Here is a 57,671-nt window from a genome sequence, read left to right on the forward strand (position 1 = left end):
CCGGTATTCTGACCAACTGAACTACCGCTGCGAACATGGTGGGCGGTAACGGATTCGAACCGCTGACCCTCTGCTTGTAAGGCAGACGCTCTACCAACTAAGCTAACCGCCCATGTTCAAAACATCTAGAACATGGAAACAGAGGATTGGTTATTTCGTTACCGTGTTCGTTCGTTGTGTTGCGTATTATATAGATTTTTTGGCGTATGTCAAACAATTTTTTTATAATATTTTAAAAAATATTTTAACATGTTGATTTTAATCATAATTTTTTAAATTTTCTACATAAGTATTGACCTGCCCCAACCGCTCTAGCGTACCAACATCAACCCACTTTTCAGTCATCAACTCGCCTGTTACTAGGTTTTCCTTGGCTGCCTGTTTTAAAAATGGTGCCAGCGGAACTGCTTGACCTGCCACCACACCATCAACCATCTTTGGTGATAATACGCTTAAACCTGCGAAAGTATGTGTCAAACAGCCACTCTCTTTTAGTCTGATATTTTGACCATCAAGTCCAAAATCTCCTGATTCATTATGTTCAGGATTCTCCACCAACACCAAATGTGCTAACCGCTCTTTTAATTCATGCTTGACCAGCTTGGTAAAGTCATATTCCGTCCAAACATCACCATTTACTAAAATGAATGGTTCATTACGAAGTAAATTGTTTGCCAAAGCGTATTTGATGCCGCCTGCCGTTTCTAATGGTTCTCTAAATGAGCTTTCATCAGAAATGTGTAAATTGACACCAAGCGACAGCTGCGTGAGTGCATCAATGAGTTTTTGTGCCAAATACCCTGCATTAATGACGATGTCTTCAATGCCTGCATCACGCAATCTTTCTATGTGCCAGATGATGAGTGGCTTATCTGCCACAGGCACTAAGGGTTTGGGTGTATGTGATGTCAAAGGACGCATGCGACTGCCTTTACCCGCTGCTAAAATCATCGCTTGTCTAATGGTCATTTCTTATCTCCACAAAAAATATTATTGTAACACACATAAAAAAGGCGAAAATTAGTTTTCGCCTTTTTTATGATTAATCATAATCCTAATGCCACTCACAGGGCGAATTTAGCATGATAAAAAGGCAATACCTCCCCACTCAACCAATCATAAAATGGCTGAACCGCCGTCTCACCATGGGATGCTAACCAGTCAAGCTCATTAATCAAATCACGCATCACCTTTGGAATGTCTGCCAAATAGCGATCTTTACCATCTCTTTGGGACAGACGCACAAAGATACCCAATACTTTTAGATGTCGTTGCACACCCATGGTATTAACCTCCTTGTGAAACTGGCTAAGAGGTATATTGAGTGATTTTAACAGATGAAATTCCCCAATTTTTGCACTCACCCAATGCTCATCAAAATCAACATAAGCATCTCTTAATAAACTCACCAAGTCATAAGTATAAGCACCAATGAGTGCATCTTGAAAATCAATCACACCAAGTGCATCTCCGCCCTTATCCAGCATCAAATTACGACTGTGATAGTCTCGGTGCACAACAACTTTTGGTTGCGTGGCAATGCGTTCAAGCAGATAATTTTTAAAGTCTTGCCACATACGCATCGTCTCAATATTTGTTTTGACATCAACATAAGGCAAAAACCAGTCGATGAATAAATCCATCTCATCAGACAGCTTGGCATCATCATACGGTGGCAAGTCCACTTCCGTAGATAAAGTTTGTAACTCAGCAAGTGTCTGCAACGCCTTGGTATAATGAGCATCCACACGACCTGCATCACGACGAATCAAATGGGCAAATTCTATCGTGCCAAAATCTTGCAACAATAAAAACCCTTGTGATAAATCCTGCACAATGATGTCTGGCACATTGACCGCCGCTGTTAAAATACCAGCCACTTTGACAAATTCGCTTACACTCTCTTGCGTGGGCGGTGCATCCATCAACAAATAAGTAACGGGCACGCCTTGTTCATCAACATTCGGCAAATAAATGCGATGGTAGCGTCGAAAACTGGCATCGCCTGCCAAGCTTTCAACCCGAAAACCAGTGGCAAGATTGGCATTTAAAAATGCCATCATCTCATCATGTCTGCTCATCATCAAGTCCTTACAATCGGTAAATTATGTCAAAAAAAATCCTGTTAATTTTATCATGTTTCCCAATGACAATGCGTTAATTTTCACAAAAAACCATCACCAATCCCATTCACTTATTCCATATTCTAAAAATCTTAAAAAATTATCAAAAAATGATGTAAAATAACGATCATTTTCATCGTTTAGATTTTCAATCAAAAGGTTTGGCTGTGATGTCGAAACACCCAAAAGAACGGCTCGCAAAGCGATGCCTATCCATAAGCATTCGCACGGTATTATTTGGCGCAGGTTTATTACCCATGAGTGTCTGGGCACAAGGCATCAGTGGTCATGCAATCGATCAAAAAAATGATGCTCTTGAACGACTATCTGGCTATTATCAAGCCCTGCCACATACTGACGCACGCTGCCAAGGGAGGTGGACATACCCAACGCCAGATCGGTCAAGTCTTGCTAAGCAACTAGGAGCGGACAATGATACCAACAGCATCCCCAAGCATGGCAGCTACCATGCTCAAGCCGACTATGGCTATTATGACAATGATGCCTACGCTGAATTGTCTGGCAATGTCATCTTAGAGCAAAATGGTCAACAAGTACTTGCTGATAAAATCACTTTCAATCCCAAAACTGGTGATTCTCGCGCCATGGGTCGGGTATTATTTAACGACAACCCCAATCATCCAGACGGCAATCAAAACCATCACAAACACCCTCAATCTAAGCATGATGCACCAAATGCAGGCATGATTGGTATTGCAAGTGAGCTTAATTATAACGCTAACACCCAAACTGCCAACGCCAAAGATGTTGCTTTTGCCAGCATTGCCATTGGTGCGCATGGTCATGCCAAGCACATGCAAAAACTAAGCAATGGTGAATATAAAATGGACGAGGTCATGTTCACCACTTGCCCACCAACTCAACGCAAGTGGCATTTGGATGCAGATAGTATCGAAATCGACACCAAAACAGGTCGTGCAATTGCTAAGAACAGCACCCTAAAAATCAAAGACACCCCTGTTTTTTATCTGCCGTATTTTAATTTTCCCATTGATGATCGGCGTGCCAGTGGTTTTTTATTACCCACTGCTGGTATGAATTCGTCAGGCGGATTAAAAGTTACCGCACCCTACTACCTAAACCTTGCACCAAACTTCGATGCAACGCTCAACCCAACCCTATTTAACAATCGTAATCCCATGCTGGGAGCTGAATTTCGCTATTTAACCAAAAATTATGGCTCAGGCATTCTTGATGTCTCCTACTTACCGAATGACCGCAAGCACGGTGATACAAATCGCCATCATGTATTTTATGATCATCAATGGCGTGCCAAACACATCAACAATCTCACCGCCCATGCCATCTATCGCCATGTGTCAGACAGCGATTATCTCAGCGACTTTGATGCACTAGGACTAAAAAACAATCCGCTCAATCTCCCTAGACGCATCGGAGTGAATTATTATAATGAGTACTTGACGGCAGATTTGCGAGCCGAAACCTTTCAAACGCTATCAGGAAAAAATAGCGATGGCTCACCCATTCAGGATAAAGATAAGCCCTACTCTCGCTTGCCACAGCTTACAATCAATTTCATACTGCCTAAGTCGACAACAACAATGGGTAAGCACTGGAAAATACCAAGCAGCTTTGACCGTTTTGACATCACCGCAAGGCATAATTCAGGCTACTTTAAAAAAACCATCGCAAGCGATTCCACCACAGAACACAGTGGCGTGCGAGTCTACAATCAGCTTACCGCCAGTTATCCCATACTAAAAAACTGGGGGTATTTCACCCCAACAATCAGCCTGCATCATCTGTACGCATCTTATGACAAAGACAGCTTAGTAGCACGAGGCATTGACAAAACCGAAGGGCATCACTCGGTGTTTGTACCCCAATTAAGTTTTGATACGGCAGCATTTTTTGAAAAGTCAGGATCGCCTTTTGGCTGGTTTGATAAAAAATGGGGTGGTTATCAAGTGCTTTCACCACGCCTAAAATACAATCACACGCCCTACAAAGACCAGCATGACATTCCAAATTTTGAAACCGCCTTTGCTGCCATCAACTATGATCAATTGCTAGCGGATTCTTGGTTTTTAGGTGATGACCGCCTTCAAGATTTGCACGCCATCACGCCTGCCATCAATTACCGCTATGTTGATCAAAATGGTCAAACACGCTTTGACGGCAGCATGGCACAACAGTTTTATTTGAGTGATCTTAAAGTTGGTCTTGATGACAGCCAAAAACATGGTGACAAAAGCTCTGGCATGGCATGGAAAATCAGCACTCAACCAAAAGATGATCTATGGATTGATACTGACGGCTCATTCACACCCAACCACCATCTGAATCATTTCACTGCTCAGATTCGCTATCAGCCGAGTGAACGCAGTTTGTATGGCATAGGATTGATTAATCGTAAGCATAACCATGCTTTTGGGCAATTACCTTTACAAGCCTACACCGCATCAGCCATTTTTCCCATCAATAATCGTTGGCGTCTTTTAAGTCAGGTGCAGTTTGACCGTCGCAATGACCGCTTGTTAGACGCACTTGTTGGGATAAATTATGAAGATTGCTGCTATGGACTGTCAGTTTACGCACGCCGCTATCGCAACAGCCTAAGTCCAGACATCAAGGCAAATCATGCCATCATGGCAGAGATTCGCCTGAACGGCATTACCGACAGTAGTCGATTAAGTCGCTTGATGAGTGATAAAGTGGTCGGCTATGATGCCACACAAGACGCATGGCAAAAGTCCATCAATAAATAAGAATGCGGTTTGTTTTAAGCATTACTCAACAGCATGTCATCAAGCACGCTGGGATTTGACGCATTGATTGACAAATGCTACACTTAATAAAATTTTCAACTCACATTTACCACTCATCAGACTTTTCAAGGAAATTTTATGCAAGGTAAATATTTCATTCGCCCCTTATTGGCAGGCTTACTAACCATCAGCTCTTTGGGCACAGCCAGCATCGCCATGGCAAACATCAGTACCGCCCAAAGCACTGATGGCATCGTTGCTGTCGTCAATGACAAGGTCATTTTAAAAAGCGAGCTGGTTGCTGCCACCGCCGCCCTTAGCGCCGAATATCGAGCCAACCACATCAATGCAACACCCAGCCAAATCCAACACATGGCTTTAGATGGGTTAATCAATCATAAATTACAACTGGGCATGATTGAACGGTTGGGAGCTGTACCAAATGATGACATCATCAACGCTCAGATGTTGCAAATCGCCCACAGTCAAGGACTACAATCACTCACTCAACTACAATCCACACTAGATGCCCAACAAAAAGGCAGCTATGCAGCTCTACGCAATCAACTTATTGAAAACGCTGCCATCGCCGCTCTTTGGCAACACCAGGCATCTGAGCGAATCAAAATTACCGATCAACAAATTAAGGCGTTCTTAAACTCACCAGAAGCCAAAAGCATCTTGCAGCCACAATATCATCTGATTCATATTCGCGTGCCTTATCAGGCAAACCCCAGTCAAAGCGACATGACACAAGCACAACAAGTTGCCAACCAAGTTGCTACCGCTTTACAAAACGGCGATTCACTAAATGCCATTTTAAATAATATCAAAGATTACCAACCACAGATTCAAGGTGCTGATACAGGATTTATCAGTCAATCAGCACTGCCTAGCGACTTGGCTCAAAAAATTGCCCAGCTGCCAACAGGCGGTTTGACTTATGTTTCAACACCCCAAGGTATCGATGTGGTCAAGTTGGTTGAAAAAAATGAACAAGGTCATGTGCTGATACCTGAATGGCGAACCAGTCATATTTTGGTGCGTGTTGATGGCACTCAAAACAATGCCATGGCAGAGCAAAAGATCAACGCCCTATACCATGAATTGCAAAAAGGTGCCAATTTTGCACAGCTTGCCGCCACTTACTCTGACGACACGGGTTCTGCCCAGCAGCGTGGCAGTTTGGGTTGGGTGAGTGAAGGTCAGATGGTTCCTGAATTTGAAGCGATGATGAAAAACACCAGCAAAGGCGACTATTCAACACCATTTCGCTCACAATTTGGTTGGCACATTCTAAAAGTTGATGACATTCGCAAACAAGATGTGACGGAACAGTATCGCACCAACATCGCTCGTGAGATGATTTTTAATCGCATGGCTCCACAAGCACAAGAAGATTGGATTGAGCAAATGCGTGCAGCGGCACATATTGAGATTTTCAATGAATGATGTAGCTCTCTTGACTACTAACGCCAAAAAACCGCCATGTAATCAATGGCGGTTTTTTTGTATGACGACCAGCTTCTATTCATTTGCGTTTTTTATCACGCTTCTTAAATTCAGCAATACGCTTGCGTTCACGCATGACCTTGGCCTTATTCTTAACCTTAGGATTTTTCTTACCTTCGTACGGATTGGCATTTTGCTTAAACTCTACATGCAATGGCGTCCCTTCAAGCTTAAACACCTCACGATAGATGTTTTCAAGATAGCGTTGATAGCTTTTTGGTAAAGCGGAAGTTTGATTGCCATGAATAACAATGACAGGGGGGTTATGACCACCCAAATGTGCATAGCGAAGCTTGATGCGACGACCGCCAACCATGGGTGGCTGATGATTCTCTACAGCATCTTGCAAAATTTGTGTTAAACGAGATGTCGAGACTTTAAACATGGACGCTTCATACGCTTTATGAATTGATGGATACAAATTGCCCACGCCATTGCCGTACAATGCTGATATTCGATGAATCTTCACCCAAGGCACAAAATTAAAACGGCGATCAATCTCTATTTTTAAAAACTCTTTTTGATCGTCAGTCAGACCATCCCATTTGTTAATCGCCACAACGATGGCACGCCCAGCATCTAGGGCATACCCAAGCATGTGCAAATCCTGATCCACAATCCCTTCATGTGCATCAATCACCACCACAACCACATTGGCATCTTTGATGGCTTGCAATGTTTTAACCACTGAAAACTTTTCAACCTTCTCATCAATGCGTCCACGACGACGCACACCAGCAGTATCAATCAGCGTGTATTTTTGACTCTCTCGCTCAAAAGGAATGTAAATGCTATCACGAGTCGTACCAGGCATATCAAAGACCACCACCCTTTCTTCTCCTAGTAGGCGGTTCACCAATGTTGATTTACCGACATTTGGTCTGCCGATGATGGCAAGCTTTAAACCTTGGTCAGCATCTTCTTCAACCTCATCAACAGGCATGTCAGCAGTGATTGCCTCGACAAGATTGGTTGCACCCTTACCGTGGCTGGCAGCTGTTGGGAATGGCTCACCAAAACCTAGGGAAAAAAACTCTGCTGATGATGCCTCATGCACCCCATCCATTTTATTGGCCACTAAAAACACCGGCTTGCCTAGCGTGTGTAAAAAGCGTGCAATTTCAGCATCTGCACCGATCAATCCTGCACGAGCATCTACAACAAACACCACGATGTCCGCTTCATGAATGGCAGTATAAGATTGGGTTGCCATATAATCATCGATATTACCCAAGCCATCATCAGCCTCACCAATACCACCCGTATCAACAACAATGAAAGATTTATTCTCAAAGTGTGCGTCGCCATATTGACGATCACGAGTTAAGCCAGACATGTCAGCAACGAGTGCTTGACGAGATTTGGTAAGCTGATTGAATAAAGTGGATTTTCCAACATTTGGACGACCGATTAGGGCGACCACAGGTTTCATACTCATGAATTTCTCAAAACTTTCTGATTAAAAAAGGGATAAAAACAACACCAAAACATCAAATCCCTTGCCATCAAAAAACAGACAGCAAAGGACGACTGATTAAACTCATTACCCAAGTTTAAAACTGCCAAACGCTAATCACACCTGCTGCACTCTGTGTATACAAGCGATTGTCTTTTACTTGTAAACTTGTTAATTGCCCCTTTGTCTGCACACGACTGACAATTTCACCATCACGATCAAAAAGATGAATCACACCATCATAATCACCCACTGCGACATAGTCGCCCACCGTTACAGGATTGGTCAGTTGACGATTTTTTAGGCTTTCACTTAACCATACAGTCTCACCTGTCAAACGGTTAAATGCTCTAACATCACCACGCACGCCAGTTGCGATGAGCAACTCTCCTAAGATGGCTGGCGACTTGGTGCTTTTAATGTCAGCAACAAACATCGTGCGACCTGTCGCCATGTCAAATCCTGCCAACTGCCCGCTAAAACTTGTTACATAAAGATGCTGACCCATCACAAGCGGTGTGCCATCAACATCTCGAAGGTGCTCAACAGAACTGCCCCCTGTCGCCATGCCAACACGACGATTCCAAAGTGGCATGCCCGTGCCAGAATCCAACGCATGAATTCGACCATCTGCCGTGCCGAATAAAACGGTTTTTGCATCCAAAGCCAGTGGTTTGGCAATCCCACGAACACTGATGCCCGTTCTTTGCGTACCAAGCTCCCATACAACACTGCCTGTCTGCAGATCCAGCCCATATAACACGCCATTATTGGCAGACAATAATACTCGATCTGCATGAATTAATGCAGGTGCCACACTTGATGTGGTTAGGGTCGTCTCCCACAGTTTCTCACCTGTATTGGCATTGAGTGCAACCACCTCACCAGAACGAGTACCTACCACCACGATAGACTCATGCTCATCAATCGCAACCCCACTGGTAATGACCTGCTTTAAATTCACCGTCCAAACAGCTTGATTGCCAACAAAGGCACTCACCAAACCACCACGACTGGCAGCAATGATTCCACTTTTGGTTACAGCAACCTGCAAATCAACCACATTTTTTTTACTAATACGCTCACCCTTAGCCAAATTACGACTTTGGTCAAGCGACACTTGCAAAACTGGTGATAATACGGAAACGGGTGCGGCGATATTAACAAGCTTGGCAGGCTTGCTATCTTCACTCTTAAAAGTCTTTTGGCAACCTGTCAAAGCGACTGTTGCCATCGCACAAACCAAAACAGTTTTTATAAAACGATTGTGCATATACGATCCTTATGCTTAATGAATGATGATCAAAATCGGTAGGTCAGATGTCATTATAAAAGGAATACCGTCCTAAAACATCAGCCATTTTGTATATTTTTGTGTTATTGCCCATTTGCCTGTTGAGTCATACTCTCTGTATGCTCGCTGGTCATTTGCTCACCAGATTCGGCAACAACTGGTGTTTTTTGAGCAATCGGCTCAACTTCCACACCCAAAGACTGCAATTTTAAAGTAAGAACCGCACGATTTTCTTGGCGTTCACGCAGTGCTTCCCAGGCGGCAGTGTAGGATTGCTTGGCTTGCTCAATGTCGTTTTTAGCCACATAAATATCGCCCAACATCTCTTGACGAGAAGCTTCGAAAGCACTTGGCATTGACTCATTAGCAATCTTAAGTGCTTTATCCGTATCACCATTTGCTAGCATGGCACGCGCATGGCGAATCTTAGTCATCGCCAACAAACCCTCATCACCCAAATCAATCTTGGTTGCTTGATCCAGTGTGGCAACTGCCCCTGCCAAGTCGTTCGCTTGTGTCTGCTGACGCGCTTTAATCATCAATGCCTGCCAAGCATAGATGGTGTTGCCATGCGTTGCCACCAATTTATCAATATCTGTAAATAACGCATCTTTACGAGCATTCATAACCTGCTTGGCAGATTCGTCCTCCGCATTGTATTGAGCAAGCCTTAAAGCATCATCATTCTCTTCAATCGTGGTGTATAGATCAGCAGCCACGGTATCGATTTTGGCATAATTTTTTTGATAATACTCCCAGCCAAAATAGCCTGCAAGAACGACAAGTATTACCAAAATAATGCTACTGCCGTGCTGTTTTAAAGCAGACATTGCTTGCTTGTCTGCCATATTTGAGTCTTGTGACATGATATTGCCTTTTGATGATTATGAAAATTTTATTAGTCAGTGTTCGACAGTTGTAACTGCATGATCCATGATTTAGGTTGCGTGCTTTGCTCACCTGTTTTCATGTTTTTGACACCAATCACGCCCTGTTCGATTTCATCATGCCCCAATACGACCGTATAGTCCGCACCTGACTTGTCTGCTTTTTTAAATTGCGATTTAAGACTTGAGCCACTTGCCATTTTGATACGCAAATCCTTACGGGCATGACGAATTTCTTCTGCAAACATGAGTGCTTGCTGATAAACCTCAGGGTGTGCGACGACAAAAACATCACACTCCGACCCACCATCAACTGGGGATACAGTCTCCAGTAACAGCATCAATCGATCCAACCCCATTGCAAAACCAACAGCAGGTTCAGACTGGTCAGGCTTGCCTTTTAATAGCCCCACCAAACCATCATATCGACCACCAGCACACACCGCTGCCTGAGCCCCTAGCTTATCCGTTACCCATTCAAATACGGTTTTATTATAATAGTCAAGCCCACGCACCAATTTATCATTTACCTCAAATGCCACACCAAGTGCCATCAAGTAAGATTTTACCTGCTCAAAATGAGACTTACTCTTTTCACCCAAAAAGTCTGCAAGTTTTGGAGCGTTTTGTAAAATTTCTTGAGTTTGCTCGTTCTTACTATCTAAAATACGCAATGGGTTGGTATCTAGTCGACGCTGACTGTCTTCATCAAGCCCATCTTTATGCTTTGTTAAGTAATCAACCAACGCTGTCTTATAAGCCAACCGCTCATCTGACTCACCCAAGGTATTTAGCTGCAAACTCACATGCTCAGCAACGCCTAATTGTCGCCAAAAACGATGAGTCATGGCAATCAATTCAGCTTCACCGTCAGGCAGCTCATTACCAAAAACTTCTACACCCAACTGATGAAATTGGCGATAACGCCCTTTTTGCGGACGCTCATAACGAAACATTGGGCCAATGTACCAAAGTTTTGGTGCATCTCCCCTAAGCATATTATGCTCAATCACAGCACGCACACAACCTGCCGTGCCTTCTGGACGCAAAGTAAATGACACATTTTCGTCATTACCACCATGCACCACCCCAAACATTTCTTTTTCAACAATGTCAGTGGCCTCGCCCACACCCCGAGCGAACAACTCTGTTTCCTCAACCAATGGCAACCGAATTTGACGATAGCCATAAGCATCCAGCACATCGCTTAACATTTTTTCCACCTTACGCCATTTTTGTGTATCATTTGGTAAGGTATCATTAAAGCCACGAATGGCGGTAATCTTACTCATTGTTAAAGTCCCTCACTGTTTAAATTAAACAATTCTTTTTGAATGATGAATGATTTCATCATCTGATAAAACCGCATCAAATTCACCCAAAAATCTCTTGATGTTTGACAAATCAAAATCAGCAACTGTTTTTAAAAAGTCTTTGAAATTTGGATTTTTGCTTGCCAATTCATTAACAACCGAATAATCCATTTTTTCCTTATATTTGGCAGGTGATATAATTTTGCTTTGGCTAACATGGTTCAAATTCAATTCAATAATTCCAATCCCAAAACTCTGGCTTAATTTTTGCAAAGCTTCGATAAATTGACTGTTATTATCAATCATCAAAGCCACCAAATACCCTTCATTTGCCCAGCTTGAATTACTCACCGCTTGGAAAAAACTTTCTTTATAGGTGGAAAAGTTTAATTCTTTTTTAATCTCAAAAGAAAAAATCTTAATTGGCTTAATGTCAAATTTTTCAATAAACTGCAATACATTATTTTTGCCGTAGTTGGCGTATTCAAAATTAACCGCCACCATATCAGGATACAGCCACTTATCTTCACCCCTTATGCCTTTTTGACTCTCTTCATGAAAGATGGTTTTTGAATACGCCTCAAAATAATCATCATTTTTCAAAAAATACGCCAACAAAGAATGCAAATCTCGTTCGTGAAAATTAGCTTTTTTGGACGAAGTTTTTATCATGATTGCATTTTTATCAATCGAATTTTGGCATTCACATTCATCATTTGAAATATTGGCATTTTTTAAAATATACTGTTTGGGTTTGGTATTTGGTACTTCTTGAAAACGCTCTTTATTTGTAACAATCGCAGCACCAAAACTCGCCTTTGGCGTCTTTCCTTTAAACTGTTGACTGCTCACATCAAATGATTTTAGCTGATGGTGCAAATTATTTTGCAAAACAAATTGCCATAGTTGAGCAGTAGTCATTGGACGGTTGGCGATTGTCATTGCCAATACCGCCAACTCAACAAAACACAATTTCTCTTGACTTTGCACCACTTCTCTCACCCAACCACCCTTAAAATCTCATTGGCTCGCTTTTCTTGTAAAAGCCGTGCTTTTTCTCGCACCATTGCTTCAATTTCATCTACAAGCGTGGCCGTGTCAATCAGATGGCTTTTATTGCCATTTTTATACACAAGACTATTAGGATTGGCTCCGACCACACCAATATCAGCTTCTTTCGCTTCTCCTGGACCATTGACTTTACAGCCAATGACTGAAACATCCATAGGCTCTCTGATGTCTTCAAGTCTTGCTTCAAGTTCAGTCATTACTTTAATCACATTAAACTCCTGACGACTGCATGATGGGCAAGCGATGAAATTAACACCATTAGAACGAATGCCCAAGGACTTTAAAATATCAAAGCCAATTTTAATCTCTTCTTCTGGTTCGGCAGCAAGCGATATTCTCATCGTATCGCCAATACCCTCCATCAACAATCCGCCAAGTGCAATCGCAGATTTGACCGTTCCTGTGCGATACACGCCCGCCTCGGTTACGCCCAAATGCAATGGGCAATCCACCTGCTGACTGATTAGGCGATAAGCTTCCATCGTCAAAAATACATTACTCGCCTTGACTGATATTTTATAATCATGAAAGTCATGACGATCCAAAATATCAATATGACGCATTGCCGATTCAAGCATCGCTTCACCTGTTGGCTCGCCATACTTTTTTTGCAGATCCTTTTCCAAGGAGCCTGCATTCACCCCAATGCGAATTGGCAATCCATGATGGCGAGCAGCAGCGATTACCTCACGAATTTTTTGTTCATTGCCGATATTACCTGGATTGATTCGTAAGCAATCTGCACCAACTTCCGCCACCGCCAAAGCTATTTTATAGTCAAAATGAATGTCAGCAATGAGTGGAATGGCGACCTGCTTTTTAATCTCACCAAATGCTTGTACGCTCTGCATGGTTGGCGTCGACACTCGCATCAAATCCGCCCCAGCCTCGACACATCGCTGTATCTGAGCGACTGTCGCTGCCACATCACAAGTGTCAGTATTGGTCATGGATTGCACACTGATGGGTGCATCACCGCCAACAGCAACATTACCCACCATGATTTTTCGAGTAGTGCGACGAACGATCGGATTGTGGTGATTTGACATGGTAATTCCTAAAAGCATGAATGATTAAAATGAGTTAAAGACCGCTGAGTGATTCATCATGTGAATGACCATGACAAAGCAAGCAGGCACATCTAGAAAGCAGTCCTCAAAGAAATGTAATAAAAATTACTGCAAGGTTAATGACGCCTTACCATCTTTGACATACTCACCCAATTTGACCGCCTCACCATTAAAATTCAAATCAACCTGTGCAGGATCGTCAATCTTAACTTTGATTGGTGTTACACCTTGAAGTGTGTAATTGCCTCTTGGTTGATCGCCCTGCAATAAGACATTGCCAGCAGCATCAGTAATCAGGACATGCACATCACCTTTAGAACGCACCTCTAAAGTGGCCATGTTTGTTGTGATCGCTGCCCCTGCTGCTTGGTCATTTTGAGTCATCACAGATGAGTGCTGTTGAGGGCTTGGCTTATTATCCTTGATGGCATTACTCACCACTTTTAATAACACAAACACCAAAACAATCAAAGCAGCCGCCCCAAAAATCAATGCAGGATTGATACGCACTTTTGAACGACCGCGTTGCAATGTACCCATTGGCACCAGCGGTGCTTTGATGTCGCTGACTTTAATTTGGCGTAGCGTACTAGGATAGGCTTTTTCAAAAGTAAGTGCAATATCAACCGCATCCAGCCCTAAATATTTGGCATAGTTGATGATGAATCCTTTGGCGAAAGCAAATTTTGGCATGGCAGCAAAATCTTCTTCTTCAAATGCCTGCAAGTATCGCTTTAAAATATTCAGTTCGCCAGACGCTTCGTCAATCGTCAGACCTTTTGCATGACGCGCACTTTTTAGGCGACTGCCGAAATTGCTGGTTGGTTTTGACTCATTCGTTAATTGATTGACCACGCGTATACTCCGATTCTTTATTTGAATGATGGTTAAAGTTCATTAAGATTGGTAGGCTGTTGTTTAGGATTTTTATCATACAGTGCTTGCATCAGTTGTGGCAACTTAGCATCATCGCCTGATTTTTTTACCACTTTGATGGCAATTTTGATCAATTGCTCATGCCAATCGGTTATCGGCACGACATCAACCAAACGCTGTAAAATCATTCCAGCTTGAGTGATTTCATTGTTCTGAACCAATCGAGTCAGCACATCTTGATAGATTGTCAAATTGAGACTGCCACCATGAATGGCACGATAAAACGCCTCATCAGCACGCTGGATATCACCAAGCTTTTGCCATGTCAAACCCAAGTTTTCAAGTGCTTGAATGCGGCCATCATAACCCAAACGACTGCCCGCCTGCTCAAAATACCCAATCGCATCATGCAACCGCCCAATTTGCACCAAATAAACACCGTAGTTGTTATAGGCACGCATGAAATTGGGATCAAGACGCATCGCTTCACGAAAAAAAGCATCGGCCTTATCTAAGTTTTGCTGACTGCCTTCGACCTGCAACACCACACCCATCATGTCATGGCTGGGTGCAAAGCGTGCATCTGCGATGATTGCCATATCAAGCTGTCTTTTAGCTTCATCTAAGTTACCCGCCAAAACATACTGTCCAGCCATTTGGGTACGAATGTTTGCCAATGATGTTTTGTCAGAGTGCTCAATCGTTTGGCATGCCATCAAAACCAGCACAACACCAAACAAGCTGGCTCTAACCAACATGGTTAATATGTGTTTCATGCAACCAAACAATCTCATCATTCTAGCAAGTCTTTTGTTATTTTACCAATCATTTCTCATCATGTGGTTGCCTGACGCTTTTGAACGCTTTCTTTCCATTGTTTGGCCCGGCGAGTTCTATCCGCCACTTGACCCACCAGCTGTCCGCATGCCGCATCAATGTCATCGCCACGGGTTTGGCGAGTGGTACAGACATAGCCTGCATTATTCAAAATATTGCTAAAAGTGTGAATACGATTATTGCTTGAGCGTGCATATGGCGCATGAGGAAATGGATTGAATGGAATCAAGTTAATCTTACTTGGCAACCCTTCAAGCAATCGAGCCAGCTGATGGGCATGTTCATCACTGTCATTCACGCCAGCCAACATGACATACTCAATGGTTACATGCTTTTTATGGCGTGGATTTTCATCATGCACATAAGATTTGGCGGCTTTTATCAACTCTGCCAATGGGTACTTTTTATTGATTGGTACAAGTTCATTACGAAGCTCATCGTTTGGTGCGTGAAGTGATATTGCCAGCGAAACATCAATGTCTTTGGCCAGTTCATACATTTTAGGTACAATGCCAGAAGTGGAAAGTGTAACACGGCGTTTTGACAGACCAAAAGCATGATCATCTAGCATCAAGCTCATGCTTTTAACCACAGGCTGATAGTTTAATAATGGCTCCCCCATGCCCATCATCACCACATTGGTTACACGGTTTTCACGAGCCGTCGGTGCCACATCTTCCATATAGGATTGATTAGCAACCCATAGCTGACCGATGATTTCGCTGGCATTCAAATCTCTTTCAAAACCCTGCTTTCCTGTACTACAAAAAGAACAGTCAAGCGCACAGCCTACCTGCGAGCTGATACATAAGGTTTTGCGTCCAAATTGCTTGCCATCTTCAGCAGGAATCAGCACCGTTTCAACAAGCGACCCTCCAGCCACCTCAAACACCCATTTACGAGTGCCGTCTTCACTAAATTGCTTAAACTTAACTGCAGGCGGTGTGATATGCGCAACTTCATCAAGTTTTTCTTGTAGTTTTTTTGATATGTTCGTCATCTCAAAAAAGTCAGTAACACCGAATTGATAAATCCATTTCATCAATTGAGTTGCACGAAACGACTTTTCTCCAAGCGACACAAAAAAGTCAGCCAGCTCTTGCTTGGACATGCCAAGCAGGTTGATTTTTTGAGTGTCGTGATTGCCATATTTTTGTTCAGGCAGTGTTGATGTTTTGATGAGAGACAGTTTTGTCATAAGACCTTGCTATTTTATCCAGCTATCGCTTTTGTTGCCAATATAAGCGGTTCATTATACTAAAATTTTCATTTAAAGTCATTTTTTTCTAGGCAATGTTTCACCATGGATTAGCCAAGCATTAACGCAATAAAAACAGCCCATCCAACGATGAGCTGCCTTATTGTCCTTGCGACAAATTAGCGAGTGCGTGGGAAAATCTCATCAGCACCAAAGAAATAAGCAATTTCACGCTCAGCAGAAGTTGTACTGTCTGAACCGTGTGCTGCATTTTCATCAATGCTTACCGCAAAATCAGCACGAATGGTGCCTTGTGCAGCTTCGGCAGGATTGGTCGCACCCAAAATATCACGGTGAGCCAATACGGCATTTTCACCTTCTAGCACAGACACCACCACAGGACCTGAGGTCATGAAAGACACCAAGTCATTAAAAAAACCACGCTCCTTATGCTCAGCGTAAAAACCTTCGGCCTCTTCACGAGTAAGATGCTTATATTTTACCGCTACTGGTTTCAGACCTGCTTTTTCAAAACGAGCGATGATTTCACCAATGTGATTTTTACCCACTGCATCTGGCTTAATGATAGATAAAGTGCGTTCAATAGCCATGATCATTCCTTAAAGTTTAAAAGTTTAAAAAGACAATCCCATGTCATCTGCATGAGATTAATGGCATTATAGCAAATAATCACACACTTTTGCAAAAGTTGTCAAGAGAATATAAAACAGTTGCACCAAAAGCGATTGCTTCCTAAAAATTTTACAGTTAGGTTGGAATTTTTGTTATAATCTGTTTAAATTATCTACCAAGCGAGTTTTTTATGGGCTTTAACTGTGGCATCGTAGGCTTGCCAAATGTTGGCAAATCCACCCTTTTTAACGCATTGACCAAAGCTGGCATTGCTGCTGAGAATTTTCCTTTTTGCACCAAAGATCCCAATACAGGCATCGTACCTGTTCCAGATCCACGCCTAAAACAACTCGCCCAGATCGTCAAGCCTGAACGCACCATTCCCACCTCAATGGAATTTGTGGATATTGCAGGGCTTGTGGCTGGTGCGTCCAAAGGCGAAGGCATGGGTAATCAGTTCCTTGCCAATATCCGTGAAACAGATGCCATCGCGCATGTGGTGCGTTGTTTTGATGATGATAATGTCATTCATGTGGACGGTCGTGTCAATCCTTTATCCGACATTGAGACAATCAACACCGAACTTGCTTTGGCAGATTTGGAGGCGGTAACTCGTGCCATCACCAACAACACCAAAAAAGCCAAAGGCGGTGATAAAGAGGCTCAGGCCGTACTGGCAGTGATGCAAAAGCTTGAACCATTTTTGGCAGATGGCAAACCTGCAAGAATGGCCAATCTTGATGATGATGAAAAAAAGCTCATCAAAAGTTATGGACTCATCACCCTAAAACCCGTCATGTACATCGCCAATGTTTCAGAAGATGGTTTTGAAAACAACCCACACCTAGACGCAGTCTGTGCATTCGCCCAATCAGACAACGCCATCGTAGTACCATTATGCAACCAAATTGAGGCAGAAATCGCCCAATTAGATGAAGATGAAAAAGCAGAATTTTTAGAAGGTATGGGTATGGCAGAAGCAGGTCTTGACCGTGTGATTCGTGCTGGCTATGAATTGCTAAAAATGCAAACTTACTTTACCGCAGGTGTCAAAGAAGTGCGTGCATGGACCGTACCCGTGGGTGCTACTGCACCAGAGGCGGCAGGTGTGATTCATACCGATTTTGAACGAGGCTTCATCCGTGCTGAAGTCATCGCTTTTGACGATTTCATCACCCATGGTGGTGAGAAAGGTGCAGCGGCTGCAGGCAAATCTCGCTTAGAAGGCAAAACCTATGTCGTGCAAGATGGCGATGTGATGCATTTTAGGTTTAATGTGTGATATCGCATAACAAATCACCCCAGGCGGGTGATTTTATTTGCCTATTGTAAAGCATGTTTAAAGTTTTAAAACGGTGTGGGCATGGCAACCGCATTCATCAAAAATAATACCAACCATCATCACTAATTTTTTCCACTCAATTTCAAAACTGATTGGATTTTTTTAGCTGGTCCATTCACGACGGATTGGTGCTTTATTTGGATTTTGATGTGTGCTATACTGTGAATGTTATATGATATCTTTTTTTAAGGTTTGACACAATGAATAAGCAACGCTCTGCTAAAATTTACACCCTACCCTTGATTGCCCTACTTGGTCTGAGTCTTGTCGCCTGCCAAAAGTCGAATGATCAGCCTGTCGAAGAAGTCAATACAACCAACACCACTGAAGTTGTAAAAGACACCGAATATCATCATGATGATGCCCATGAGACACACGATCATGACCATGAAGATCATGACGAACATGAGCATCATCACGCTTTAGGAGATGAATATCAGTGCAATGATGGCAAGAGCGTCCAGATTTCAGTTCATAAACACACTGACGGCGATATTGAAGCACATGCCACCTTGGATGATATCACTTACGATTTAGAACCCAAAGGCGATAATAAATATCACACTGATGACGGTTTCGACGACAAAGACATGACTTTAACCATGAATGCTGACAAAGCAGTCTTTATAGACAAAGATGGTGCTACACTGCTTTCTTGCAAAAAGTCCTAACCCAATCGCCATTAAACCCCATCAAATATTTGATGGGGTTTTTAAGATTTAACAATACATTTGTGCTTTTTTAATTTCATTGGTTAATAACATCTTGCCAGACGATGACTCTCATAAGAGCATTGGCGTTTTTAGGCTTGTTTTGCTATAATGTTGGGTTGGTGCCTTACTAACAGCAGTGCCTTTTAAAGTGTTTGTTTGATATTGTTATAGCGTCGTTATTTGACGCTCGTCATCCCAAGGAAAGCAATTATGGTTGAAAAAGCAACGGTAGAAAAAGCCACCACTCGTGAACAAAAAAAACGACAAACTCGTCAAGCCTTTTTTAATGCCGTGCTTGATTTGTGCATGACAGGTCAAGGGTATGGCTCAATCAGTTTACGCCAAGTTACGCGTGAAGTGGGCGTTGTCCCAACTGCCTTTTATCGCCATTTTGACGACATGGAAAGCCTTGGCAAAGCACTGGTCGAAGATGAGCTGGGCGATGCAATGGCAACTTTGCGTGAGCACATGCAACTGGGTAAAAAACGCAGTTTTGAGCGACAAATCGCTAAAAGCGTGCAGTTATTCTTTAAAGCTGTGGACGCACAGCCACGCTACTGGCAGTTTATCGCCAGTGAAAGATTTGGCGGCTCGGAGGCGGTGCGTGATGCCATCAGTGAGCAGATTAAGTTTTTTGCCAAAGTGATGAGTGATGACTTAGCCCTACAACCTGCTTTTGGGCACATCAATGCCAAAGACCGCTATCTTTTGGCGGAGATTGGGGTTAATCTGAGCTTTTCTTGGATCATTGATTGGCTTGAATTGACCTATATTCCAAGCCTTACTGAAGAATATGATGAAGAGCAGCCACTCCCTGCTGGCCTGGAAAATAAAAAGAAAGCCATGTTGCATCACTGTACTCGTCAAATGCAGATGTTGCTGTACGGTGCGTACAACTGGAAGTCAAATCAAGAAACAGTCATAGACTGACACCATTCATTCTAAGCAACATAACTACCGATCGTCTGATGACAATCGTTTTTTTGACCGTTCTAATTGTTGTGAACATTTCATCGTTGAGCCATGCCTTATTTACATCGTCCAAAATCCCACCACCCCACCCAAGATAATCAGCGTTTATTGCGCGTCGTCTCCATCAATGTCAATGGATTGCGTGCGGCCGAAAAAAAGGGGCTGTTTGACTGGCTAGAATCGAGCGAAGCGGACATCGTCTGCATGCAAGAAACTCGCATCACCCATGAACAATGGACAGATCAGTTCAAGCCAAAAGGCTGGCATGCAGCACTATTTCCTGCTGAACGCGCAGGCTATGCAGGTACAGCGATTTATAGTCGATTGCCAATGTCCTCCATCAATCGTGGACTTGGCTTTGAGGTTGCCGACTCACAAGGTCGCTTTATTACTGCAGAAGTAGACTTAGGGCTTGATCAATCTGCATTCATCTCATCGCTATACTTACCCTCTGGCTCATCAGGCGACGAAGCCCAAGCTCGTAAAGATGTGTTTTTAGAAAATTATCAACACATTCTTAGACAATGGCGAGATGAAAAAAAGTCCATCATCGTATGTGGCGATTATAATATTGTGCATAAGCGGATTGACATAAAAAACTGGTCTAGCAACCAAAAAGCTTCTGGTTGCCTGCCACATGAACGAGCCTGGCTTGATCACATTTATGATGATTTGGGTTATGTTGATGCTTTTCGAATCGCATGTAAGGAATCAGATGTTTATTCTTGGTGGTTCAATCGTGGTCAAGCACGCATGAAAAATGTCGGCTGGCGTATTGACTATCAGGTATGTTCGCCTGATTGGGGCGAACGCGTGGTTGGTGCTTGGGTGTATAAAGACACTTGGTTTTCTGACCATGCCCCTGTGGTCATTGACTACCTAATTACAATCCCTTAACCTAAAAAACACAAACCAAAGTATACCAACACACATAAAATATGGCATAATACCATCAATCCACGCATGCATCATTCATGAATGCGTATGTATTTACAACCCAACAAAGGAGATAGCTAATGGCATTTCAAGATATGGTCGGTCAAAAAGTACCAAGTGTTACTTTTCACACCCGTCAAGGCGACAGCTGGGTCGACATAAGCACTGATGAATTATTTAATGACAAAAAAGTCGTTGTGTTTTCATTGCCTGGTGCATTCACCCCAACTTGTTCATCAACACATCTGCCAAGATACAATGAGTTGGCTGGCGAATTTAAAAAACTTGGCATTGATGACATCATCTGTATGTCAGTCAATGATACTTTTGTGATGAACGCATGGGCTGCCGATCAAGAATGTGATAATATCCGTGTCATTCCAGATGGTAACGGTGAATTTACCAAAGGCATGGGGCGTCTGGTAAATAAAGACAATTTAGGGTTTGGTTCACGCTCATGGCGTTATTCCATGCTGGTAGAAGATGGCACCATCGTCAAAATTTTTGATGAGCCAGAAAAAGATGGCGACCCATTTGAAGTATCTGACGCTGATACCATGATCCGCCATTTAGACAGCGATTGGCAAGACAAGCCCTCAATCACCATCATCACCAAGCCTGGCTGCCCGCATTGCACCAAAGCCAAGGCAGCCTTAGATGAACGAGGTCTGACTTATGAAGAAATCGTACTGGGTCGTGATGCATCAATGACCTCCATAAGAGCAATTACAGGTCTTGAAAGTGCGCCACAAATATTCATCGGTGGCAAACACATTGGTGGTAATGATGAGTTTCAAGCTTATCTTGCCAGCGATGAATGCACGCTATAAGCATAAAAAAGAGATGGTTGTTTACCATCTCTTTTTTTCATCTTCGATCATCATCTCACTCATGCTTGATACCGATCAAATTAATGGACTTTTTAAGAAATCGCTTTTATCAACACATTTTTTCCAATAGCACATACTGCGCATCATGAATGGTTTTGCCATCATGATGCACCTGATTCCATTCACCACGCCCATCAAGTTCCCACGCCTGTACATTATCTTGCAGATAATTCATCAAGCCATCTTGGTAGATTGTTTTGAATAATTTACCGTCCAATATTGGAAAAGCCACCTCCACACGATGCAGAAGATTTCTATCCATCAAATCAGCACTTGAACAAAACAGGCGTTCATGACCGCCATGATCTTTATCGTTGGCAAAATAGTACACACGCGTATGCTCTAAGAATCGTCCAACCACAGAACGCACTCGGATATTTTCTGAAAGACCTTTAACCTGTGGGCGTAAACAACAAATAGAACGAACAATCAAATCAATCTTAACACCCGCACTGCTCGCCTCATACAGCTTATTGATGATTTTTCGTTCAGTGATGGCATTACACTTCATGATAATCCGCCCTTTTTTGCCATTTTTAACATGGCGAATCTCATCATCAATCATGTGCATCAAGCCATCATGTAAGGTAAAAGGAGCATGCAAAATCTGATGTGATGGCATTGGACGACCCATACCTGTCAACTGGACAAAAACACCATGTACATCTTCGCAAATCTGCCTGTTGGCAGTAAATAATCCATAATCTGTATAAGCTTTGGCATTGCCAGCGTGATAATTACCCGTACCCAAATGGGCGTAACGGCGAATCTCATCTGCTTCTCTACGAACAATCAGCATCAGCTTGGCATGTGTCTTATAACCCACCACACCATACACCACCACCGCACCTGCTTCTTGTAACATGTTGGCGACAGCGATGTTACTCGCTTCATCAAATCTCGCTCGCAATTCAATGATCGCCGTTACCTCTTTGCCATTTCTTGCAGCAGCAGCCAGTGCTTGGACAATCTCTGAATTCGTTCCAGAGCGGTAAATCGTCTGCTTGATGGCAAGCACATTAGGGTCATTCGCTGCTTGCCACAGCAAATTGACGACAGGAGTGAAAGCATGGAATGGGTGATGCACCAACACATCTTGTTTTTTAATGACATCAAACATGGATAAACCTTCTTTAGCGACACGCACCGTCTCTATGCCACGAAAGGCTTTGGGAATGGTATGTACAAACGGAGAGAATTTAAGTTTTGGCTCATCAAAACTGGTAAGCATGCGCGTCAAATTGACTGGCCCATTGACACGATATAATTGACTGTCATCAAGCTCAAATTGTTGTAATAAAAACTCATATGTTTCTTTTGGGCAGTTCGTAGTTACCTCTAAACGCACTTTATGCCCAAAACGACGATTATCCAACTCACCCTCCAATGCTTTTGCCAAATCTTCCACATCATCAGATAAGGCAAGGTCGGCATTACGAGTGAGTCGGAACTGATGACAGCCTGTCACCTTCATACCCAAAAATAATTCAGCGACATGCTCATGAATGACGGCAGAAAGCATCACATGATGATCTTTACCGCCAGTCAGCTCATCGGGCAGACGAATTACCCGTGGTAACGACCGTGGGGCAGGCACAATGGCACGGTTGATGTCTCGACCAAACGCATCTTTACCCTCAAGACTGACAATGAAATTTAAGGATTTATTAACCAGTCTGGGGAAAGGGTGTGCAGGATCAATGCTGATTGGCGTCAGTACTGGCAACACTTGTTGAAAGAAATATTCTCTCATCCATGCTTTTTGTGCATTCGTCAGCTCATGGCGTTTTAGATAACGAATGTCTGCTTTGGCAAGCTCTGGCAAAATCTCTTCATTTAAAATACGATATTGCTCTTCGACCGCACGATGAGCCACTTGACTGATTTCTGCCAAAATCTCGGACGGTTTACGACCATCAATACTGCTGGATTTGTCTCCATTTTTCATTTTTTGAATGAGTCCTGCCACACGAATTTCAAAAAACTCATCCATATTTGATGAAAAGATGATCAAAAAAAACATTCTTTCAAGCAATGGGTGGCGTGGGTTGAGTGCCTGTGCAAGAACCCTTAGTTGAAAACGCAATGTGGATAAATCACGGTTAATGTAACACTCAGGAGTATAATGACCACTCTCATTTTTAATGGGTGTGATTTCATGCAGTCGATTAGGTGGCGGTGCCGTACCCAACACGCTTTGCATGGCTTGCTGCTCGATGCTTGGTGCATTTTTTTCAGCAGACTGAGGGTTAAGTTTACTTTGCTCATGCTTGTTGTTAATCACTTTTTTCTCCTGATGTTAGCTACTGGATTTTTGTCAGTTTAATGACTTTGACATGTTAAGCTGAACGCGGTATCCTCACACCTTGCATGCGGCGTAAGATGATGCGTTGTTTTTTGCGTAGCCTTTTGGCATTTTGGTTTTTTTGAAAATATTTGGGATTTGGCAACATGCTGATGAGTAATGCTGATTGTTCATTAGAAAGATTTTTGGCAGACTTACCGTAATAATGCTGTGCCGCCGCCTCTATGCCGTAAATACCCTCACCAAACTCCACGACATTCAAATACACTTCTAAGATACGCTTTTTATCCCAAATACTCTCCATCATGACCACAATCACCGCCTCTTCAGCCTTACGAATGTATGAGCGATGCGATGTCAAAAACAGATTTTTGGCAAGCTGCTGACTAATGGTAGAACCACCCCTTGAAATCCGTCCTGTCGCCTCATTACGCCTGATGGCGTCTTCCATGCTTTGAAAATCAAAGCCATTATGTTCATTAAAAGTACTGTCTTCGCTGGCGATGGCAGCCTGTTTGGCGGACTTGGCAATGTCATCATAACCCACCCATCTTTGAGTTACTGTACCACCACTCAAACGGTGGGTCATCATGAACGCCGATTCGGTCACAGGCACGACCCTACCAATGCCAAGCAATGCCGCCACCATGACATTAAAAAATACAATAATCGCCAAAATGGGCATAAAAACCCATCGAAACAGTCTTTTCAACACACTAACAGCCTTATTTTACGATATAATGACAAAAAGATTGTCAAGCATCATCACATTTAACAGTATTCATCAATCATTGTACACCATTTTTAGCATTTGTCTTATGAATCGTCATGTTTTTAGCACGCATTTAACCAACCTAGCCCACGATCGCTTTGCTCTAACACAGCTCAAACCACAAGAATTTGCCAATCTTTACCATCAAATCATCAACTCTTTTAACATCACGGCAGATGGTCAGGATTGGTATTTGATTGGCACTGATGGCTGCCACTTGTGTGATGAGATTGCCAGCTTGTTACATCAAATCAAGCAAACACGCCCATTGCCCCACATTCATCATCTAGAACTCATCGATTCGCAAGACGATACAGTCATCAACGGCTTAGGGGTGTTAATCCCCATACTACTCACCCCAAAACAGCTATTATGCTATCCTTTTGGCATCATGGATATCTTGACACTACATACCCATGATTGATGACGCATCATGAATGCCCATCACATTTAACCCGCTAACTGATGATGCAACACCACTCACAATGACCATTTTTGTTAAAAAATAACAAAAAATAAATGAGATGTATTCCTTTTTATTAAAAAAGCAAGTACAATACTGACACATTTAAGTAGCTGTTTTTCCGTTGCTTTTATTTTATACAGATGACATTGATCTAATAAAACCAAACCGTCACCTGTACCGTCATGAGATTTTTAGCGTGCCGTTCACGGACACATGGAGCACAACTTTTATGCTTACCCTTTTGGCATTATTGCCCATTTTGATTGTTTTTGTACTGCTGGTTGTGATGCGATTGCCTGCCAAGATTGCCATGGCGATTGCTTATCTATCAACAGCCGCACTGTCTTATTTTGTTTGGCATACCAGCGGCTATCAAGTCGCTGCCGCCACCATTCATGGCGTATTGACTGCGGTGAATGTTCTTTTCATCGTATTTTCCGCTGTTTTATTACTCAACACCATCAAAGAATCTGGTGCCATCGTCAGCATTCGACAAGGGTTTATGGGCATCTCCGCCGACCGCCGTGTGCAGATGATTATCGTAGCATGGCTCTTTGGCTCACTCATTGAAGGCTCAACAGGCTGGGGTACACCATCAGCGGTCGGTGCACCTTTATTACTGGCATTAGGTTTTCCTGCAATGGCGTGCGTCATGGCCATTCTCATCATTCAATCCACGCCTGTGTCCTATGGTGCGGTAGGCACGCCCATTTTGATTGGTGTGAATTCTGGTCTAGAAAACAAAGCAGATGTGAGTGCTGCTCTCACCGAAAAAGGCATTGCCTTCGGAGACTACATCGTTCATATCGGTGCGAATGTGGGTTTTATTCATGCCACCATCGGATTCTTAATTCCATTAATCCTATGTGGATTTTTGACAAGATTTTTTGGAGAAAAACGCTCATTCACAGAGGGCTTGAAAGCAGCTCCGTTTGCAATTTTTGCAGGTCTTGCCTTTACCATTCCTTATTATCTGACTGCCAAATTCATCGGCCCTGAACTACCATCATTGGTTGGCTCCATCGTTGGTCTGGCCATCGTTGTGCCTGCGGCAAAATATGGATTTTTAACACCAAAAGAAATCTTTGATTTTGCCAGTCGTGATCAATGGGAAGATGATTGGAAAGGTACGCTTGCCCCAACAAATGTCGACATTAATGAAACAGCCAAACATTCTATATTGCGTGCGTTCATGCCTTATCTGCTGGTGATTGGTATCTTGATTGCCACACGCACGATCAAGCCACTCAAATCATGGCTGACCGACAACGCTGTCATTACTTTTAGTAACATTTTAGATACTTCAATCACCAACAAAACCCAGCTGTTATACTCTCCTGCTGCGGTGCTGTTGTTTGTATCCATCATCTGCATCATTATGTTTGGCATGAAAGGCAGTGAGGTAAAAAGAAGTTGGAGTGCCTCTGGCAAAACCATGCTTGCTGCCGCGCCTGCACTGCTGTTCTCAATTCCAATGGTGCAGGTCTTCATCAACTCTGGTACACCAGCAGATGTTGCAGAGCCAATTCTTGCCATGCCAAGAGTCTTGGCAATTGGTGCAGCAGATGTATTTGCTGGCATGTGGCCAATCGTATCGCCTTGGATTGGTGCGCTTGGTGCGTTCATTGCAGGTTCAAACACCGTATCAAACATGATGTTTTCTCATTTCCAATGGAGTACCGCTACTCAAATCAATTTGGACGCCATTGAAGCTGCTAAGGTTGTTGCCTTGCAAGCAATCGGTGGTGCAGCAGGAAACATGATCAGCGTGCATAATGTCGTCGCTGCCTGTGCGGTGGTTGGCATGGTAAACCGTGAAGGTCTCATCATTCGCAAAACCTTGATCGCCATGACTTATTATGTCATTCAAGCTGGCATGATTGGTATGGCCATCATCTTTAATCCGATGTGGTGGATTGGTGCTGTCATTTGGCCCATCGTATTTTTTAGTCTGATGTCAAAATCAGGTGCGAAAGCCTAATCATGTCATCATCAATAAGAACAGGTTTGCTCATCAAGCCTGTTCTTATTTTTAGTAAGTTGCATACAAACACAACAAAATTATTAGAATTTTTAATCAAAAAGCGTTAAAATACCCTACATTCATTACTGTTTTTTAATGACCACACCCAATATTTTTTTAAGTTGGGTAAAATTAAAAATTCAAGCTCATATCCTTTCATCAAATAAAATAAAGGTTATCTTATGGCAGATTTAAGTAAAATCACCGAAATTGAAGATTTACGCCGTGTCGCTGAGCGTAAAGTACCGCGTATGTTCTATGATTATGTAGACTCAGGCTCATGGACGCAGACCACTTATCGCAACAACGAAACAGATTTCGATCGTATTAAGCTACGCCAACGAGTGTTGGTGGATATGGAAGGTCGTACGCTTGCCACCAAGATGATTGGGCAAGATGTGCATATGCCTGTCGCCATCGCACCGACAGGGTTTACGGGCATGATGTGGGCTGATGGTGAAATTCATGCCGCTCGTGCCGCCGAAAAGTTTGGCGTGCCTTTCTCACTCTCAACAATGAGCATCTGTTCAATCGAAGATGTGGCAGAAAATACCACCAAGCCTTTTTGGTTCCAGCTTTATGTCATGCGTGATAAGAAATTCATGGAAAATCTTATTCGTCGTGCCAAAGATGCCAAGTGTTCTGCATTGATTTTGACAGCAGATTTGCAGGTGTTAGGACAAAGACACAAAGACATTAAAAATGGTCTTTCCGCCCCTCCTAAACCCACACTAAAAAACATCCTAAACTTAATGACGAAGCCACAATGGTGTTTTAACATGCTTGGCACAAAGCGTCATACTTTCCGCAATATCGTAGGTCATGCCGAAGGGGTTGGTGATTTGTCCAGCCTATCTTCATGGACAGCAGAGCAGTTCGACCCTCGTCTGAACTGGGACGATGTCGCACGCATCAAAGATCTATGGGGTGGCCCACTCATCATCAAAGGCATCATGGAACCAGAAGATGCCATCTTAGCTGCTCGCTCTGGGGCGGACGCCATGGTCATCTCAAATCACGGTGGTCGCCAGCTTGATGGCGCACCAAGCTCCATTTCTGCCCTAGCCGATTGCGTTCAGGCAGTACAATCAGAAAATGGTGCTTGCGAAGTCTGGCTAGACAGTGGCATTCGTTCAGGTCAAGATGTCCTAAAAGCCATCGCCCTTGGTGCAAAAGGTACGATGATCGGTCGCTCTTTCCTTTACGGCCTAGGTGCTTATGGAGAAGATGGTGTACGCCGCGCCTTAGAAATCATTTACAAAGAGTGCGACATCACCATGGCGTTTTGTGGACACACAAACATTCAGCATGTCAATGAAGACATTTTTATTAAAGGCACTTATGAAAACCTAAAAGTTAAAGAGCCACACATCACGCCAATCCGTTGGTAATCTTCAAAAACTCATCAGCCCCAAAAATCAAGTCAAATTTTTGGGGTTTTTATTCAAACTCTCTAGCATATTCATGCGAAATACCCCAGCATTCACCCCTTCATTTTGGCGAAAAAATTTACCGAAATGGGTGCCATCAACAAAGCCTAGCATTTCACCAATGGTATTGATGGAGTGCTGACTGTGTGCAAGCAACCGCTTAGATTCTAATAAAATTCGATCATTAATCAACCTTTTGGCAGACTTTTGAGCATGGGTTTGGCAGGTGGTATTTAGTGTTTTGGGTGTGCAAGCTAATTTATCGGCATAATACTTAACTTGATGGCATTCAAAAAGATGACACTCTAACAATGCCAAAAATATCAAATATCTTCGATGACTGGCGTCAACAGGAGGTGCTGGCATGCCAAAATACACCTGCAATCGATGTAAAAAAGCAGCCAGCTGCGATTGTAAGATGGCAATTTTTAACATGTGGTTATCAGTGTTTTTACCGCAATCAAACAGCTTGATGAACGCAGCCATTTCCGCCTTTCCATCATCATCAAAAATTTGGACATTTGGCAAGTGATCAATATCAATGCCCCTAGGCAAAAATTCATCTCGCCATGCCAAAATATAAGCATCTGCCTGATCACTCATGGACAGCTGATGCAAAGTGTTCGGCGGTATGAGTATCGCCTGCCCTACTGTCAAACACCTCTCTTGAAAGTCAATCATGTGCCATGCCGTACCTTGCGTGCAATAAAACCATACCCAAAATTCAAAACGATGCAGCCGCTCTAATTGCCCAAGCAATGCTTGAGAATGAGCATCATCACTGGTGGCAAATTGACGAAATGAACCGCAATTAAATTGTTGATTTGGCGATTTGGTTTGAATGTTAACAATGGTAATGGGTTTCATTTTTACCATAAAAAAGTTAGAATTTTACCTATTTTAACTTAATTTTTTATTTTAAAATAGCCAAAATTTTACGCATCACTTTTTTTTCATTCATGGCACTCCAAGACAACGGCTACATCTATAAAGCCGATGAGAAGCCTTTTATGGCAGGCTCACCAGCATCGCCCATGCACACAAGCGGACGCAAAATCGCTTATGTCATCATTGGCATTCTATTGATTTTTTGTGCAGGATTACAAAACGGTCTGATGATTGTTAATATCGCCCAAGTGCGTGGCGAACTTGGCTTGAGCGTCATGCAAGGCGTATGGGTGCAATCAGCCTATTTAATGAGCAATGCCGTGATGGGCATGATGTGGCTAAAAATTCGCCAACATTATTCCTTACAAAAATTCGTTCGCTGGACTTTGGTACTGATGTTCATCAGCAACATACTACAAGCCTTCGGCGGTCAATTTGAATTGGAAATCATTGCACGCTTCATCATGGGCGTAGGCACTAGCGGACTTTTGACTCTTGGCATGTTCTATGCCATGCAGACCTTTCGTGCAGGCAGTGCACTCATTCCCTTAGCATTGTCAGCAGGTCTCATGCAAGCGGTAACCAGTCTTTGCTACATGATATCACCCACAATTCTTGCAGATGGCAATTTAAACGCCATTTTCATATTTCAGCTTGGAATCACTCTGATCTGTTTGTCGGCGGTGATATACTTACCCTTACCCAGAGGGTATCATGAAGCATCTTTGACATGGCGTGATTGGCTTAGTTTTGGAGTATTTGCAGTAGGATTGGCATTGCTTTGTGGCTATTTAAGCCTTGGTAACTTGGTTTGGTGGAGTACAAACTGGCTTGGTTGGTTATTGGCAGGTGGTGTGGGATTCACAGCTCTGGCCTTATGGCTTGAAGCCCAAAGGAAGAACCCTCTCATTGACTGGCATTGGATTTCAGCACGACAAATCGCCTCTTTTTTGCTGATGGCAATGATGACAAGGGTATTCACCACCGAACAGACAGTAGGTGCTGGTGGCGTACTCGCCTTGATGGGGTTCAATACTGAACAACTGTATCACTATTATGCCATCATCTTTATTGCTTCACTGGCTGGCCTGGTCATGAGCATCATCACCCTTAACCCAACAGACATTCGTCGCAATACCATGATCGCCCTACTATTGATGGCAATCGGTGCCTATTTGGACATTGGCGTATCCACTCAGACACCTGCCACACACTTTTATGCCAGTCAAGCATTGATGGCCTTTGCTACTTTTTATTTTTCAGGTCCTGTCATGCTTGAAGGCATGGTGCGTGCGATTGCTTCAGGGCTTGAACAAATCGCAGGATTCATCGCCATTTATTCAGCAACACAAGTACTTGGCGGACTGCTTGGCAACGCCATTTTTGGTGCTTATGTTCAAATTCAAACTCAATATCATTTACAACAATTAACCACAAACATCGTCATAGACAACGGCATCATTCATACCCAAAACATCAAACAATCCATGCAATACGCCATCTTTGAGGCAAAAATCCTAGCATATAACGATTTGTTTTTTTGGATTTGGGTATTTGCCAGCTTAGGCTTTATGATTTGTTTTGTATTTTGGGCGTATCGTCGCCATCAAGGCATTAATGTGCTGGAAGTTGAAATGCAAAAATTAAAAGCCCGTCTTGCAAAAAGTTAACATTCCTAACCACACATGTAAGGAATCATCATGACAACCAACTCACACAATCAAACAAGCAGCGACACCGATTCGCTTGATAAGACAACTCAAAGCACAGCAACGGACCCCACAGCCACCCAAGAAGGTTGGCAACCCAAAAAGAAATCACCCGCCAAAAAAATTCTAGTGCTTGGACTGATCATTGCAGGCATATTGGGCATTTTATACGCTTATCATTTGCCACCATTTTCCCCAAAATTCATCGAAACCAATAATGCCTATGTGCGTGGTAAACCCGTACAAGTTTCTCCCAAAGTGGCAGGCTACATCAAAGAAATATTGGTACAGGACTATCAATGGGTGGAAAAAAATCAGGTCTTGGCTCAAATTGAAACCGATCAGTTTAAAATGAAAGTCGCCCAAGCAAAAGCAGGCTTAATTTCTCAAGAAAATGCACTTGGTAAAATCAAGCAGGCTCAAAACTCTGCTAATGCCAATATCGCCATGGCGGATGCTAATATTGAATCAGCAAAAGCAACCCTTGCTAATGCACAGGTACAATTTGACAGAATGCGTAAGCTGCTATCTGCCGATGCCATATCTCGCCAAGAATATGACAACGCCCAAGTTGCCCTTAAAAAAGCTCAATCCACTCTTAAACAAGCAACCGCCCAAAAACAAAGTGCCCTTCAAGAACTTGCGAATGTAGGCGTCAATAAACAAGGCAATATTGTTGCCATTGACAATGCCAAAACAGGACTTGAACTTGCCGAATTAGAATTGTCATACACCACGATTAAAGCCCCCATCTCAGGACAGCTGGGTGAAATCATGGCAAAACAAGGTCAGCTGGTGAGCGTAGGAACCAATCTGATGAGCATTGTTCCACCTGAACATTGGCTCATTGCCAATATCAAAGAAACAGAAGTCGCAAGCATTGCGATTGGGCAACCAGCACGCATTGAAATTGATGCCTTAGGCGGTAAGCAAGTACTGACTGGCAAGGTGGTACAAATTGCCCCTGCCACAGGTTCAGAATTTAGCACCCAAAAAACCGACCCAAGCACAGGTAATTTCATCAAAATCACCCAAAGAATACCTGTAAAAATTGAATTTGATGCCAATCAACCAACCGTTAACCAAATTAGCATTGGCATGTCAGCCAGAGTACAGATTGATAAAATTCACTGATAAAAACCCCCTCTAAAAAAGAGGGGGTTTACCTTATATCATTCTTTTATCTTAGAATGTTCCGATTAATTGCCACATCATTTGTATTTTTTAGATACCAAATATAATCCGATAATTGGTCCTGCCCAATATTATCTCGAATCATCATCGCCGCTTGTGCTCTTTGGTTGGCAGAAAGCTGTGCAGTCGCTTGCATGCTGACTGGTCCACCAACAATCACACTCGCACCGTCATCTGTCTTGACCGCCCAAACATCGTCAGCCCCAGAATTATGTAAAAACAGCCCAGAACGCTCTTGAGGTAAAAGGCGTGGATTTTGGCGTGCGATGATGCCAAAATGAGTACTGGGCGTCATTAGGGAGCGGACACCATTCTTTTTGGCTTCATCAGCAAGCCTATTGGCAGCATCAAATGCAAGCTGTATGGCTTTTTGCTGGGTCAGTCGCACTTTGATGTCATCGCTTGCTTGTGCCAAAGTCAAAGTTTTGGGTTCTTGATGATTAGATGGTTGCACCCAAACAGTTTTATCACCTAAAGTGATGTTGGCACTCACCGCCTGATCTTCAATCGTAAACTCATCGAATGCCGCTGCAATGACCGCAGGTTGTGATAAGACAGTATGATTATCTTGCTTTGGATAGTTCTTGATAGACTTAGCTTCCAGACCTGTTTGCATGGCAATGTCTGAGATACCCATACCATCAGTAGCCATCGTATTGATTTTTTCAATCAGATCATTATAGGCAATCTGTCGCTGATTACGCATCGCCATCTGCACCAGCTCATCATGCACGCTGTCAATCGTCAGACTGCCCGCTTTGGTCAATTTAAAGAATTGATAACCAAATTTTGTCTTGACAGGACGACTGACCTCACCGACTTTTAGACCCGACAATGCCAGATTTACCTCTGCTGCGTCGTTACCGAACACCGAAGGATTATACTGACCAATATACCCCCCAGACTCACCACTTGGGTCATCAGAGTAAGATTTGGCAAGCTCTTCAAACGACTCGCCTGCATCAAGCTTGGCTTGAACCTCATTTGCTCTATTTTGAGCATCAGCACCAGAAAGCAAAATTTGTGCAAGCTCTCGACCATCTGACACGCCATTTTTTTCTAAGTACACATCAAATTGTGCAGCAATATCAGCTTGGGTCGGCGGATCAATCTTAACATCATTGGGCGATAATTCAATGTAGGACAAATCCACTGATTCTGGTTGCACCAAAGCATCTTTATTGGCATTATAATAGTCATCAATCTCTGCTTGTGAAACACTCACTGATTGGGCATAATCTTGCCAATTCAGACGATGCACCCAAATCTCACGAGTTTCAGACTGCAAATCAAGCAAACGACTGATTTGTTCATCAGGATAAATCGCAGTACCCAAAATACCTGCGGTCAATTGACGAATGTTTAATTGTGTGCGAAATCTTTGGAACAACTCATCTTTAGTCAGATGATTTTGCTGCAAAAACATTGCAAAAATATCATTAGAAAATTGCCCATTTTGATGAAAGCTTTCGTCTTGAGCAATCAGGCGACTGATTTGCTCATCTGATATTGCCATGCCTAAAACATGTGCTTGGTTTTGTAATAATGCACGACCTACCAGCGTTTCAATCACCTCATCAACCAATACCTCTTCACGAATCATACTGGCATCATTGGTTTGTAACAACTGTGTACGATAACGATTAAGCTCGGATTGAAATTCATTCAGACCAATCGAAGCATCACCCACCCGAATCACTTCATGCGAGCCTAGTGCGCCACCCCCACCAATGCCCTGAACACCCAAAAATGCCATAGGCACCAAAATCAGCCCCATCGTAATCCGACCTGGCCAGCTTTGCAAAAAATTACGCAATTTTTCCATAACAAATCACTTTTTTCATCTACAAAATAAACCTTATCATAATACGCTAAAAAGACCAAATACTCAAAATTTTTTCGCATTTTTATGAAAAAAATTATTAAAGACTGCCTACCAGAAAAATAACAAAACACCCCTTGTTAACCAAGAGGTGTCAAAGCCGTTATTGCTTAAGAATGTTAGTTTTGTTGGCTACTTTAATCAGTGCGTCAATCAGTTGACCGCATCTTTAAAGACTTTACCAGCTTTAAAGCTAGGAATTTTACTGGCAGCGATTTGTAGCGGTTCGCCAGTTTTTGGATTGCGGCCACTGCGTGCAGCACGCTCTTTGATGCTAAAAGTACCAAAGCCAACCAATGCCACATTATCGCCACGCACCAATGCGTCTTGCACACTTGAAGTGAAAGCATTTAGTGCTTTTGCGGCTTGGTCTTTGGTCAGACCCGCTTCGTTTGCAATTGCATCAATCAATTCTGACTTATTCATGATCAGTTCCTCAAGATTAAGTGAAATAAAAATTATCAATAAGCACAAGAGTGCCTATCGCCTAGTGCATTGTATGATTATCATTGATCATTTACAAGGGGATAAGCATAAAAATATCATAAAATTTACAAAAAACAGTAAAATTTTGGCAAAGTTTGCTAAAAAACTCTTGTTTAACAGTCATCATTCATCTCATCGACCGACACATCATGATGAACATGGGTTTTGTGATGGGTTTTGTTATATGATAAAAATGATGGCAGCATGCAAGCGAATTGATATCAAGCGAATTGATATGATTTTATGTAGTTTCGGCTAAAAATCGTAGCTTTTTGCAAAAATCTGTAATTTTTTCACACAGTCATTTTGTTTTTTAGTCTTTTTAGGATACAATCACTCAAACATTAACAACGATTTTAAGTGTTAAACCTCACTTAAAACAATTTTAGGACGATTTCATGGCAGATAACCAAATTTTTCAAAACTCTCCACAAACCCCCAACCAAAATACCCAGCAACAACCCACAGGGGTGATCTCACAAGGCGTATTAAGCGTGGTGCTGGTGTTTTTAGAATCAGCCATGACACTCATGCTTAGGTTTAATCCAAAATTACGCCAGCTTGCCTACCCTTTGGTTCAAAACAATACAGTAGTCAGCATCCGCACTTATCTGCCTCATGTGCAAATATTTGCCACTTTCAACCAGCATGGCATTTTGCTTGACACTCAACTGCCTGACCATAAACACAGTGCAGACATCATGATCAGCGCATACAGCTTTGAGTTAGTAAACATGCTTAGTAGCCATAGCATACAAGCAGTAGAAAAGCTTCAAATTCGTGGCGACATTGTACAAGTCGCTCAGCTTAAAGAATTTCTAGTACAGCTTGGTATTGGTGGCGTGATTGATCAACTGTTGCGTAAATTTAGAAAAGCCCCTGAAAGCAAGCCCACAGCAGAAGATAAACTTAAAAAAATCAGCGAATTACAAGCTAAAATCTCTGAACAGTCTGATAAAATTGATGCCCTAAACACTCAAAACATTCGTTTAAGCACACAGCTGACCGAAGCCCAAACCAAACAAAAAAGCACCTTTGCAGGATTCATCATCGCCAGCTTAATTGCCATCATAGCCATTCTTTCACATTTTTTCATTGGGTAAGTTAGCACCTAAAAAAGCGTATCTTGACATATGGATACGCTTTTTTTAGGTCATTGTAAGTTGAAAAGCCGCCATCAATAACCACAGGCATTCATTTAAAAAATAACTTTAAATGAATGCCTAAAGAAAAGACATGATTTACTTTACCGATCCAAGAATTTGGCAAAAATCAGTCCATCAACACAAAATAATCTTGACCTATTTACTAGGAATTATTATAATAAGCAACAATAATTTTTACGATTGATTTTCTTTTTTTGAGTTTGATGCACAAAAGCAACTGGGCGATATTAGGTATTTAATATGCGTTTAACCACTCGTGGCAGATATGCAGTAACTGCTTTACTTGACTTGGCGGTACAAGAAAATCGTCATCAAGGTGCCGTTTCACTGTCTGACATTGCAAAACGCCAATCCATCTCCATCTCTTATCTTGAACAGCTATTTTCCAAGCTTCGCAAAAAAGGCTTGGTAAATAGCACGCGTGGTGCATCAGGTGGCTACCATCTTGCCAAGCCATTGCACGAGATTGATGTCATGAGCATCATTACCGCTGTTGATGAAAGTGTCAACGCAATGCAATGTGGCGGTAAAGGCGACTGTCAAGACGGTGCGATGTGCCTGACGCATGATTTATGGCATAACCTTTCTGCACATATTTCTGTCTATTTGAGCAATGTTACGCTTGACCAGTTGCTACATTCAAAAAACACACAGCTCATCGCCGACCGCCAAGAGCATAAGATTCGCCACGAGAAAAATGATAAAAAAGATCAAATCAATACCATCAACTTAATTGGGATTAATCCAGCATGAGCCAGCATTCCTTAATCTATCTAGACTACGCCGCCACTACTCCTGTTGCACAAGAAGTGGCAGATAAGATGGTGAACTACCTCACTTTTGACGGAGTTTTTGGTAACCCAGCCAGTCGTAGCCACGGCTTTGGTTGGCAAGCCGAAGAAGCAGTGGAAAACGCCCGCTTGCAGATTGCCGAAACGGTGGGTGCCGACCCAAGAGAAATTGTCTTTACCAGTGGTGCCACCGAATCAGACAATCTTGCCCTAAAAGGTGTGGCACATTTTTATCATCAAAAAGGCAAACACATCATCACAAGCAAGATTGAACATAAAGCCATTTTGGACACTTGTCGTCAGCTTGAAGAAGAAGGTTATGAAATCACCTATCTTGAACCCCAAGCGGGCACAGGCATCATCACGCCTAAGCAAGTTGAAGAAGCAATCAAAGAAGATACGATTTTAGTGAGTCTGATGGCGGTCAATAATGAACTTGGTACCATCACCGACATCGCAACGATTGGTGAGATTACTCGTAGTAGAGGCGTGTTGTTTCATGTTGATGGGGCTCAGGCTGTCGGTAAAATCAAAATCAATTTGGCTGACCTAAAAGTTGATTTGATGAGTTTTAGTGGTCATAAAATCTACGGCCCTAAAGGCATTGGGGCGTTGTATGTCAGCCGCAAACCCCGTGTACGCATCAAGGCTGAACAGCACGGCGGTGGACATGAGCGTGGCATGCGTTCTGGTACGCTTGCTACCCACCAAATTGTGGGGATGGGCGAGGCGTTTGCTTTATCCGCCAAACGCTTTGATGAAGACCACGCCCATATCAAAGCCTTGCGTGATAAGTTGTGGAATGGCTTGCAAGATATTGAAGAAGTCTATTTAAATGGCAGCTTAGAGTACGGTGTACCCAATGTTTTGAATGTCAGCTTTAACTTTATTGAAGGTGAAAGCCTGATGATGAGCCTAAAAGACTTGGCGGTATCATCTGGTTCTGCGTGTACTTCTGCCACCCTAGAGCCGTCTTATGTGCTGCGTGCCATCGGTCGCCCTGATGAGCTTGCTCACTCGTCCATTCGTTTTAGTTTTGGACGCTATACCACCGAAGCCGACATTGATGCGGTACTTGCTCAAATCAAAGATGCGGTCAATAAACTGCGGGAACTGTCGCCGCTGTGGGATATGTTCAAGGAAGGCGTAGATTTTAGTAAGGTTGAGTGGCAAGAGCATTAAAAAGCACGCCAAAAAAGTACGCTAAACCTTAACCAAAAAACGCCAATGGCAAATTAAAAATTGGCGTTCACCCAGCAGCCATAAAGTACTGGCAAATGATAAAAACACGGCTTTAACCAAACTGATAAAGCCAGTTAATTAAATATTTTAGGCAAATTTATTACCCAAAAGAGAGTAAACTATGGCATATTCAGACAAAGTGATTGACCATTACGAAAACCCCCGCAATGTGGGCAATCTTGACAAAAACGCCAAAAATGTTGGCACTGGTATGGTGGGTGCACCTGCCTGTGGCGATGTGATGAGATTACAAATCCAAGTCAGCGACAGTGGCATCATTGAAGATGCAAAGTTTAAAACCTACGGCTGTGGCTCTGCGATTGCATCAAGCTCACTGGTTACCGAGTGGCTTAAAGGCAAAACACTGGGGGAAGCTGCCGCCATCAAAAATAAAGACATTGCCGAAGAATTGGCGTTGCCTCCCGTCAAAGTGCATTGCTCAGTATTGGCAGAAGACGCCATCAAAGCAGCGATTGAAGATTATCAATCAAAAGCATCTTTAGCGTGATTTTTTGATTGGCATGACATAACTTGACATATGATAAAACCCAATAATCAGTCGTGAAGAATTGTTGTTGCAGTTTAATACACCAGGAGAAGTAATGATTACTTTGACAGAACGAGCAATTACCCATGTCAAAGATTTTTTGGCAAACCGTGGTACAGGCTTAGGCATTCGTGTGGGTGTGCGTACCGCAGGCTGTTCGGGTCTTGCCTATGTGCTTGAATTTGTAGATGAACCCAATGAGTTTGATGAGCGGTTTGACAATGATGGTGTCAGCGTGTTCGTTGATCCAAAAAGCTTGGTTTATCTTAGTGGTTTGCAGATGGACTATGTTACCGAAGGCTTAAACTCAGGCTTTAAATTCATCAACCCCAACCAAACTGGCGAGTGTGGTTGCGGTGAATCTTTTACCGTTTAGGTGCCACATGCAGTCAAATAATCATTTTTTTGAAATGTTTGGTTTGCCAATTGCCTTTAAGGTTGACCAAACTGCCTTAAAAAACAGCTTTTTGCAATTACAAAAGCAACACCACCCTGACCATGTCAATGACACAACTTCTGCCGAAAAAAACACCGCTTTGATCAATCATGCTTTTGACATTCTTAGCAACCATGACAGTCGTGCGGCATATTTACTTGAACTGGCAAATGTTGATTTTAACGCAGATCAATCAATTTGCGATGAGTCATTCTTAATGCAGATGATGGCACATCGCATGGATCTGGAAGATGCCATTTTAGAGCAAAATTTTGAGCAGATTCAAGAAGTGGGCATGCAGGTGAGTAAGCTATTGTCTGACATTGCCGAGCAGTTTGATTTTGCATATCTGAATCAAGATTGGCCTGCTGCCAAAACACAAGCTCAAAAACTCAAATTTTTAAGCAACTTACATAAAGATTGTATGTGCGCACTTAGCCAATTGCCAAATCATTCAGATGATGATTTGTATGTTTAATCATCAATTAAGCACATAAATCGCTTACCACAGCACAGTCAAACCCATTTCTTAAAACAGTCCGCCAAAATTGATGCCAATAATGATGCAAAATTATGGTAAAATTTAAGCCGATCAAACATTAAAAATAAGTTTCTGCCATGTCTTTACTTCAAATCAGCGAACCCAATCAATCCGCCAAGCCTCATCAGCACCGCCACGCCATCGGCATAGATTTGGGTACAACTCATTCGCTGGTTGGGGTTGTCCGATCAGGTCGTGCCGATGTATTGCCTTTTGGCGACACACCTTTACTACCAAGCGTGGTCTATTATGGCGATAAGTCTGCCACACCGATTGTGGGTCAGACTGCTCTTGGGTTCAATGATCCTGCCAACACCATCATATCAGCAAAACGATTCATGGGGCGTTCTTTGGCAGATATTAAATTTAGCCACCCTTACACACTCGCAGGTCAAGAAAACGCCATGCCAGTTTTCATCACCGCACAAGGTGAGAAATCCCCTGTGGAAACCTCAGCTCACATCTTAGCACGATTGTACACTCATGCCAAAGCTGCTCTGCCGACAGATAGCATTCAAGGAGCGGTCATTACCGTACCTGCGTATTTTGATGAAGCTCAACGCCAAGCCACCAAAGATGCAGCGACCAGTGTTGGTTTGAATGTCTTACGCCTATTAAATGAACCGACAGCCGCTGCGATTGCTTACGGATTACAATCCGCCAAAACAGGCACCTATCTGATTTATGATTTGGGAGGTGGGACTTTTGATGTGTCGCTATTATCACTTAAAGATGAGGTATTTGAAGTACTTGCCACAGGTGGAAATTCAGCTTTAGGTGGTGATGATATTGACCGATTGATTGCTAATTTTTTCATTAAGTCAGCAAATATTCATCCCAAAGATGTGGATAATACCCAAAAATCTAACCTATCTCATCTTGCCAAAATATACAAACAAAAGCTTTCTGAACATCAAGCCGTATCGGTAGAAATTGAGATCAATGGTAAGCCTTTTAGCACCATATTAACCAATGACATCTTAAAACAAATTTGCGAACCTGTGATTCGACGCAGTCTACAAACTTGCCAGCAAGTACTCAGCGATGCTCAACTGGATAAAAGTGAGATTAATGAAGTCGTGCTGGTTGGTGGCTCAACTCGCATGCCAATCATCAAAGAAGCTGTGCAGAATTTTTTTGGCAGGCAGCCTCTTTGCTCCATCAATCCTGATGAAGTCGTCGCACTAGGAGCAAGCCGCTTAGCCGATCAACTCATCAACAAGAACGAAAATAACTTACTGCTGCTTGATGTAACACCCTTATCATTAGGACTTGAAACAATGGGTGGGTTGACCGAAGTCATCATCCCAAGAAACACGCCCATTCCAGTGGCACGCCGACAAACTTTCACCACGCACGCAGACGGTCAGACAGGCATGGTCATTCATGTGGTGCAGGGCGAAAGAGAGACCGTAGCAGATTGTAGAACCTTGGCAAAGTTTACCTTAACGGGAATTCCACCGATGAAGGCAGGCTTGGCTCGGATTGAAGTTACTTTTACTATTGATGCCAATGGACAGCTCACCGTATCCGCCATGGAACAAACAACCAAGGTAGCAAGTCAAGTGAATGTCATTCCAAGCTACGGACTTAGCGAAGAGCAACAGGAGGCGTTGTTAACAGCAGGTTTTATGAATGCGGCAGCAGACAAAGAAAAGCGAATGCTCATTGAGGCACAAGTGGAAGCCGAGCGTGAGATTTTGGCTTTACGATCAGCCTTATCTGAATTTGGAGGATTGCTTGATGACACAGTCAAAGCCGAACTGAACAGCAAAATCAATACTGTTACCGATGCCATCGCCAGTAACGACAAAACAGTACTCAAACAAGCAATTAAGGAATTAAAGCCTTTATCAGATCACTTTGCATCCATCATCATGAATGAAAATGTCAAAGAAGCACTGTCTGGCACGAAAACAAGCGATTGGTCTTAACACCTCCTTGATTACCAACCAATAAAGAGATTATTATGGCAACCATTACTGTACTCCCCCATCATGAAATCTGCCCAAAAGGTGCGACTGTTGAGCTTAATGAAGGAGATAATTTGCTTGAAGGACTGCATAAGCATGGCATAGAGATTGAGCATGCTTGCGATTGCTCGAAAGCCTGTACCACTTGCCATGTTGTCATTCGCGAGGGTTTTGATAGCTTAGATGAAATGGATGATGTTGAAGGTGATTTGCTTGACCGTGCATGGGGGCTTGAGCCAAACTCTCGCTTATCTTGCCAATGTTTTGTGGCAGATGAGAATTTGACTGTTTATATTCCAAAGCACACACTCAATCACGCCAAAGAAGGTCATCATTAACCTACATGCACTAAAAATCCTAAAGAATTGGGTTTTTAGTGCATGACTGACATGCCTTAATCCAGATAAAGCTTAATTGGCAAAGATGCACCCAAACATGTCGGCACTTTCCCAAGTACCAAAAAGCCTTGAGCAATCATTGCCAAGGTAAATGGCACCAACGCATGTTCCAACTTTTGCACTCTCAGCCGCAATCGCTCTGGCGTGTCATCAACATTAACACTTAGCACCGCTTGCGTCAATACCTCACCTGCATCAAGCTCAGCCGTTACCAAATGTATGCTACACCCATGCCATTTATCACCAGATTTAAGTACTCTTTCATGCGTGTCCAATCCCTTGTAGCATGGCAATAGCGACGGATGCAGATTAATCATCGCACAGGGCACACTTTGAATGAATTCTGCCGACAGTACTCGCATAAAACCTGCCAGCATCACCAGATCAGGCGACCATTCGTGCAACAGTTTGGTTGCACGAGACTCAAAGGTACGAATGCCCATCTTCTTACCATTTTCCACATGCGACAGCACCACGGTACGCACACCAGCATTATTGGCTCGTGTGATGGCGTAGGCATCTGCCACATTGCTAATGACACCAACAATTTCGATGGGAAGCCTATTTGCCTGCATGGCATCAATCATTACTTGCAGATTTGAGCCACTGCCAGAGACTAGCACAGCAATTTTTAATTTTTTCATGGTTAATCATCAATCAAAAAAAAGACCATCAAACATACATTTGACGGTCTGATGGTAACAATTAGCGATACACGACTGCACTGCTCTCACGAGATGCAATATGACCAATCACCCATGCCGTTTCACCCTGCTCTTTTAAGAAAGCAAGAGTCGTATCTACCTGTTCTTGTGGCACAACCAAAATAAAGCCCACGCCACAGTTAAAGGTACGGTACATTTCTACCATTTCAATATTACCGCCCTCTTGTAGCCATTCAAAGACTTTTGGTAGTTGCCAGCTGCTTGTGTCGATTTGAGCTGCCAAATCATCTGGCAGGACACGCGGCAGATTTTCGGTCAAGCCACCACCTGTGATGTGTGCCATCGCATGAATATTGCTGTTACCAATCGCCTTTTGTAGAGCATTTACCGATTTGACATAAATGCGGGTAGGTTTCATCAAGGCATCGGCTAAAGATTCTTCGCCCAGTTGCTCGTTGACCACATCGGTATTGGTAACTTCAATGACTTTACGCACCAATGAATAGCCATTGGAATGTACCCCGCTAGATGCCAGTGCAATCAAAACATCTCCTTCGACCACATTCTTACCTGTGATCACCTCAGACTCCTCAACCACACCAACACAAAACCCTGCCAAGTCATAATCTTCATCTTGATACATGCCAGGCATTTCAGCCGTTTCACCACCAATTAACGCACAATTAGACAGCTTACAACCATCACCAATGCCCTTAATCACCGCTTCAGCCGTATCAACATCAAGCTTACCTGTGGCATAATAATCTAAGAAAAATAATGGCTCAGCACCACAGACTAACAAATCATTCACACACATCGCCACCAAATCTTGACCAATGGTGTCATGACGATTCAAGTCCAATGCCAATTTTAGTTTGGTACCGACACCGTCCGTACCAGACACCAGTAGCGGCGATTGATAACCTTGTGGAATGCGACACAATGCTCCAAATCCACCCAAACCGCCCAGCACCTCAGAGCGTGCCGTTGCCTTGGCAACTGATTTAATACGAGAAACCAACGCTTCACCTGCGTCAATATCCACACCTGCATCTTTATAGCTTAATGAATTTTGCTGTGTCATGAAAAACCCTTGGATAATATTATCAAACATGATGTCGCCAATTATAACAAAAAAATCATCTAAAAATCTGATAAAAATCATGATTTATGAAAATTTGTATATTTTTTTTAATTTGTCTGTATTTTTGTCGTCTTTTTCATTATGATATGCACCAACATCTTGATATTACTGATAAATGGTTCTTATGAGAGCATTTTCCATTGACCCTTTTTTTCGTCGTCTGTTCATTGTGACGGCATTATGCTTGTTCTTATACGCATTATGGCTCATGCGTGTGGTCATCGCACCTTTCGCTGCCGCTTTTATTTTGGCATATTTTTTAAACCCTTTGGTTAATATTTTTAGTAAATTCCTACCCAGAATTTTAGCAATCACCGCAGTATATCTGTCCATCAGCCTAGCCATTGTGATATTGGTGATTTGGCTTGCACCCATGCTATGGGCACAAATACAGCTGGCTTGGGCAGCGATACCTGAGTTATTAAAGTGGTACAACACCACCCTTAGACCCTGGCTTGGGCAATTCACTCATTACCGCATGCTTGAAATCAATCTTGATATGATTTCAAGCGAGTTGGCTACTTATGTTCAAGCCAATTATCAAGTGGCCGATGCCCAAACCATCATCAAAAGGATTCTAACTTCTAGTGCAAGTGCCGCTAACAGCATTGGTCTGCTCATCATGATTCCAGTTCTAACCTTTTATTTTTTGACAAACTGGAATGAACGCTTGCAAATTTGGCAAAACGCCCTACCAAGAGATCATGCAGGAAAAATCATCGAGATTGCCCAAGACTGCCATCAAGCACTGATGAATTTTGCCAAAGGTCAATTCACCGTCATGGTGTTACTTGGTGTGATCTATGCCGTACAATTAGAACTGATCGGATTAAAATTAGGATTGATCATTGGTATTGGTGCAGGGATTGCCAGTTTTGTGCCTTACTTAGGCTTTGGGATTGGCATCATTGCGGCATTTTTGGCAGGGTTTTTTCAGTTTGGTCTTGACTGGAAGCACTTATTACTCATTGCTGGTGCTTTTGGAGTTGGTCAGATTTTGGAAGGTTATGTCCTTCAACCCCTATTACTTGGTAATAAAATCGGACTGTCAGCACTGTGGGTTATTTTTGCCGTACTTGCTGGCGCATCATTATTTGGATTTGTTGGCATGCTCATCGCCCTACCTGTATCTGCCGTCATCAATGTCTTGTTCCGCCATGCCTATGCCGCCTATTTACAGAGCAATTGGTATCTTGGTGTCAAGCAGTTAAAGCTTTGGTAACATCAAGTAATCGCCATTAAAATATGAGCAAATTAGATGAAAAATAACAATTTTACTTGCCAATATTTCTAAAAGTATGCTATACATAGCTAAAAATTTACCGTATGCAACAACAGACAGATTTTTGACTGATGAATGATTTGATACAACCGTCACTCAATCTTGATTTAAAACAAGATGCTAGCTTATCCGACTTTGACGGTATGGGGGTTATGCCAGTATTGACCGCCATTCGTGAACTGTGTGTCGGCAACTTGCGAGAGATTTTTATCATCGGCGAATTTGGCTTTGGCAAGACGCATCTAGCAGCAGCTGTTTATCGTGAGTATACCCAAAACTACAAAAAAAGTGCCATCACTCTTAGCCTAGGTGATCTGATTGATAACGATGAAGATGTCGGTGCACTCATTGGTCTTGAAATGTTCGACCTCATCATCATTGATGATTTGCATCTGGTACAGCGTAGCCGTGAGTGGCAAGAAAGCTTATTCCATCTAATCAACCGAGTTCGTGAGCAAAATAGGCAAATGATATTTTTATCAGACAGTCCTGCTCGTGAGCTGGAAATCGGCTTGTTGGATTTGATGACTCGTTTGTCGTTAGCACCAACCTTTCGTCTACCAACCAATGAAAGCATTGAAGATAGGCATGCATTATTAGCATCAATTCTCCGGCGTAAAAACTGGCGATTACCCAAGCAGATTTTTGATTACATCATCCATCATGGACCGCGCAATGCAGGCGACATGATTTTAATCTTGGATAAGATATCACCATTATTAACACACCTATCACGAGTGCAAGTACCAAAGAAAAAGATTGATGAAGCAAAGAATATCATTGAAAGGGAAACATTCTTGCTTGAAATTTCCGAACACAAGCTTGACAGCTAAAATCTCAAAGCTTGCACTCGTCTGATATTAAGGAAACTCATGAAAAAGCTTACCCTACTCTTTATTTTTGTATTAACAGCAATAAACGCCAGTGCAGAAGTCCGCCTTTTGGTGGATGATAACATCAAAGTGATTGCCATTAATGGTCAAGAGATTCGACACGGCATGCTACAACCATCACAAAAAGAATTCAAACTACATTCAGGGCGACATGCCATCACGGCACGGTATGATCGCATGTTTGACCTACCTCGTGGAGAACACGATCACCTAAAATCTGGCAACATGACTCTAACCGCCGATCTTAAAGACAATCAAACCTATCAATTGGTCATGCCAAATCAACCCAACGCTTATGCTACTGCCAAGACATTTGCAAAAACACCAGTACTTGCTTTGAGTCAACATGGACAGATTCTAACTCAACAACACTTGATTGATGAGCAACCAAGCATATTAGGCAACATCACTCACGGTATTGGCAATCTGCTTGGTCGTGGTGAGTATGGCTCATCATCTCACGACCAGCCAATTTCTGCACTTGATGATACAAGCACCTTGACACCCAACACTCCCAAAATCACAAATAACCTAGATGAATTCATGCGAATCTGGCTCAATGCCAATCAAGAAGAAAGAGAAAAGATTCGTCAATGGATAAATCACTAACCAAACTGACATCATTACCCTATTAGCCAACCACAAAAAACCCAATGTCATCACATTGGGTTTTGGCATTGAATCGGTTTTTTGGCTTATTCACCAATAACAGAAACATAGCGACGGTTGAATTGACCTTTGGTTTCAAATTTTACTACACCATCAGTCAGAGCAAATAAAGTATGGTCACGACCCATACCCACGCCTTCACCAGCATGAAATTCAGTGCCACGCTGACGAACGATGATGTTACCTGCGATCACGCCTTGACCACCAAATACTTTCACACCAAGCATTTTTGGGTTAGAATCACGACCGTTACGAGTAGAACCTGCGGCTTTTTTGTGTGCCATGAGAATATCTCCTATATGGATGCTTCATCAAACTCTGATAAAGTCATCAATGATGGTTTAAGCGTTGATTGCTTTGATTTTTAGTTCAGTGAACCACTGACGGTGACCTTGCTCTTTATGGTAATGCTTACGGCGACGATGCTTGACGATGCGTACTTTTTTACCACGACCATGCTCAATCACTTCTGCTTCAACGCTAGCACCAGCAACAATAGGCTGACCAATTTTGATGTCAGTACCATTGACGATCATGAGTACATCTTCAATTTTTAGCGTCTCGCCTTTTTCAGCTTTAATTAGCTCAACTTTCAAAGTCTCACCAACGCGAACACGATGTTGCTTGCCGCCACTTTTGATTACTGCGTACATTTACTTCTCCGAAAAAACCTGTGTGCCGTGGCCACCCCTTGATGACACTTGATAACGAACACGACTAGGATACAAAATTAAGCGAATATTCTAACAAAACAATCATCACAAAACAAGAAAAAAATCATGCCCATGGTGATTTTTTAGCATCTATCAAATAAACACTGACACAACTTTTACAAAAAAACATTTCATTACTTTAAAAACACCACATCATTTGATAGTTCATTACCAGAAATATCATCAGATGGATAATGCACACAAAGCAACTCACCAATATCCGCAACGAGTCCAAGCAGTGCTTGTGCAAAACACCCCTGCTGACACATCATCAAAGCTTTTTTTGTCAGTTCCTGCCAAAGCATTTCATCCACACATCCGTCAATGCCCCTATCGGCAATGATTTCCAAATCATGCTCACACACATTAACATAAATCATCACTCCTGTATTTTCAGCGGTATCCCACACACGATGCAAAGCAAACAGCTCAAGTGCTCGTTCACGGCAACCCATGTGGTAAGCCTGAGTGATGGGCAGATGATTTTCAATGAGTAAATAAATCTCACCACGATGGCCCAACTCTGCCTGAGAAATGGCCGCCGTCAATGACTGACGCACTTCATCATTAAGCCAGCGATTATGCAAAACGGGAATGAACATAAGCTGTCGCCAAAGTCGAGCCAGGCTTTTAGATGATTGAATGTGTTGCATAAATATCCAGTCAATTTTTAACAATTTGCTTATTATTGTCGTCTGATGATACAAATCAGTGTCATCAGTAACTGTGTTAAGTTTGGTGATCTGCACCCAACGCCATTCATACTTGGCATACAGTCACCACGAACCTCCAGCACCGCCGCCGCCAAAACCACCGCCGCCGCCACTAAATCCGCCTGAACCAAAACTACCGCCAAAACCACCGCCAGTTGGCGGGATTACAAAACCGCCACCACCTCGCCCAGAGCCACCAGAACCACCCTTAAAAAGCAGTAAAAACAACCACAATATCAAAGCAACAGGAATGATCATCAGACCTGTACCAAACATCAGGCCAAAGAAAATCACACCACCCGCTGTCATGGTAGCACCCAGCAACCTACCTAAAAAAGAAGTCAAAAATGAACCAATGACGAACCCAAAAATGAACAATCCCATTAAGGGCATCTCTGCACCGTCTTCGTCATTTGCATGTCTATTGATGTCCTGACGCTGCAAAGTCTGTGGATCGGCACGCAATCGCTCACTGATACTCCCAATCGCCGCTGATAGCCCTTGAGCATACTGTCCTGTTTTAAATGACGGGGCAATGTCATTGCGAATGATGCGACTGACGATGGCATCTGGCAACACGCCTTCAAGACCATAGCCTGTCAGAATGTATAGGTTACGATCATTGATGGCAACAACAATCAACAAGCCCTCATCTGTATCCTGATGACCTAATTGCCAACGGTCAGCCAGTGCCATCGCATAGTCAAAGATTGGCATGCCCTGCGTACTAGGAATGATGACAAGAGCTGCCTGTGCCAGTTTGTCATCATATAATGCTCTTAACTGCTCACTTAAATGCGCCTTTTCACTGGCACTTAAAATATGGGCAGCGTCCACGACAGGCTCATTGAGAATGAGCTTATCATGACTGATGCTACGAGCAGAGACCTTGGGGGATGTTACATCATGAACATTGATGCTTATTGGCCGATCTTGCGTAGGCTTGGACATGGTTTGGTTGGCGACAACAACAGCTGCCATATCATCAGCAAAATCAGACGCATCGGTCGAATTGGCAGACGCCTGTAACGAGAGCATGCATAGGATCACTCCCAGCATCTTTGACGACAGCGACATCTTATTGCCCTGCAGCAGCTGTTTTGGTGCCATGAGCATTGGCATTATCAAAATTGACACTTGGTGCCGTTGAAATGGTATTGGCATTTTCTACCGTGAAGTTGGCTTTTGGATTCATGCCAAAAACCATCGCTGTTAAGTTGGTTGGAAATTGGCGAACGGTGGTGTTATAGCCTTGAACATCTTGAATATAACGCTGGCGTGCTACCGTAATACGATTTTCCGTACCTTCAAGCTGTGATTGCAAATCTTGGAACAACGAATCAGCTTTCAATTGTGGGTAATTCTCCGATATCGCCATCAAACGAGATAATGCGCCTGTCATCTGTGCTTGCACCTCTTGGTACTGCTTCATGGCATTTGGATCATTAAGCATCTCTGGCGTTACTTGGATGCTGCCTGCTGCTGCACGAGCCGATGCCACTTGGGTGAACACGCCTTGCTCATGCTGTGCATAACGCTGAACAACAGAAACAAGATTTGGCACAAGATCGGCACGCCGCTGATATTGGTTCATTACTTCCGACCATGAGGCATTGACCTGTTCATCTTGAGCCTGAAGCTTATTATAACCACATCCTGACAACACCAATGAGCTGACCAATAAAGTGGTCATGGCAAACTTTCTAACAAAATTCATTGATTTTCCTTAACGATTAAATAAAAAACAAATCAACGCCAATAAAGCACTGGCAAATCAGCTTAACACAACCTGTTAAGTGTCAACTGACACTCATCTGTTTCATTAACGACAGTCAAGCGTCATTCGCCAAACTCACGACAATCATAACACAAAAAATCAATCCTAAGACAAAATGCACCAAAAAAAGCATGAACTCATACAAAAAGACAACAGCATCACCAGCCTTGCCCAAACCGATTCTTGGCTTATGCCTTACTCATTCTCATGTGATCATCAACCAATCAAAAAAATGGTCATATAATGATGAAAATTTTGTTGATATTTATCGGTTATTATGATAAATAAGGCTTTTTATAAAAAACTGCTAAAAATTGAAAATTTTAGTAGAATTTGTTGCAAAAATATGGCAAATTGCAACAAAAATTTCATACAATTTGGTAAAAGCAATGTCTTGATGTGATGTTGCAAAAAATTATCAATTTGTCGTCATTCGGCCTATTTTTTTATTCCAACCCAAAGGAATACTCATGGAACAACTCATCAACAGCCTAAATGGCATCATTTGGAGTCCAGCACTGATTTATCTATGCTTAGGTGCTGGGTTCTTTTACTCCCTCATGACTCGCTTTGTGCAAGTGCGTATGTTTAAAGAGATGATCGCCCTGATGTTCAGTGGCGTCAAAAGTGCTGACGGCATTTCATCTTTTCAAGCGTTTGTGATAGCACTGGCAAACCGTGTCGGCGTAGGCAATATCGCAGGTGTGGCGGCAGCCATCGGCTTTGGCGGTCCTTCTGCCGTATTTTGGATGTGGGTGGTGGCATTCTTAGGTGCATCAACCGCCTATGTTGAATCAACCATGGCACAAATCTATAAAGAAAAAGATCCCTTAACTGGTCAGTATCGTGGTGGGCCTGCCTATTATTTTGAAAAAGGTCTGGGGCAAAAGTGGTATGCCATCTTATTTGCCATCGCCGCCATCATCTCCTGTGGTGTATTCTTGCCTGGCGTGCAAGCCAACGGTGTCGTCAGTGCCATCACACGCATTACCGGTGATGGTGACATGGTCAATTTACTGGGCATGAGTGCTGGCTCAAATCGTGTGATTGTCATGACATTTGTTGCCGCCATACTAGCAATCATCATCATCGGTGGCATTAAGCGTATCGCTCGTGTGGCAGAGTTTGTGGTGCCATTCATGGCGATAGGCTATATCGCACTGGCTCTTTTGGTCATGGTGATGAATCTTGATAAGGTTCCTGCAGTATTTAGTTTAATCATGAGCGACATTTTAAATCCAGTAGCAGGTCTGGGTGCCGCCATTGGTTGGGGTGTCAAGCGTGGCGTCTACTCAAACGAAGCTGGTCAAGGTACAGGTCCTCACCATGCGGGTGCAGCAGAAGTACAACACCCTGCTCAACAAGGTTTGGTACAAGCATTCTCTGTATATGTTGACACATTGCTTGTGTGTTCTGCTACCGCTTTCATGATTTTGACCATGGGCACTTATAACATTCAAGGTAATCTTGGTGCGGGGCAATTCATCGTTCAAAATATTGATCCAGCAACTGCTGAGATTGGCACGCCTGCTTTCACACAGTTGGCATTAGAAGCAACTTTTGGCGGTTTTGGTAATTATTTCATTGCCATTGCCATATTTTTCTTTGCCTTTACCACCATTTTAGCCTATTATTACATTGCTGAAGTCAATGTTGCTTATCTGACTCGCAAAATGGGTGTTGGTGTGCAAAAATTAGGTATGTGGTTCCCAAAATTGTCCGTCATCGCCGTGGTTATTTATGGTAGCTTAAACAGTGCAGGCTATATTTGGGACATGGGTGATGTGGGCGTGGGCATGACCGCATGGCTAAACATCGTAGGCATTTTGGCGGTATTTTTCATGATGAAGCCTGCCATCAAGACACTCAAAGATTATGAAGCACAAAAGAAAGCTGGCGTTACAGATTATACTTTCGACCCTGTTAAGCTAGGCATCAAGAACGCCACCTTCTGGGAAGAGCGTCTAAAAGACAAATAATTCGAACTTTTTTAATAATTAAGCCTCCAACTGGAGGCTTAATGTTCATATATGTCGTACGACAAAGGCGGTTAATACCACAAAAAATCAATGAAAGCAATCCATCACTTAAAAGCCTTCAGCCAAAATGATGAACTGCCCATGTGTCATCACCATCACCATCTAAAACATCATCAATGCCTGCTCAAAGTCAGCACGACTGGTTTGACCCAGCAAGACTTGCATCAACTTACCCTCTTGATACATCAGTAATGCAGGCGGACCCATCAGCTCATAGCGTTCAAGAAACGCCAAGCTGTCATCATTCATTTCAGTGATGTCGAATTTCACCAGTTGAATGTCTGCCATGGCGGTTGGGCGATGCACAAACAACTCACGATCCATGATGCGACATTCAACACACCAGTCAGCTGTTGCATCAATGAGCACCTTATCATGAGTTGCCAAAATTTCATCCAGCTCTGCAAGCGTCTTAACATGACGATCCTCATACATCATCTGCTGAGTTTTTGAATGCGTGATGACGGATAAAGGTCGCCACGCATCACTTGATCCCATGCCTGCACCAAACACCAATGTCGTCGCCCATGCCAGCATCAAAATCGCCGCAGCACGAAACGGCAGACGCATCAGTTGCCAAAGCCAAACACCCATTAAAGCAAACCACATCGCCCAAGCAATGAGCATGGCAGGTAGGACAAACACGCGCTCAAGCAAGATGAGTGCTACCGCAAATAACAACAATCCACAAAATTCCTTAATTTTAACCATCCATGCACCTGCTTTAGGCATGAATTTTCCTTGTGCCATGCCAATCATCATCAGTGGCACACACAGCCCAAGCCCAAGAGCAAACATCGCTAAAAATCCAAGTGGAACGCTACCACTAACAGACACCGCTACCAACACACCCGCCATCGGTGCAGACACACAAGGAGAGACCACCAAAGCAGATAATGCACCCGCCAAAAAACTACCACTCAGACTACCAAGATGTCTGTCCGCCGACTGTGAAGTCGCTTGTAGTTTGTTACGCATTTTTGAAGGCAACCCAACTTTAATCACCCCAAACATATAAAGACCAAGCAGCACAAATATCACAGCAAAGCCAATCAATAAAATGGGGTTTTGTAAGTAGCCAAGAATATTGACAGTACGCCCAAGCCATGCAATCAAAGCTCCAAGTAGCCCATAAGCAGTAGCAACACCCACACCATAAGATGCGGATAATACCAAGCCCTTTTTACTACTGATACCGCCTTGACGAGCCACGATGTTTGCCACGATTGGTATCATTGGATAAACGCATGGGGTGAATGCCAACAAAAGACCCGCCAAAAATAATAGTCCTATTGCAAGTGCAGGATTGTCATGAATGCCAAAAGGGTCGATCCGTTCAAGATGATGATTGAGAGAATAGGAATTTGTAGGCGGCGTGCTTGTTTCAATCTGCACATTAGCCGATGATTCATCTTGGATTGAGTCAACATCCTTACTGTTGCCATTGGCATAACCAGCTTTATCATCAGCCATTTTATCAGAACTCGCAGTGTCAGTATCTGGCTGCAAGACAGGCGTAACGATATTGGCAGGGGTAGGTTTGGGTGTGTCAGACTTAGCTGGCTGGCTGATTTTTTTTGGGGCGTCTTTTACGCTGGCAACCGCCTGCTCAACCACTTTTGGCGGACTGGCTTTTTGAACGGTTGGTGGAGCATCAATTTCTTTATCAGTCTTTATGGCAGTATCATTTGCCAAAGAAATGTTAAACTTGATGTTCTCTGGTGGATAGCACAGGCCTGCTTTGGCACACCCTTGCCAGCGTAAAGATGCTTGGGCGTTATTTGCATCGCCAGTTAAGACTGCCTTAGCTACCACATCTTCTTCAAAAACTGCCACACGACCAAATGTTGGATCATCAATCATCGTGGCTGTTTTATCAAACTGCCAATCTGAAGCACTGACATTTTCAGGTAAATTTAGTATCATTTTATCACGATACACATAATGCTCAGGCGTTACTTTAAAAGTTGCTATCAACTCATTACCATCAATGAGTACATTAACCTTAAAGGCCTGATTGACGGGTAGGAATTTTTGTGTTTTTTGACCAAAAAGTGCCGCTATCGTGCCAGTCTCTGCGAATGCAGGCACATAAGAAAGCGCAGTAAATAAGCACAGTAAGGCAATGATAAGTTTATTGCCAATGATAAGAGGATATTTCAGGATCTGTTTCATAGCAACCGACATCAAAAAAAGACCACTCATTATATCATCATTTGAGCCATTAAAATCCCAGCAATCAGATAAAAACAGCCATCGTTTAATAAAAAAAACCGTGCAACAAAAATATCACACGGTTGTTTTTATTAAATCCTGTCAAATGCTCGCGACATCATCAATCAACATCAACTTTTTTATAAAAAGCATGATGGCGCGACTCTTCAAACTCCACCCACACCGCACTGATGATTGCCAGTAGCACTGCAAAACCCAAACCCAGTATCCAAGCAAAATACCACATGGTCATTCTCCTCATTCTTAATAAAGCATGTGTTCGTTTTCTTTGATGTATGCCTTAGTAACCTTACCACGCATGACAGCATAAGCCCAACTGGTATAAGCGACAACAACTGGCAAAATCAGCACCAGCACATAAAGCATGATCATTAAAGTTAAATGACTAGATGTACTGTCCCACACTGTCAAACTGGCACTAAGACTGCTGGATGATGGCATATAAAAAGGAAATAAAGCCACACCGACAGTCATGATTACTGATAGCACCGCAAGGCTTGATGCAAAGAATGCCAAGAGCGTCCGACGCCATTTTAAAAGCCCCACCGCCAACAACGGCATGAGTACACCAAGCACAGGAAATGTCCAAAGAGATGAGTTGGCATGGTAATTATCAAGCCAAGCCCCTGCTTGTCGCTCAACAGTTTTTGATAAAGGGTCAATGAGCGCACCCTTATCAACATGGCTGACAATGACATAACCATCAAGATTGGCTACCCAAAAACCTGCCACCACGAACAACAGCACCATCAAAATGGCAGAAACACTGCTAAAGCGTATCGTGCGCACTTGAATATCCCCCATGGTGCGATGTGCCAAATAGACCCCGCCTTGCATGATGAGCATGCTCACACTCACCAAGCCACACAATAATGCAAATGGATGTAATAACTCAAAAAATGAGCCAGAGTAGGTTGATACCAAGTATTCATCAAAGCTAAAAGGCACGCCCAATAACAGATTACCAAACGCCACCCCAAAAATCAGTGCAGGAATAAAAGAGCCAATAAAAAGACCCCAATCCCACGCACGACGCCAACGAATATCCTTGACCATGCTGCGATATTTAAAGCCCACGGGTCGAAAAAATAATGCCCAAAGCACGGCCATAAGAGCCCAATAAAAGCCACTAAATGCCGTAGCATACACCAAAGGCAACGCAGCAAAAATTGCACCACCTGCGGTAATGAACCATACTTGATTACCCTCCCAGTGCGGTCCAATGGTATTGATAATCACACGACGCTCTTCATCTGTCTTACCCACAAAGGGTAAAAGACTACACACCCCCATGTCATGACCATCCATGATGGCAAAGCCGATGAGTAATGTGCCAACGAGTAGCCACCAGATGAATTTTAAAGTTTCATAGTCAAACAGCATGGCTATTCTCCTTTAAAATGAATTGGGTTAATGATGTTTTTGTTTTGTTTCTCACCATGATATCGACCTGTTCCAAGACTGGCAGGACCAATTTTGATGTACTTTTGCATCAAATAAATTTCAACGACGAATAACAAGGCATAAAAGATCACAAAACCCGTCAACGACCAAATCACACTGCTTGCACTGATGTTTGATACAGACAGGTGTGTAGGTAGAATGCCATAAACTGTCCACGGCTGACGACCGTATTCCGCCACGAACCAACCTGCTTCAGCGGCAATCCACGGTGCAGGCAGCATGACCACCGCAAATTTCAACAGCCAAGGTTTTTGCATAAAATTACCTTTGATGGTATAAAACAAACTCAATGAGAATAAGATCAACATTAAAAATCCAAGCCCTACCATCATGCGAAATGACCAAAACATCGGAGTAACCGCAGGAATCGTATCATCAACCGCTTGAGCAATCATTTGTGGCGTTGCCTGAGTAACATCGTTCGTGTATTTTTTGAGTAACAGCCCAAACCCCAAGTCATTTTTATTTTTCTCAAAATTTTCAAGCACCGCATCACCACTGGCACGACCCAACCTTTGATCAGTACGCATGGTATCTAATGCGTTCACTGCAATGATGCCATTTTTGATTCGCTCTTCGTTGATTTTTTTGATGTCATGAATGCCTAAAATCTGCTTATCAAACGAACGCGTACCGATGATTCCCATGGCATATGGAATGTGTATCGCCCAGTCATTCTTACCTTCCGACTCATTAATGTCAGCAACCAGATTAAAGCTGGCAGGTGCAGGCTCGGTTTCCCACATCGCCTCCATCGTGGCCAACTTGGTCTGTTGAGCCAATCCGATAGAATATCCAGATTCATCACCCAGCACAATCGTACTACAAATAGACGCAAAACCAAAGGCAGCTGCCACATGAAAGCTACGCTTGGCGAATTCAACATCTCTTTTTTGTAGCAAATACAATGCCGAAATTGCCAATACAAAAACCGCACCCACCACATAGCCAGCAGAGACAGTATGAACAAACTTATTTTGTGCATCAGGATTGAATACAATCTCAGCAAAACTGACCATTTCCATACGCATTGTATGATAATTAAACTCCGCCCCCACAGGATTTTGCATCCAGCCATTGGCAATCAAAATCCACAACGCAGACAAATTCGTCCCAAGCGCCATGAAAATTGTGGTAAACAAATGCTGCACACGACTCATTCTTTCCCAGCCGAAGAAAAACAGCCCTACCATCGTTGATTCAAGAAAAAACGCCATCAAACCCTCAATGGCAAGCGGTGCCCCAAAAATATCACCCACATAATGCGAATAATACGCCCAGTTGGTACCAAACTGAAACTCCATCGTGATGCCTGTCGTTACCCCAAGTGCAAAATTGATGCCGAATAACTTCCCCCAAAATTTCGTCATGTCACGCCAAACCTGCTTGCCTGTGATGACATATACCGACTCCATGATGACCAAAATCCAGGTCATGCCCAGCGTCAAAGGAATGAATAAAAAGTGGAATAGTGCTGTCACTGCAAACTGTAAGCGTGAAATATCCACCAAGTGTTCAGTAATCATAAAGCAACCATCGATAAAAACCAAAAGACATGCTGATTATACGCCCATTCATTTCAAAACAAAAGCAGATAACAATGAATATACACTAACTCAACTCATCAATTAACCCATCAATCACAAAAAAACAAAGATTTTAAGGGAGTTGAATCACCAAACATCATCAAAATAAAAAAGCCCGCCATATTCAGCGAGCTTTTTTTAATCAAAAATTCTAAAAAAATTAGAATTTATATTCGATGCCGCCACCGATGCCGTACGCATCAGCGTCCACGCCAGCAACTTCACGCTTCAACAAAGCACCATATACATGACCAGTAGTTGCTTTATTAAACTTATATTTACCACCAACAGCCACACGCTGTGCTTCCGAATCTTTAACACCCTTTGTGTTGTCTACAAAGTCTAGCTGACCATAAGCGGTCCAAGGAG

At 42.9% G+C, this 57,671-nt stretch carries 53 protein-coding genes and 1 tRNA gene (1 of these 54 running past the window's edge); 24 read left to right on the forward strand and 30 right to left on the reverse strand.

Annotated features, from left to right (window positions below; genetic code table 11):
* Positions 1-36 precede the first annotated feature (36 nt).
* The 3 genes from M2R47_RS05775 to M2R47_RS05785 all read right to left on the reverse strand — a co-directional run bounded on the left by M2R47_RS05775 (position 37) and on the right by M2R47_RS05785 (position 2,084).
* A tRNA-Val gene (locus tag M2R47_RS05775) sits at positions 37-112 on the reverse strand.
* 146 nt (positions 113-258) lie between these two features.
* Positions 259-969 (reverse strand): nucleotidyltransferase family protein, encoded by a 711-nt coding sequence (locus M2R47_RS05780; protein WP_249100248.1) that lies wholly within the window; start codon positions 967-969, stop codon positions 259-261.
* 95 nt (positions 970-1,064) lie between these two features.
* Complete coding sequence (locus M2R47_RS05785) at positions 1,065-2,084, reverse strand: aminoglycoside phosphotransferase family protein (protein WP_249100251.1); 1,020 nt, start codon at positions 2,082-2,084, stop codon at positions 1,065-1,067.
* 209 nt (positions 2,085-2,293) lie between these two features.
* On the opposite strand from M2R47_RS05785, the gene M2R47_RS05790 reads away from it, so the two are divergent.
* Together M2R47_RS05790 and M2R47_RS05795 are read left to right on the forward strand one after the other, a co-directional pair.
* The gene (locus tag M2R47_RS05790; RefSeq protein WP_249100254.1) at positions 2,294-4,873 is read left to right on the forward strand and encodes an LPS-assembly protein LptD; all 2,580 of its coding nucleotides are present in this window, start codon (positions 2,294-2,296) and stop codon (positions 4,871-4,873) included.
* A 138-nt stretch (positions 4,874-5,011) separates the two neighbouring features.
* The gene (locus tag M2R47_RS05795) at positions 5,012-6,325 is read left to right on the forward strand and encodes a peptidylprolyl isomerase (protein WP_249100257.1); all 1,314 of its coding nucleotides are present in this window, start codon (positions 5,012-5,014) and stop codon (positions 6,323-6,325) included.
* A gap of 79 nt (positions 6,326-6,404) precedes the next feature.
* On the opposite strand, the gene der is transcribed toward M2R47_RS05795, so the two are convergent.
* From der to ndk, 10 genes are all read right to left on the reverse strand, one after another.
* Positions 6,405-7,823, reverse strand: a complete 1,419-nt coding sequence (der, locus tag M2R47_RS05800) for a ribosome biogenesis GTPase Der (RefSeq protein ID WP_249100260.1) — start codon at positions 7,821-7,823, stop codon at positions 6,405-6,407.
* A gap of 115 nt (positions 7,824-7,938) precedes the next feature.
* A complete protein-coding gene (gene bamB / locus M2R47_RS05805; RefSeq protein ID WP_249100263.1) occupies positions 7,939-9,114 on the reverse strand; it encodes an outer membrane protein assembly factor BamB in 1,176 nt (391 codons plus the stop codon).
* Positions 9,115-9,218: 104 nt separating this feature from the next.
* Entirely contained in the window at positions 9,219-10,001 is a 783-nt protein-coding gene (locus M2R47_RS05810; protein ID WP_249100267.1) for a YfgM family protein, read from the reverse strand.
* 32 nt (positions 10,002-10,033) lie between these two features.
* Positions 10,034-11,314, reverse strand: a complete 1,281-nt coding sequence (gene hisS, locus M2R47_RS05815) for a histidine--tRNA ligase (RefSeq protein ID WP_249100269.1) — start codon at positions 11,312-11,314, stop codon at positions 10,034-10,036.
* Positions 11,315-11,338: 24 nt separating this feature from the next.
* Positions 11,339-12,325, reverse strand: coding sequence for a hypothetical protein (locus M2R47_RS05820; protein WP_418001187.1), 987 nt, complete (start codon positions 12,323-12,325; stop codon positions 11,339-11,341).
* Between the two features lie 8 nt (positions 12,326-12,333).
* Positions 12,334-13,455, reverse strand: coding sequence for a flavodoxin-dependent (E)-4-hydroxy-3-methylbut-2-enyl-diphosphate synthase (gene ispG, locus M2R47_RS05825; RefSeq protein ID WP_249100278.1), 1,122 nt, complete (start codon positions 13,453-13,455; stop codon positions 12,334-12,336).
* Between the two features lie 126 nt (positions 13,456-13,581).
* A complete protein-coding gene (locus tag M2R47_RS09580) occupies positions 13,582-14,331 on the reverse strand; it encodes a helix-turn-helix domain-containing protein (protein ID WP_249100280.1) in 750 nt (249 codons plus the stop codon).
* 32 nt (positions 14,332-14,363) lie between these two features.
* Positions 14,364-15,128, reverse strand: a complete 765-nt coding sequence (locus M2R47_RS05835; RefSeq protein WP_249100282.1) for a pilus assembly protein PilW — start codon at positions 15,126-15,128, stop codon at positions 14,364-14,366.
* Positions 15,129-15,187: 59 nt separating this feature from the next.
* Positions 15,188-16,387 carry a dual-specificity RNA methyltransferase RlmN gene (gene rlmN / locus M2R47_RS05840; protein WP_249100284.1) on the reverse strand — a complete coding sequence of 400 codons (1,200 nt, stop codon included), beginning with the start codon at positions 16,385-16,387 and terminating at the stop codon, positions 15,188-15,190.
* A gap of 179 nt (positions 16,388-16,566) precedes the next feature.
* Positions 16,567-16,998, reverse strand: coding sequence for a nucleoside-diphosphate kinase (gene ndk, locus M2R47_RS05845; protein WP_249100287.1), 432 nt, complete (start codon positions 16,996-16,998; stop codon positions 16,567-16,569).
* Positions 16,999-17,210: 212 nt separating this feature from the next.
* On the opposite strand from ndk, the gene ychF reads away from it, so the two are divergent.
* The 5 genes from ychF (at position 17,211) to M2R47_RS05870 (ending at position 21,813) form a co-directional block, all read left to right on the forward strand.
* A complete protein-coding gene (gene ychF, locus M2R47_RS05850; protein WP_249100291.1) occupies positions 17,211-18,302 on the forward strand; it encodes a redox-regulated ATPase YchF in 1,092 nt (363 codons plus the stop codon).
* Positions 18,303-18,562: 260 nt separating this feature from the next.
* Positions 18,563-19,033: a hypothetical protein gene (locus M2R47_RS05855; protein ID WP_249100294.1), complete on the forward strand. Its 471-nt coding sequence runs from the start codon at positions 18,563-18,565 to the stop codon at positions 19,031-19,033.
* A 252-nt stretch (positions 19,034-19,285) separates the two neighbouring features.
* Positions 19,286-20,005: a TetR family transcriptional regulator gene (locus tag M2R47_RS05860; protein ID WP_249100297.1), complete on the forward strand. Its 720-nt coding sequence runs from the start codon at positions 19,286-19,288 to the stop codon at positions 20,003-20,005.
* Positions 20,006-20,098: 93 nt separating this feature from the next.
* Entirely contained in the window at positions 20,099-20,944 is an 846-nt protein-coding gene (locus tag M2R47_RS05865) for an exodeoxyribonuclease III (RefSeq protein ID WP_249100300.1), read from the forward strand.
* A gap of 119 nt (positions 20,945-21,063) precedes the next feature.
* Positions 21,064-21,813: a glutathione peroxidase gene (locus M2R47_RS05870; protein WP_249100301.1), complete on the forward strand. Its 750-nt coding sequence runs from the start codon at positions 21,064-21,066 to the stop codon at positions 21,811-21,813.
* Between the two features lie 109 nt (positions 21,814-21,922).
* On the opposite strand, the gene ppk1 is transcribed toward M2R47_RS05870, so the two are convergent.
* Positions 21,923-24,076, reverse strand: coding sequence for a polyphosphate kinase 1 (ppk1, locus tag M2R47_RS05875; RefSeq protein WP_249100462.1), 2,154 nt, complete (start codon positions 24,074-24,076; stop codon positions 21,923-21,925).
* Between the two features lie 136 nt (positions 24,077-24,212).
* Positions 24,213-24,863, reverse strand: a complete 651-nt coding sequence (gene mtgA / locus M2R47_RS05880; protein WP_249100303.1) for a monofunctional biosynthetic peptidoglycan transglycosylase — start codon at positions 24,861-24,863, stop codon at positions 24,213-24,215.
* A gap of 133 nt (positions 24,864-24,996) precedes the next feature.
* On the opposite strand from mtgA, the gene M2R47_RS05885 reads away from it, so the two are divergent.
* The 3 genes from M2R47_RS05885 to M2R47_RS05895 all read left to right on the forward strand — a co-directional run bounded on the left by M2R47_RS05885 (position 24,997) and on the right by M2R47_RS05895 (position 28,830).
* A complete protein-coding gene (locus M2R47_RS05885) occupies positions 24,997-25,374 on the forward strand; it encodes a hypothetical protein (protein ID WP_249100305.1) in 378 nt (125 codons plus the stop codon).
* Between the two features lie 271 nt (positions 25,375-25,645).
* Positions 25,646-27,397, forward strand: a complete 1,752-nt coding sequence (locus M2R47_RS05890; protein WP_249100308.1) for an L-lactate permease — start codon at positions 25,646-25,648, stop codon at positions 27,395-27,397.
* Positions 27,398-27,621: 224 nt separating this feature from the next.
* Positions 27,622-28,830 carry an alpha-hydroxy acid oxidase gene (locus tag M2R47_RS05895; RefSeq protein ID WP_249100311.1) on the forward strand — a complete coding sequence of 403 codons (1,209 nt, stop codon included), beginning with the start codon at positions 27,622-27,624 and terminating at the stop codon, positions 28,828-28,830.
* A gap of 27 nt (positions 28,831-28,857) precedes the next feature.
* On the opposite strand, the gene M2R47_RS05900 is transcribed toward M2R47_RS05895, so the two are convergent.
* Complete coding sequence (locus M2R47_RS05900; RefSeq protein ID WP_249100316.1) at positions 28,858-29,736, reverse strand: AraC family transcriptional regulator; 879 nt, start codon at positions 29,734-29,736, stop codon at positions 28,858-28,860.
* 92 nt (positions 29,737-29,828) lie between these two features.
* Here M2R47_RS05900 and M2R47_RS05905 point away from each other — a divergent pair, with 92 nt between their 5' ends.
* Together M2R47_RS05905 and M2R47_RS05910 are read left to right on the forward strand one after the other, a co-directional pair.
* Complete coding sequence (locus tag M2R47_RS05905) at positions 29,829-31,427, forward strand: MFS transporter (RefSeq protein ID WP_249100317.1); 1,599 nt, start codon at positions 29,829-29,831, stop codon at positions 31,425-31,427.
* Positions 31,428-31,457: 30 nt separating this feature from the next.
* On the forward strand, positions 31,458-32,600 hold the full coding sequence (locus tag M2R47_RS05910) for an HlyD family secretion protein (protein ID WP_249100320.1): 1,143 nt from the start codon (positions 31,458-31,460) through the stop codon (positions 32,598-32,600).
* Positions 32,601-32,646: 46 nt separating this feature from the next.
* Here M2R47_RS05910 and M2R47_RS05915 read toward each other — a convergent pair whose 3' ends face one another.
* Both M2R47_RS05915 and M2R47_RS05920 read right to left on the reverse strand, forming a co-directional pair.
* Positions 32,647-34,485, reverse strand: coding sequence for a SurA N-terminal domain-containing protein (locus tag M2R47_RS05915; RefSeq protein ID WP_249100322.1), 1,839 nt, complete (start codon positions 34,483-34,485; stop codon positions 32,647-32,649).
* A gap of 210 nt (positions 34,486-34,695) precedes the next feature.
* Entirely contained in the window at positions 34,696-34,968 is a 273-nt protein-coding gene (locus M2R47_RS05920) for an HU family DNA-binding protein (RefSeq protein ID WP_249100325.1), read from the reverse strand.
* A 458-nt stretch (positions 34,969-35,426) separates the two neighbouring features.
* Between M2R47_RS05920 and M2R47_RS05925 the strand changes: the two genes are divergently transcribed.
* From M2R47_RS05925 to fdx, 8 genes are all read left to right on the forward strand, one after another.
* Entirely contained in the window at positions 35,427-36,131 is a 705-nt protein-coding gene (locus M2R47_RS05925; protein WP_249100327.1) for a hypothetical protein, read from the forward strand.
* 303 nt (positions 36,132-36,434) lie between these two features.
* Positions 36,435-36,947 (forward strand): Rrf2 family transcriptional regulator, encoded by a 513-nt coding sequence (locus tag M2R47_RS05930; protein ID WP_249100329.1) that lies wholly within the window; start codon positions 36,435-36,437, stop codon positions 36,945-36,947.
* Complete coding sequence (locus M2R47_RS05935; protein ID WP_249100331.1) at positions 36,944-38,167, forward strand: IscS subfamily cysteine desulfurase; 1,224 nt, start codon at positions 36,944-36,946, stop codon at positions 38,165-38,167. The genes M2R47_RS05930 and M2R47_RS05935 overlap by 4 nt, the downstream gene beginning before the upstream one ends.
* Positions 38,168-38,348: 181 nt before the next feature.
* Complete coding sequence (iscU, locus tag M2R47_RS05940; RefSeq protein ID WP_249100334.1) at positions 38,349-38,735, forward strand: Fe-S cluster assembly scaffold IscU; 387 nt, start codon at positions 38,349-38,351, stop codon at positions 38,733-38,735.
* 94 nt (positions 38,736-38,829) lie between these two features.
* Complete coding sequence (gene iscA / locus M2R47_RS05945; RefSeq protein WP_249100336.1) at positions 38,830-39,150, forward strand: iron-sulfur cluster assembly protein IscA; 321 nt, start codon at positions 38,830-38,832, stop codon at positions 39,148-39,150.
* 7 nt (positions 39,151-39,157) lie between these two features.
* Entirely contained in the window at positions 39,158-39,688 is a 531-nt protein-coding gene (gene hscB, locus M2R47_RS05950) for a Fe-S protein assembly co-chaperone HscB (protein WP_249100343.1), read from the forward strand.
* A gap of 140 nt (positions 39,689-39,828) precedes the next feature.
* Positions 39,829-41,685, forward strand: a complete 1,857-nt coding sequence (gene hscA / locus M2R47_RS05955) for a Fe-S protein assembly chaperone HscA (RefSeq protein ID WP_249100347.1) — start codon at positions 39,829-39,831, stop codon at positions 41,683-41,685.
* A gap of 35 nt (positions 41,686-41,720) precedes the next feature.
* Positions 41,721-42,062, forward strand: coding sequence for an ISC system 2Fe-2S type ferredoxin (gene fdx / locus M2R47_RS05960; RefSeq protein ID WP_249100350.1), 342 nt, complete (start codon positions 41,721-41,723; stop codon positions 42,060-42,062).
* A gap of 56 nt (positions 42,063-42,118) precedes the next feature.
* Here fdx and purN read toward each other — a convergent pair whose 3' ends face one another.
* Together purN and purM are read right to left on the reverse strand one after the other, a co-directional pair.
* Entirely contained in the window at positions 42,119-42,766 is a 648-nt protein-coding gene (purN, locus tag M2R47_RS05965; RefSeq protein ID WP_249100353.1) for a phosphoribosylglycinamide formyltransferase, read from the reverse strand.
* 61 nt (positions 42,767-42,827) lie between these two features.
* Positions 42,828-43,871, reverse strand: coding sequence for a phosphoribosylformylglycinamidine cyclo-ligase (gene purM / locus M2R47_RS05970; protein WP_249100355.1), 1,044 nt, complete (start codon positions 43,869-43,871; stop codon positions 42,828-42,830).
* A gap of 184 nt (positions 43,872-44,055) precedes the next feature.
* Here purM and M2R47_RS05975 point away from each other — a divergent pair, with 184 nt between their 5' ends.
* The 3 genes from M2R47_RS05975 (at position 44,056) to M2R47_RS05985 (ending at position 46,715) form a co-directional block, all read left to right on the forward strand.
* Positions 44,056-45,153, forward strand: coding sequence for an AI-2E family transporter (locus M2R47_RS05975; RefSeq protein WP_249100357.1), 1,098 nt, complete (start codon positions 44,056-44,058; stop codon positions 45,151-45,153).
* Positions 45,154-45,284: 131 nt separating this feature from the next.
* Entirely contained in the window at positions 45,285-46,046 is a 762-nt protein-coding gene (locus M2R47_RS05980; RefSeq protein ID WP_249100361.1) for a DnaA ATPase domain-containing protein, read from the forward strand.
* A gap of 39 nt (positions 46,047-46,085) precedes the next feature.
* The gene (locus M2R47_RS05985) at positions 46,086-46,715 is read left to right on the forward strand and encodes a DUF2057 family protein (protein WP_249100364.1); all 630 of its coding nucleotides are present in this window, start codon (positions 46,086-46,088) and stop codon (positions 46,713-46,715) included.
* An 86-nt stretch (positions 46,716-46,801) separates the two neighbouring features.
* Here the strand turns inward: M2R47_RS05985 and rpmA are convergent, their stop codons facing one another.
* The 5 genes from rpmA to M2R47_RS06010 all read right to left on the reverse strand — a co-directional run bounded on the left by rpmA (position 46,802) and on the right by M2R47_RS06010 (position 49,918).
* Complete coding sequence (gene rpmA / locus M2R47_RS05990; RefSeq protein ID WP_249100367.1) at positions 46,802-47,059, reverse strand: 50S ribosomal protein L27; 258 nt, start codon at positions 47,057-47,059, stop codon at positions 46,802-46,804.
* A 57-nt stretch (positions 47,060-47,116) separates the two neighbouring features.
* The gene (gene rplU, locus M2R47_RS05995) at positions 47,117-47,428 is read right to left on the reverse strand and encodes a 50S ribosomal protein L21 (RefSeq protein WP_249100370.1); all 312 of its coding nucleotides are present in this window, start codon (positions 47,426-47,428) and stop codon (positions 47,117-47,119) included.
* 194 nt (positions 47,429-47,622) lie between these two features.
* Positions 47,623-48,141, reverse strand: coding sequence for a TPM domain-containing protein (locus tag M2R47_RS06000; protein WP_249100372.1), 519 nt, complete (start codon positions 48,139-48,141; stop codon positions 47,623-47,625).
* Positions 48,142-48,264: 123 nt separating this feature from the next.
* Positions 48,265-49,311, reverse strand: a complete 1,047-nt coding sequence (locus M2R47_RS06005; protein WP_249100375.1) for a TPM domain-containing protein — start codon at positions 49,309-49,311, stop codon at positions 48,265-48,267.
* Entirely contained in the window at positions 49,280-49,918 is a 639-nt protein-coding gene (locus M2R47_RS06010) for a LemA family protein (RefSeq protein WP_249100378.1), read from the reverse strand. Before M2R47_RS06010 ends, M2R47_RS06005 begins: the two co-directional genes overlap by 32 nt.
* A gap of 530 nt (positions 49,919-50,448) precedes the next feature.
* On the opposite strand from M2R47_RS06010, the gene M2R47_RS06015 reads away from it, so the two are divergent.
* Complete coding sequence (locus M2R47_RS06015) at positions 50,449-51,957, forward strand: alanine/glycine:cation symporter family protein (protein ID WP_249100380.1); 1,509 nt, start codon at positions 50,449-50,451, stop codon at positions 51,955-51,957.
* A gap of 162 nt (positions 51,958-52,119) precedes the next feature.
* Here M2R47_RS06015 and M2R47_RS06020 read toward each other — a convergent pair whose 3' ends face one another.
* The 5 genes from M2R47_RS06020 to M2R47_RS06040 form a co-directional block, all read right to left on the reverse strand.
* A complete protein-coding gene (locus M2R47_RS06020) occupies positions 52,120-54,192 on the reverse strand; it encodes a cytochrome c biogenesis protein CcdA (RefSeq protein ID WP_249100382.1) in 2,073 nt (690 codons plus the stop codon).
* Between the two features lie 160 nt (positions 54,193-54,352).
* The gene (gene cydX, locus M2R47_RS06025) at positions 54,353-54,478 is read right to left on the reverse strand and encodes a cytochrome bd-I oxidase subunit CydX (RefSeq protein WP_249100384.1); all 126 of its coding nucleotides are present in this window, start codon (positions 54,476-54,478) and stop codon (positions 54,353-54,355) included.
* Between the two features lie 17 nt (positions 54,479-54,495).
* Complete coding sequence (cydB, locus tag M2R47_RS06030) at positions 54,496-55,632, reverse strand: cytochrome d ubiquinol oxidase subunit II (RefSeq protein WP_249100465.1); 1,137 nt, start codon at positions 55,630-55,632, stop codon at positions 54,496-54,498.
* A gap of 5 nt (positions 55,633-55,637) precedes the next feature.
* Positions 55,638-57,242: a cytochrome ubiquinol oxidase subunit I gene (locus M2R47_RS06035; RefSeq protein ID WP_249100386.1), complete on the reverse strand. Its 1,605-nt coding sequence runs from the start codon at positions 57,240-57,242 to the stop codon at positions 55,638-55,640.
* 220 nt (positions 57,243-57,462) lie between these two features.
* Positions 57,463-57,671, reverse strand: partial view of a porin gene (locus tag M2R47_RS06040; RefSeq protein WP_249100388.1) — the final stretch only. 757 nt of this gene lie beyond the right edge of the window; only the last 209 of its 966 coding nucleotides appear in the window; its start codon lies beyond the right edge, outside the window; its stop codon occupies positions 57,463-57,465.

This window comes from Moraxella oculi (assembly GCF_023336735.1).
In the GTDB taxonomy this organism is placed as follows: domain Bacteria; phylum Pseudomonadota; class Gammaproteobacteria; order Pseudomonadales; family Moraxellaceae; genus Moraxella; species Moraxella oculi.

Bases quoted from the DNA above. Each gene is read 5' to 3' on its own strand.
- M2R47_RS05870 (WP_249100301.1), top strand. From the start codon at position 21,064: ATGGCATTTCAAGATATGGTCGGTCAAAAAGTACCAAGTGTTACTTTT.
- M2R47_RS05885 (WP_249100305.1), top strand. From the start codon at position 24,997: ATGAATCGTCATGTTTTTAGCACGCATTTAACCAACCTAGCCCACGAT.
- M2R47_RS05890 (WP_249100308.1), top strand. From the start codon at position 25,646: ATGCTTACCCTTTTGGCATTATTGCCCATTTTGATTGTTTTTGTACTG.
- purM (WP_249100355.1), bottom strand. From the start codon at position 43,871: ATGACACAGCAAAATTCATTAAGCTATAAAGATGCAGGTGTGGATATT.
- bamB (WP_249100263.1), bottom strand. From the start codon at position 9,114: ATGCACAATCGTTTTATAAAAACTGTTTTGGTTTGTGCGATGGCAACA.
- hscB (WP_249100343.1), top strand. From the start codon at position 39,158: ATGCAGTCAAATAATCATTTTTTTGAAATGTTTGGTTTGCCAATTGCC.
- M2R47_RS06000 (WP_249100372.1), bottom strand. From the start codon at position 48,141: ATGCAACACATTCAATCATCTAAAAGCCTGGCTCGACTTTGGCGACAG.
- M2R47_RS05915 (WP_249100322.1), bottom strand. From the start codon at position 34,485: ATGGAAAAATTGCGTAATTTTTTGCAAAGCTGGCCAGGTCGGATTACG.
- purN (WP_249100353.1), bottom strand. From the start codon at position 42,766: ATGAAAAAATTAAAAATTGCTGTGCTAGTCTCTGGCAGTGGCTCAAAT.
- M2R47_RS06020 (WP_249100382.1), bottom strand. From the start codon at position 54,192: ATGAAACAGATCCTGAAATATCCTCTTATCATTGGCAATAAACTTATC.
- M2R47_RS05860 (WP_249100297.1), top strand. From the start codon at position 19,286: ATGGTTGAAAAAGCAACGGTAGAAAAAGCCACCACTCGTGAACAAAAA.
- M2R47_RS05895 (WP_249100311.1), top strand. From the start codon at position 27,622: ATGGCAGATTTAAGTAAAATCACCGAAATTGAAGATTTACGCCGTGTC.
- M2R47_RS05835 (WP_249100282.1), bottom strand. From the start codon at position 15,128: ATGAAACACATATTAACCATGTTGGTTAGAGCCAGCTTGTTTGGTGTT.
- M2R47_RS05910 (WP_249100320.1), top strand. From the start codon at position 31,458: ATGACAACCAACTCACACAATCAAACAAGCAGCGACACCGATTCGCTT.
- iscA (WP_249100336.1), top strand. From the start codon at position 38,830: ATGATTACTTTGACAGAACGAGCAATTACCCATGTCAAAGATTTTTTG.
- M2R47_RS06015 (WP_249100380.1), top strand. From the start codon at position 50,449: ATGGAACAACTCATCAACAGCCTAAATGGCATCATTTGGAGTCCAGCA.
- M2R47_RS05980 (WP_249100361.1), top strand. From the start codon at position 45,285: ATGAATGATTTGATACAACCGTCACTCAATCTTGATTTAAAACAAGAT.
- M2R47_RS06005 (WP_249100375.1), bottom strand. From the start codon at position 49,311: ATGGCACCAAAACAGCTGCTGCAGGGCAATAAGATGTCGCTGTCGTCA.
- M2R47_RS05930 (WP_249100329.1), top strand. From the start codon at position 36,435: ATGCGTTTAACCACTCGTGGCAGATATGCAGTAACTGCTTTACTTGAC.
- M2R47_RS05780 (WP_249100248.1), bottom strand. From the start codon at position 969: ATGACCATTAGACAAGCGATGATTTTAGCAGCGGGTAAAGGCAGTCGC.
- rpmA (WP_249100367.1), bottom strand. From the start codon at position 47,059: ATGGCACACAAAAAAGCCGCAGGTTCTACTCGTAACGGTCGTGATTCT.
- rplU (WP_249100370.1), bottom strand. From the start codon at position 47,428: ATGTACGCAGTAATCAAAAGTGGCGGCAAGCAACATCGTGTTCGCGTT.
- M2R47_RS05810 (WP_249100267.1), bottom strand. From the start codon at position 10,001: ATGTCACAAGACTCAAATATGGCAGACAAGCAAGCAATGTCTGCTTTA.
- hisS (WP_249100269.1), bottom strand. From the start codon at position 11,314: ATGAGTAAGATTACCGCCATTCGTGGCTTTAATGATACCTTACCAAAT.
- iscU (WP_249100334.1), top strand. From the start codon at position 38,349: ATGGCATATTCAGACAAAGTGATTGACCATTACGAAAACCCCCGCAAT.
- M2R47_RS06010 (WP_249100378.1), bottom strand. From the start codon at position 49,918: ATGAATTTTGTTAGAAAGTTTGCCATGACCACTTTATTGGTCAGCTCA.
- rlmN (WP_249100284.1), bottom strand. From the start codon at position 16,387: ATGACAAAACTGTCTCTCATCAAAACATCAACACTGCCTGAACAAAAA.
- M2R47_RS05790 (WP_249100254.1), top strand. From the start codon at position 2,294: ATGTCGAAACACCCAAAAGAACGGCTCGCAAAGCGATGCCTATCCATA.
- M2R47_RS05795 (WP_249100257.1), top strand. From the start codon at position 5,012: ATGCAAGGTAAATATTTCATTCGCCCCTTATTGGCAGGCTTACTAACC.
- der (WP_249100260.1), bottom strand. From the start codon at position 7,823: ATGAGTATGAAACCTGTGGTCGCCCTAATCGGTCGTCCAAATGTTGGA.
- ychF (WP_249100291.1), top strand. From the start codon at position 17,211: ATGGGCTTTAACTGTGGCATCGTAGGCTTGCCAAATGTTGGCAAATCC.
- M2R47_RS05785 (WP_249100251.1), bottom strand. From the start codon at position 2,084: ATGATGAGCAGACATGATGAGATGATGGCATTTTTAAATGCCAATCTT.
- M2R47_RS05905 (WP_249100317.1), top strand. From the start codon at position 29,829: ATGGCACTCCAAGACAACGGCTACATCTATAAAGCCGATGAGAAGCCT.
- fdx (WP_249100350.1), top strand. From the start codon at position 41,721: ATGGCAACCATTACTGTACTCCCCCATCATGAAATCTGCCCAAAAGGT.
- M2R47_RS05985 (WP_249100364.1), top strand. From the start codon at position 46,086: ATGAAAAAGCTTACCCTACTCTTTATTTTTGTATTAACAGCAATAAAC.
- M2R47_RS05925 (WP_249100327.1), top strand. From the start codon at position 35,427: ATGGCAGATAACCAAATTTTTCAAAACTCTCCACAAACCCCCAACCAA.
- ispG (WP_249100278.1), bottom strand. From the start codon at position 13,455: ATGTCAAATCACCACAATCCGATCGTTCGTCGCACTACTCGAAAAATC.
- hscA (WP_249100347.1), top strand. From the start codon at position 39,829: ATGTCTTTACTTCAAATCAGCGAACCCAATCAATCCGCCAAGCCTCAT.
- M2R47_RS05865 (WP_249100300.1), top strand. From the start codon at position 20,099: ATGCCTTATTTACATCGTCCAAAATCCCACCACCCCACCCAAGATAAT.
- M2R47_RS05935 (WP_249100331.1), top strand. From the start codon at position 36,944: ATGAGCCAGCATTCCTTAATCTATCTAGACTACGCCGCCACTACTCCT.
- cydX (WP_249100384.1), bottom strand. From the start codon at position 54,478: ATGTGGTATTTTGCTTGGATACTGGGTTTGGGTTTTGCAGTGCTACTG.
- ppk1 (WP_249100462.1), bottom strand. From the start codon at position 24,076: ATGCAAAGCGTGTTGGGTACGGCACCGCCACCTAATCGACTGCATGAA.
- M2R47_RS05975 (WP_249100357.1), top strand. From the start codon at position 44,056: ATGAGAGCATTTTCCATTGACCCTTTTTTTCGTCGTCTGTTCATTGTG.
- M2R47_RS05900 (WP_249100316.1), bottom strand. From the start codon at position 29,736: ATGAAACCCATTACCATTGTTAACATTCAAACCAAATCGCCAAATCAA.
- mtgA (WP_249100303.1), bottom strand. From the start codon at position 24,863: ATGCCCATTTTGGCGATTATTGTATTTTTTAATGTCATGGTGGCGGCA.
- M2R47_RS06035 (WP_249100386.1), bottom strand. From the start codon at position 57,242: ATGATTACTGAACACTTGGTGGATATTTCACGCTTACAGTTTGCAGTG.
- M2R47_RS05920 (WP_249100325.1), bottom strand. From the start codon at position 34,968: ATGAATAAGTCAGAATTGATTGATGCAATTGCAAACGAAGCGGGTCTG.
- ndk (WP_249100287.1), bottom strand. From the start codon at position 16,998: ATGGCTATTGAACGCACTTTATCTATCATTAAGCCAGATGCAGTGGGT.
- M2R47_RS05855 (WP_249100294.1), top strand. From the start codon at position 18,563: ATGAATAAGCAACGCTCTGCTAAAATTTACACCCTACCCTTGATTGCC.